We start from the raw sequence: 57,671 nt of genomic DNA on the forward strand, positions 1-57,671 counted from the left end.
ACATCCTGGAGGTATCGGAAGTGCGAATGTTGACATGAGTAACGATAAAGAGGGTGAGAGACCCTCTCGCCGAAAGACCAAGGGTTCCTGCTTAAAGTTAATCTGAGCAGGGTTAGCCGGCCCCTAAGACGAGGCGGACACGCGTAGTCGATGGGAACCACGTTAATATTCGTGGGCCTGGTGGTAGTGACGGATTGCTCAACTTGTAAGGTCTTATTGGATTGATCTTGCAGGGACGCGGTTCCAGGAAACAGCTCCACCGTATAGACCGTACCCGAAACCGACACAGGTGGTCAGGTAGAGTATACCAAGGCGCTTGAGAGAACTATGTTGAAGGAACTCGGCAAATTGCACGCGTAACTTCGGAAGAAGCGTGACCCCATTTTGGGCAACCAGGATGGGGTGGCACAGACCAGGGGGTAGCGACTGTTTATCAAAAACACAGGGCTCTGCGAAGTAGCAATACGACGTATAGGGTCTGACGCCTGCCCGGTGCTGGAAGGTTAAAGGGAGAGGTGCAAGCTTTGAACTGAAGCCCCAGTAAACGGCGGCCGTAACTATAACGGTCCTAAGGTAGCGAAATTCCTTGTCGGGTAAGTTCCGACCTGCACGAATGGCGTAACGACTTCCCCGCTGTCTCCAACATAGACTCAGTGAAATTGAATTCCCCGTGAAGATGCGGGGTTCCTGCGGTCAGACGGAAAGACCCCGTGCACCTTTACTATAGCTTTACACTGGCATTCGTGTCGGCATGTGTAGGATAGGTGGTAGGCTTTGAAGCGGGGACGCCAGTTTCCGTGGAGCCATCCTTGAAATACCACCCTTATCGTCATGGATGTCTAACCGCGGTCCGTTATCCGGATCCGGGACAGTGTATGGTGGGTAGTTTGACTGGGGCGGTCGCCTCCGAAAGAGTAACGGAGGCGCGCGATGGTGGGCTCAGACCGGTCGGAAATCGGTCGTCGAGTGCAATGGCATAAGCCCGCCTGACTGCGAGACTGACAAGTCGAGCAGAGACGAAAGTCGGTCATAGTGATCCGGTGGTCCCGCGTGGAAGGGCCATCGCTCAACGGATAAAAGGTACGCCGGGGATAACAGGCTGATGACCCCCAAGAGTCCATATCGACGGGGTTGTTTGGCACCTCGATGTCGGCTCATCGCATCCTGGGGCTGGAGCAGGTCCCAAGGGTTTGGCTGTTCGCCAATTAAAGCGGTACGTGAGCTGGGTTCAGAACGTCGTGAGACAGTTCGGTCCCTATCTGCCGTGGGTGTAGGAATATTGACAGGATCTGTCCCTAGTACGAGAGGACCGGGATGGACATATCTCTGGTGGACCTGTTGTCCTGCCAAGGGCATAGCAGGGTAGCTACATATGGAAGGGATAACCGCTGAAGGCATCTAAGCGGGAAACCCACCTGAAAACGAGTGTTCCCTATCAGAGCCGTGGAAGACGACCACGTTGATAGGCCGGGTGTGGAAGTGCAGCAATGCATGAAGCTTACCGGTACTAATAGCTCGATCGGCTTGATCGTTCTCATTGACAATGCTCATCAAAATGAGCCAGGCGATAAGAAGCAGCATACAAGCGCTTCCCCGCCAATGACGTGTTCAACAAAACGAAGTGAAAACTTCACCAGCTTCTCAAATCGTTGCGCTTCGCTGACCTGGTGGTTATGGCGGGGTGGCTGCACCCGTTCCCTTTCCGAACACGGCCGTGAAACGCCCCAGCGCCCATGGTACTTCGTCTCAAGACGCGGGAGAGTCGGTCGCCGCCAGGTCTGCAAAACGCAACAACAAAATCACAATCTTCTCAATACAAAACAACGGCCATAAGCCGATATAAACCGGCCGCAACAACAGCGGTCCGTTCCGCTTCAAAACAATAACGCGGGGTGGAGCAGCCCGGTAGCTCGTCAGGCTCATAACCTGAAGGCCGCAGGTTCAAATCCTGCCCCCGCAACCAATGATTACCACAAACTCAATGGGCTCCGAGGAAACTCGGAGCCCTTTTTAGCGTTCCAAAGTAACCGACCGATTGCCACCGCCTGCCGGACGACCGGGTGATGGGGTAAGACACGTGTTTAACGACGTCGTTAGCGACGTAGCGATGCATACACCCAATCTGGCGATGGCAGGTCAGCGGGAGGGCTTTCCTGCGTCGTCGCAACTACGCCTGTCTCTCTCTTCTCAAGTAAAGCCGCGTGCGGGAGAGACACGTCATGCGTGAACGCTGGACGTGAGTAATACCTCAGCGAACTGGATAAGCCTCTTCTGTAACGCGGAGTAAGCGATTAAGAAATATATCGTCCAAGCGCGGGTTCGGAGTTGAGTTTAAGCCTGTTTTTACGCATATTTCCATCATGGATAGTATATATCAAATATTGAAGTATATTTGTTCCGTAATTGCTGATGGATCGCCGCATGCTCGTATTTTCAGATGAAAATTTGGAGGTGATACATCGTTCAGGATCATCTCCCTATCTTCTCGTCACCTTTAACGAGATGGAAATGAAGGCGAACGGCAGCCGCTTCTGGGGGCAGCGGTTCTGCGAGAAAGCTGACATTTCGGCGCTTGGCTTCATCAGCCGACGGCCGAACTGGTTTCCGGCGGCGAGCGTCGTCAAGGCGGTCGAGGCGACCGCGCCCATCCTCCGCGCAGCAGCGGAGCGGATCCTTTACGGGCACTCGCAGGGCGGCTACGCGGCGTTGCGGTACCGAAGGCGCTTCAACGCTGCCGTTGCCATCGCTTTTTGCCCTCAGATCTCGATCGATCCGAAGGCCGTTCCTTTCGATGGCAGGTTTGCACCCCATTTCTCGCCCGACCTCCACGCCAATATGGGGATCGCGCCTGATCACGCAACTGGCCGGGCCTATCTCTTCTTCGATCCGTTCCACGACGTCGATCACCAGCACGCGGTTCGAATCGCGACGCTGCAGGCGAGGACGCACCTCGTGCCGGTCCACATGACAGGCCATGGCACCGTTCGGGCGTTCACCGGAACGGCACGCGCCCTGTCGCTGATCGAAGCCTGCCGCGAAGACGATCTTCCGGGTCTACGCGCTCTGGCTCGCGCAGCCCGAGTCATGGCGCCGATGCGACCCTATCAGATCGCTGTGACGGCGATCGCCCGGCATCGGGCCTGGGCCGACCGGTTTCATGCACGCTTCGGCTCGGCTTTCTCTCCGGTCGAGCGAGCAAACTTCCTCTATCATCGGGCCAACCGCCACATTCGCGACGGTGAGCTTGCGACGGCGCGGACCATGCTTGTCGACGCCATGACATATCAGCCGGAAAATCCTGGTTTCGCCCGCCGGATAGCGGAACTGGACGGCCGTATCGCGCGCCGCCTCGGGTCGGATGACGCCGCGCATTCGTGATCCGAATGTTGCCGGGCCCACTCGACAAGATGGCCTTGCTGAAGAGTGACAGCCTATCTCAGGTCCAACGCTCTTGGTTGCCGGCAGCATCCTTGTTCCAAACCGGCGGCGGGGATGATGGTCTTGCGGACTTTCGTGCGCATGTAGGGATGCGACCTTGCGAACGGTTTCTCAAGGGTTTGGTTGATCGATCCTCTCTTGGTCGAAGCCCTTTCAGCGCTTCACAACGCGAGCATCGTTAAAGCGAGTGCCCGAGAAGCGCGGGGCTCTCGGTCATCGCGGCATCTAGCTTCCGCCGCAGCAGCGCGCGATAGAGTTTGACGTGTTCTTGCGCGCAGGCGAGGCGGTCGGCGGGCTGTCGCATGGAAACGCGCAGCCGCTCCCAGATTTGGCTATCACCCAAGACTTCGACGATGCGATCCGCGAGATCCTGGCTGCTGCCTGCGCGAAAGTGCAGGCCATCTTTTCCGTCACGCACCTTCTCGGCCATCCCGCCGATGTCGGAGCAGATCGTCGGCCTACGATGGAGCAGGGCCTCCTGGATCACGATGGGCGAGTTTTCCCACCAGACGGACGGCAGAACCACCCAGTCGACCGAACGCATGAGACGCGGCACGTCCGCGTTCTGGTAAGCGCCGTAGAAACGGACGCGGTGGCCGGCGTCTGCGATGAGCTTCTTCATCCGCTCCTGGAATTCGATCGGCTGTCGCTCGAGGTTGCCGCCGAAGATCATCAGGCAGGAGTCTTCGCCCCATATCTCCTTCGGGATGCGCGAAACAGCGTCGATCAGGAGGTCGGCCCCCTTGAACGGCGTCATTTGTCCGAAATAGGCAAAGCGGTTGCGGCGCGGGTTGGGACCTTGCGCTTCTCGCGCGGGCGCAGCTGTTTCCACGGCGATGCCGTTCTCGATCACGCTGAGCTTGTCCTTTTCGATGCCCCATGCGACGTAGCGCTCCGCCAGAAACCGGCTGGGGGAGACGAAAGCGTCGGCAAGGCCGAGCATCCCGCGCGCAAACAACTCCCGCTTCAGGAAGCGTGAGACGGGGATGTCGGGAAAGCAGCCGTGGCAAGCGACGGGGGATGCTGTTTCGCAGAGCTGACCGGAAGGCCGTTTCACCATCTGCCCGTGATTGTGGCAGATCGACAGGTACTCGTGGAACGTGACGAGTATGGCCGCGTGCGGAAATGCTTCTCTAAGGGCGTAGAGGGCTTCAAGGCCAATGCCTAGAACATGATGGAAATGCACGACATGGGGCCTTAGATCGCGCGCGAAACGCAACAGGTCTCGGCTGATTGCCTGGGTATCGCCATTGGACAAAAAGAAATGGTCGTAGTCGTCCGCGTGGAACAGCAACTCATCCTCGGCAAGGCGAAGGCTCATCAGCGCGGACGAGGCATGCCGCGGGACCGGATGGCCGACCCGGGCCAGGTAAACCGATTGCACGTTCGGCAATGCGTTCAGGCCGCGATGCAGGTTGTGAGAGGCGATTTCTGCCCCGCCGAGCGAAACCGTTGGGTGCGCATGCGAGACGACAAGGACGCGAAGCTGCTCGTTCATGCGGGCCTCTTTTCCGGGTGCTTTTCAACGGTGAGGATAGGCAACCATTGGCTCTTGAAGATCTTTCGATCGATCTCCTCCACCAGAGCCGCCATCGCCGGACTATCACCGTTGCCTGCGTCGTCGCAGCCCCACATCTGCACCGATGGCAGCAAATAGGAGTCAAACCCGGAGCGGCTGAGACGGAGGCCGAGATCCAGACCCTTTTCCTGCGCGCCCAGATAGCCGCCGGAAAAGCCGCCGGCGCGCAACAGGGCATCGCGGGGCATGACGCAGCACTCGAGCGAGGCCGCCGCGATACGGGTCAGCTTCATGTCGGCAACCGCTTTGAGAGGATATCCCGTATAGCGGCCCACGACCGGTTCGTCGCAGTTGCCGTCATCGATCCAGCTTCCCGCCCAGCGAATGGAATGGTCCTCGTAAACCAGGACGGGCGAGACGACGCTTCCTTTGAGCATCGCGGCCGTGGCCAAGAGCTTGCCATACCAGCCTGTCCCGCGCGGGATCAGTGAAGCGGAGAGCGACACGACCGTTTCACAGGAGAGTGCTTGCGTGCCGGCTTCCAGCATGTCGTGGACGTCGCCTGTTCCCTTCACCGATACCAGCCTGGCCGAAAGGCTATAGAACCGTGCGAGTTCCCTGAGGCGAGCAGCCTGCCTGCGAAAGCGCTCCGCGGGCATGGCGATCATGATCGGCGTGTGCCGCGTCTCCGGATCGAGCGCAAGCAAGGCCAGCAGCGGGGAAATGTCCTCCTCGCCCTCCCCGGCGCCAATGACGATTGGCGGGCTGTTTTCCTCATCGAAGGAGCCGGCATCGAGGATTGTCTCGATAACCGGCGTTAACCTTTCGGATTGTCCGAGGAACGGGACAATTTGTGAATCGACTATCGCCGGCAGCGCACAGTTTGCGGGATCGATGGAGCCGATCTGGCGCAATGCCGCCAAGCGCGCAGAAACCCGCGTTGGTTTCACTGGCAGAAACGCACGGCGCGAATCGTGCAGCGTTAGTTCGAAGTAGAGGGGCGCACCAGGATCTTCGTTCGGCAATTGGGCGTGGGCGATGAAGCCATGCGCGCGCTGTTCGCTCCGAAGGCTCGGTGTGAAGTGCTGCTGGTCGTCGAAACTGTCCGTGACATCGGGGCGATCAAAACGCGTCCAGCGTTCGTCGAGGCGAGCCGCGGCATCGCATCGACGCAGTCTTACCGTTGCGACGTGGCCGTCGGGGTCATAAAGCCAGCCGGAGACGAGGAGGTTTCCTCCATCGGCCTCAAATGTGCTGTCTATTCCCATCCGGACGGGATACGGCAGGCTGGAGACGGTTTCTTTGCCCTCAAAGCTGTTGGCGGCTGCTCGCAGGGACAGGAGCACGTCCGGCGCGCCATGGGTCCGCAGCAGAATCGACCGGATATGTTCGGGCGTTTCCAGCGGGCCGGCGATGCGCTTTCGGGGGTGGACCGCAACATACCTCCAACCGGCGCGCCCCCGAAAAACCAGACCTTCGATGTCGAGAGCGAGGGCAGCCTGGCTGGCCTCGAGAAGGCCGACAAAACCAGAGGCGCCATCGGGAGCGTCCGGGCGAGGAAAGATGGCGATACCGCACTCCGCGACCACCGGTGTCACATTGCCCACCACGGACACCCGGCAAGGCCCCGGCGCCATGCCGCGGCTCCAGCCCTGCAGGAACGTCGCGCCATCATGGCTCTCACCAATCAACTCGATAAACCCATCGCTGGCGTGGGCTGACTGCAAAAGCGCGGTTATGGTCAGAAGTCTGCGGCGGCTGACATTGCCGACCATCAGAGCGTCCACGAGCCGGTCGAGGACCGCGGCTGACTGAGATCCCGCAGACTCAACCACAAGCGCGGCTGCTTCCTCCGCGGAGGCAAGCCGGGGCGCAAAGATGTAGCGTGCGCCCGTCTCCTCCTCTCCGAACCGGATCGTGGTCATGGTCAGGTCCGTGCCCACAGCCGGAAGGAGCGCCGCGAAGCCGTGCTTGGCCCGCGGTGAGGATGCGGCCAATCGCCATTCCGAGACAAACAAGCTTGGCGTGACTGCTTGATCCTCACCGAGGCCGACCACCACGTCGCCGGCCGTGACACGGCCGAGGCCGATGATCAGCAAGGTTGTCTCGTCGACGCGGCAGCCGATAACCCTTCCAGAGCGCATCGCCCTGCTCGCCCCATGCCCGCCTGCCGAGGGACTAATGACAGCGGGGGATTGTTCTCTAACCAGCACGCTTTATCCTCCCTGGATCAGATTCTGGCTACCAGCGTAAGGCTGGCGCCCGCGGCAAATCCCACGAGAATGAACAGCAGCAGCAGCAGGGGCTTGATTTCGCCGTTCGCACGCTTCCGCAACGTATTCAGGTTCTTCTCCATTCCTGCCACAACCCCATCCAGCCGCATCAGATGGACATCGAGATCATTCAGCCGTTGGCTGATATCCACCTTGAGGCTTTCGACGGCGTTACTGACATCGGTGAGGCCGGCGGTCTCGGTCTTGTCGGCATCGAATTCTGGTGTGCGCTGCAGCGAGCGCTGTGAGACCTGCAACTGCCGCTGCGCCGCCATCAGCAAATCGAGCTTATCGAGCACTTTCGCCAGGGGTGCGGCGATAAGAGCCTCGGCCGCCTGCTCGTTTGGCTGGGGAACGCGCAGGGCCTGCTCGGAACCGCTTCCATTTCGCGCCATGACGACAATATCGTTCACCCGAGACTGGACGGGATCGGGCAGCGCGATTTCAAATGCGTGTTTGCCGTCGCCGATACCGTTGCGCCGCAGGTCGGGACGATTGCGGTCGGCAACAGCCTCGGCAATCACCTTGCCATCGAGGAGGACACGAATGGTCAGCCGTTGATCCGGCGCCATCGGGTCGAATGCCCAGCCGAAGATCCGGCCCATGTCAACGGCATCCACCCGGCCGTTCATCGGCTTAGCGTTGTCCTGTTCGGATGCGGCATCCGGTCGTTCAGCGGGACTAATCATAAGCTCTCCTGTGCCTGAACCTGTGCCGTGTCCATCCACTTGAGGTAGCGGCGGGCGGTCGTGTCGATGTCGTCGGGCTTGCGGGCGTTTTCGGAGAGCTGGCGCAGCAGGTTCGGCTCTTCCGCTATGTTCCGCATCGCCACGGCGAGCGCTCGGGCATCGTTGGGTGGAACAGTCAGGCCGTTGACGCCATGCTCGATCATTTCAGCCATTCCCCCGATGTTGCTGGCGATGACCGGACGGCCTTGAGCCTGGGCTTCCTGAATGACAAGCGGCGCGTTCTCCCACCAGACGGAAGGAACTATGGTGCAATCGACCGCGGCCACCAGATCGCCAATATCTTCGCGTCGATAGGGGCCTCGGGACTGCACCGATTCTGACGTTTCGGTAAAGCGCCGATTGATCTCATCGACGAAGGCCTCGCTCTGGAAGGGCGCTCCGCCATGGACGCGGAGTTCGAAATCAAGGCCATCGGCCAGAAGCTGGCGCGCAGCGTCGAGCAATACGGTCACCCCCTTCCAGGGGTTGAGATTTCCGAAATATCCGAAGACCGGCTTCCCGCCCTGGAGCAGCTCCCTTCGCGCGCCGGCATTTCGGGTGGGGATACCATTGGGAATGACGCTAATCGCATCTTCGTCCAGTCCCCACCGCACGAAGCGCTCCCGTAAAAAAGCGCTTGGCGAGACGAAGTGGTCAACCGTGCTCAGCAGGGCCTTCAGGTGGCGTTCGCGCAAGGCAAAGCGATCGAGCGGAATGTCCTTGAAACAGCCATGGCAGCGGTCCGGGCTGGATTGGTGACAAAGCTCCTTGCTGCCGGTGCGTACCATCAGGCCTTCATGGTGGCAAATGGGGTAGTAGTCATGGAGCGTCATGACGATCTGGCAGTGGGGTAAGGTGCGGCGGACGATGTGAGGGAACTCGGCGCCAAGCAGCAGCAGGTGATGGAGGTGAACCACATCTGGCCGGAAATCGCGCAGCAACTCCGCTATGTCCGGCACAACACCATAAAGGTCGATCTGACTCATGAAGAAGCGATCGAAGTGTCCGGACCAAAGCAGGACCTCATCTCCCGCCGAGCCGATGCTCTGAAAGCTCGTGCCCGGTCTGGCTTCGCGGTGGATTTGGTTCGTGGCACCGAGAAACAGGGCTTCGTGCCCCTCGCGCTGGTAGGCGCGAAACAAGTCGTGAGCAAATATCTCCGTTCCACCCGGGTGAAGGGACGGATGGTTGTGGGCTGCCACCAGAATGCGCTTGCTCATCGACCATTTCCCCGGCGCTTCGCCACGATGAAGTCCTGATGGTGGCCTGCGTTGGTGCCGCGCCAATGGCCAAGCGATTTCAGGGCGACGGAAAGGCCGGCCCGTTCGAGCGCCTTGTCCAGAAAGCCGTCTTCGAAACCGACTGCGGCAAGCGGTGGCTGGTTGGGTACGAACCAGCATGGGCTTTCGCCATAGCGGCGGAAGGGGAGACGCGGATCGCGTCGCCCGTGTTCGTTTGCCGCCGCGATCCGGTCGACCACGAAGGCGGTCATGAACAGGCGCCCGCCGGGTGACAGGATCCTGCGGACCTCGGCGAGGTAGACAAGGACCTCCGCGGGCGGCAGATGAGTGACCACGGACGTCATGATGACGAAGTCGAAATGCCGATCCGGAAACGGAAGCGTCAAGGCCATCCCGCTGATCTTGCCGTTCGGATTGTACAGCTCGTGAGCGATGTCCAGTTGCCGGAAGGCGAAATTGGGGTAGGCAGGCGCAATCGTTCGCTGGCACCAGCCAATACCGCTCTCGACTGGATCGACACCATCGTAGCGGCTCGTTTGCGGATCGAGATATTGGGTAAGCGGCACGGCCATCCGGCCGATGCCGCACCCGATGTCGAGAACGCGGCTGTCTTCGCGCAGGCCGCCGATGCGAATGAAGTAACCGAGAAACTCCGCTCCTATCGCGCGAAAATCCCCGTCTCCCACGAAGACGTTGGTGGATTCCGGTTGCGGCAGAAAACGATTGCCCCGAACAGATTCGATTAGCCAGCGAACACGGTCTTCATCTATTAGCCGCGCCGGCTTGGTGGGGTGCAGGAGTGCCGCATGAGTCACGCTGCGTTCCTCTTCCGGATTCTCACACCCGCCGCGGTGGGTCGCTCGTCCCTATCGAACAGGTTCGCCATCAGTTCGGCGATATCCTCCTCCCAGCGCTGCGTATGCAGCCATGAATTGTATTGGCTTGCAACGCCGCGCATGTAGTCCTGGCTGCGGCGAATCGAGCGACGCTCGAAATGATACAGGCACGCTGCCGGCTCATAGGCAATCTGGAGCCCGAGGCGACGGATCTTGAGGCACAGGTCGCTGTCCTCGTAGTCGCCGATCACGTAGTCCTCGGTGTACCCGCCAACGCGCTCGTAAGTGTCTCTGCGGGTCACGAGGCAAGCGCCGGTAACGCCGGGAACGTCGCGGGCATGTTGCGCAGGCACGTAGTCGCCAGGCATGCCCTTGTGGAAATGGTGGTTCAGCCAGATCCCGCGCTGGTCGCGGCCGAAGTACAGTCCAGCGTGCTGCAGCGATCCGTCTTCGTAGATCAGTTTCGGGCCGACGGCACCCAGCTCGTTGCTTTTCAACAGCGCTCGCGACAACACCTGAAGCCAGCCTGGCGCGAAAGGCACGACATCTGAATTGAGCATGACCAGTATGGCGCCGCGTGCAAAACGTGCGCCGGCATTGCAAGCACGCGCATAGCCGCCGTTGCGATTCATAACGACCAACTTCATCGGCAGCCCGTGCAGAAGGTGCAGGCCGCCGAGCAGGTGCTCCGTCTGATCCCGGATTTCCGGTGAATCGAGGACATAGATGACCTCCGTGTTGGCTGCTAGCCATGGATCCGTGGCCATCCCCGACAGTTGGAAGCGCAGGAAATCGAGAACCCGGTAGAGGGGCACGACAATGGAAACGAGGGGTGCGCTTTTGGGCAAGCTGTAGTCCTTTGTGCTGTCGACCTCTATGGTCTTGCCCAATCGTCGTTCTATGTCCTGCAGGGCAGGGGCGAGAATCGTGCGGAAGGCACCGTCGACCGCATGCTGAGGCGGCACGGCGCGCAGGACATGGTTTCGTTGTGTCGCGGGCTCGAAAGGCTGTGGCGTCGGTATCAGCGGCCTGACCGTTCCCGAGGCAAGGCGCATCTGAAATCGCGGTTGCAGGAGCGGCCCGGGGGATTCCGACAGAGGGACCCAGGCAACGAAACCGGTCACATCGGTCTTACTCTTCTCATCCTTCCCTTGCGCCCATGCCGGAAATTCGTAGCTGTTGCCGTCGAGCGGCACGGCCGTGCCGTCCTCTTTGACGTAGTCGATGCCGGCGAACGCGGATGACGGCGCGTGGAACCAGCCGCCGGCCAGCAGACCGTCGTCAAGCGCCAGAGCGAGATCGACCTCACCGGACGGATGCATCGCTGACTTGGCAATCCGACTTGTTGCCAGTGGTGCGCGAACCTGAAGGTCGATCGCCGTGGCGGCGCCGCTTTCCGGCAACGTGGCGAGTCGACGAACAATCATTTCGCGCAGTTCCACCGCCTCGGGGTTTTTGCCCCACCAACTCTGAAGGTTGGGATGGCGAGGCTTGCCGTCAGCAAGCTGGCGAATGGCGACGCCGTTCTTGCTCAGGAGGACGATGAGAAACGGAGGGGAAGGCGCCTCTGCGATGAAATGGCACGCTTGCAGGCCGTTTGTCGCGTTGCGTCCGCGAACAAGTCTTACGGCCATGCGTGTAATCGAAGCTGCGCCGATCGCATAGATCGCTGTGATGTCGCCAAGATCCGGATTGATAGCCGTCTCAATCAGATGGCGTCCCTGCGCAATCTGGCAGACGATGCTGGCGGCCTGCGGTTCGGGCACGAGCGCGTGAAGGGCGTCTTCGACCACCATGTTGAAAAGATGGTCGCTGGCGATGCGGAAGGCGCTTCGCCACACGGTCAGCAGGTTGTTGACGAACTTGATGCGGGCATCCGGCGCGAGATCCGCGAACAGTGCCTCCACATCGAGGGGCACGAGCGTGCGCGCCGGATGCATCACGATGGTTTCGGCGGTGCTGCCGTGTTCCGTGCAAATGCCGACACTCACCGGCTGCTTTTCCGGTCTCATCGCCCAGAACATTCGTTGTCTTCCGTTGCCAAGAGGCAGCATCATGCTGACGAGCGGTATCGGCGACTGGTCCATGGACAACAGGCACTTTGTGGTGGCGGGAAGGGACGGGGGGAGATCCCAGATAAGGACGGCCAGCTCCGCGCCGAGCCGAAAGATCTTTGCGTTTCTGAAAACGCCAGTGGCGTCTATCGATTCGTCGAACGTCACACGCTATCCTCTGGATCGGAGTTGCGCGCCCCACGGGAGGAGGCAGGGCGCACAGAAGTCATATTCAGTGAACGGTGAAGTAGTTCTCGGGATTGGCATGGACGTCGTCGGCATCGACATTTACCAATGTGAGCGTATCGCCATGGCCGAGATCCACGACGACATTGCCCCCTACCTGCGTGACACGCGAGGCCAGGTCTTCGGGCGAAGACACGTCGAGGCCATTGATGCCCTTCGAGATCTGCAGCAGATCCTCGCCAGCGTTAAAGTCGAGGATGACGTCATTCCCGCCGCCGCCGTCGAAGACGAAGATGTCGTGGCCAGCACCGCCTGCCAGGACGTCGTTGCCAGCACCGCCATCAATGATGTCGGCACCATCGCCGCCATAAAGTATATCGGCGCCCTTGCCGCCGGACAGGAGGTCGCTTCCCTGGCCGCCGAGCAGGGTGTCGTTGCCCTTGTCACCGTACAGAAGATCATCACCCCAGCCGCCGACGAGGTTGTCATTCCCGTTTTCACCGTTCAACAAGTCGCTGTCCTCGCCGCCGAACAGGGAATCGTTTCCCTTTCCGCCGAACAGCAGGTCGTCACCGTCATCACCGAACACGAGGTCGTGCCCGTTGCCGCCGCTCACGAAATCAGCGCCCCCATGGGCGCGAATGAAGTCGTTAAAGCGGGAGCCGAACAGCGCATCGTCGTATGCTCCGCCTTCCAATGTGGCCATCTGCCTCTCCTCTTCGGATTGATATTCATGCGTCTCGGCGCAGGGTGCGACGATTTCGCGCTTGAAATGTGCACTGCAAAAAACCGAAGTGCAACATATCTTGAATCTAAAATGTCTTGTCTTGAGAAATATATTTCCCAAATTGAATATTATTGGCACATTGTTTCGATAATATCCGGGATCATAAAGTAATATGAAAATATTTTACTTTGAAATAACTTCAAAATTTGAAACAATTTCTGCTGTGCAGCATTTCAATTTCCTGGAAATCTAGTCTTCCCTGAACGCGCGATTGAAGCTCTCGAGGACGGGAGAAGTGAGGTAGTCGATCGCACGGCGTGACTCGTGGATGATCAGAACCTCCGCGGGCATGCCGGGATAAAGGTGGACATCCGGGTTTGCTTTGAGCGATGCCGGATCGAGTTTGGCGCGCGCGACGAAAAACGCACTGTTTGACTTTTCATCTACCGACTGGTCCGCGGCGACATATGTAATGGTGCCTTCCATCGGCAGGCGGGAGCGTTGATTATAGGCTGTCAGCCGGACTTGCGTATGCGAGCCCACGGAAATGCTGTCGATGTCGCGAGGATTGACGCGCATTTCGACCAGCAGTGGCTCATTTTCCGGAACGATCTCGAGCAACGGCTGGCCGGGCGTGACCGCGCTGCCAGGGGTGCGCAGCAAGATGTTGCTGATGATGCCATCCTGCGGAGAGCGAATCTCAAGGCGCCGCAGCACGTCCTTCGAAGCGATGATCTGCTCTTCGACGTCCGCCAGATCGATGCGTGCCGTGGTGATTTCGCCGGCAATCGTCGACTGAAAGTCACTTTCGATCCCGGTCAGCGCAAGCTGTGCGCCTGCTGCGGCTTTTTCTGCCTGGGCCTTGTTGCCGACGAGTTCGCCCCGTTCCCTCGCAAGCTCACTTAGCTTGGAGTCGATCTCGATGAGTTGCGTGCGCGGTGCCGCGCCTTTTTTCGCCAACGTTTCCGTCGCCGTCCGGTGCTCTTTCATGAGATCGATTTGCTGGTCGGTCGCCTGGATCTGGATGCCGAGCGACGTTGCTTGTTCGATATGCTCCTCGATGGTCTTTTGCTGGACCTCGACGCGTCCGACCTTGGTCTCGCGCCGCTTTTCGAAAAATATCGTCTCCGCCCTGACGGCGTCATCGACCGTATCGTCCCGGCTGTCACCCAAATCGCGTGGAAAGCTGATTTGCGGCATGTCAGTTTGCTCGGCTTTCAATCGCGCCAGTTTCGCGATTAGGCCAATGCGTCGGATTTGGAGCGACTGCAGGCTGGAACGGGCGCGCGTATCCTCCAACGCGATTAGGGGCTGCCCGGCGGAAACTTTGTCGCCCTCCTGAACGAGCAGTAGACTCATCACGCCGCCTTCGAAATGGCTGATAGTCTTTCGCTTCGAATCGACGATGACCGTGCCGTTGGCGACCGTCGCGCTGCTGAGCTCGACCGAAAAGGCCCAGGCAAAAAATCCCCCGAAGGACACAAGGATCGTGGCGAGCCCCGCAACGACAAGACGACGAAGCGGCGAACGGCTATCAAACCGGTCGAATTCCAAGTTCGAGTAGCCAACATCCCGCGATGCCGGCTGATGCCGCTGGAGGCGACGTTCGGAGAGATCGGAGCGGACCGCAAGGGGGCTCTTTTCAGTCATATTGCGGCTACCTCGCGGTGTGGTTCGCCCGGCATCGTGGTTGTAACCACGGCCGTTCGCGGTCCGAACTGTGTGATGCGGCCGTTTTCGAGCACGAGCAGCTTGTCGGCGACCTGCATGATGGCTGGCCTGTGAGCGATTATGATAACGATGGCGCCGTCGTCGCGCGCACGCTGGATCGCGCGGATAAGGGCCCGCTCGCCGATCGAGTCCAGGTTTGCGTTCGGCTCGTCGAGCACGATGAGGCGAGGCTGGTTGTAGAGGCAGCGCGCCAACGCTATGCGCTGCCGCTGCCCTCCCGAAAGGGTCAGATGTCCGTCGCCGACGGGTGTGTCGTAACCGAGTGGCAGGCGTCCGATCATTTCGTGGATGTCGGCCAATCGCGCCGCCTCCAGCACCTTGTAGGGATCGCTGTCGGCCATTCGCCCAATGTTTTCTCGAATGGTGCCTTCCAAAAGCGAGACGGATTGCGGCAGATATCCGACCACCTGACCGAACGAGCCACGCTCCCAGAGATAGGTGTTGTTGCCGTCGAGGAAGACGCCGCCGGACGTGGGGCGCAAGATGCCGACCAGCAGCCGCGCGAGTGTCGATTTGCCGGCAGCGGAGGGACCGATCACGCCAAGAACCTCGCCCGGAGAGAGGGAGAAAGAAATGCCCTTGATGATGGGCACATCCAGCCCCGGAGCTGCGTAGACAAGCTTATCGACCACGATGTCGCCCGACGAATGTGGCGTGGGCATCGTTTGGCGGATTGCAAGATCCGCCTTGAGAAGGGCCTCGAGGCGACGCCAGCCAGCGATCGCCAGCACCCATTGCCGCCAATTCTCGATGATCGAATCGAAGGGGATCAGTAGGCGCCCGACAAGAATGCTCGATGCCATCATGGCGCCGGGCGTGATTTCCTGCTCCAGCACCAGATAGGCTCCGGCTGCCAGCGTCATGATCTGGATGGAATAGCGCAGGCTGCGGGTGATGGACGACATCGCCTTGCTCCTGCACCCACTCGTTTCAAAGGCGCTGAGAGCCTGCAGTTGAAGGGAGCGCCAACGATTCGCCAGAGCTGGCAGCATGCCCATCGCCTCGATGGCCTCGGCATGTCGCAGCGAAGCGCCAATCCTGGACACGGCCTCGATATTTGTTTGATTCGCTTCCTTGGTGAGTTGGTGCGTCAACATGTCCGTGACCAGTCCGCCGCAAATGAGCAGTGCGGCGGAGACTGCTCCGATAAGACCAAAAAGCGGATGCAAAAGGAAAAGGGCGCCGAGGAAAATCGGTGACCAGGCAGCGTCTAGGGGCGCACTGACCGCTGACGAGGTCAGGAAGCTTCGCAATTCTGCGATGTCCCGAAGCGACTGGGTCGCGCGCGTCAGGCCCTGATCGATAGAAGCCTGAACGGCGGCCGCCAGGACGGGCATGTTCAGCCGACGCACGAGCGCGCCTCCGATGGCTTGGAACGAGAGGGCACGGATGAATTCCAGAACACCGAGCACCACAAGGGCGCCGACGGCCAAGATGGTGAGCATTGCAAGTGTGTCCATGCTCTGACTGTTGAGTACCCGGTCATGAACTTGTAGCATGAACAGAGGCATCGTCAGTTGTAATATGTTCAGACACACGCTCAGTGCAGCTGCATAAAGCAACCCAAATAAAAATACACGCTTTGCTTGAATAACCAGCAACCTTGGGCTGTCTTGTTTTTGGACTTCCCCGGTTTGCCCCTTGCTTCGTGTCTCATTTTGAACTTCATGCATGAAAATTTGCCTCGAGTTAACGTTAGATCCATCTGTTGGAGGACAGATTTGGTTGTAACTGAGCCTAAGGATAGTATTGCGTCGACCAATCTGGCACATAACAGCGAGCTTGTGCAAGCTCATGGTGATCGTCGGTGATGAGCATATTTGAATATTACTTCAAATTTTGAAGTATTATCTTGAAACGGAGAGTCGAATGAAAGAAAATGATGTGTTCAGTTTGCTGGCAGAACTGAATGACGATCCGAGTCTTCGAATAAGCCAGACAGCACAAACAGACCCCCGGCTTCCTCAGGGTGCCGAGCTTGGGGACCTCCAGCAGGTTACGTATTTCGAGCTCGCTCGCCTCATGGAGCGGGCAAGCCGGCGCTTCTCGGGCCTGATCCGTGCGGAGCTGACCAAGCTTCGTGTAGACGATATCGGGCCGGCGCAGGCGATGATTCTGCTGGCAATCGGCGATTCGGAACTGTCGGTCGCCGAGCTTCTGGATCGTGGGCATTATGTCGGCTCCAACGTTTCCTATTATCTGAAGCAGCTTGGCGATGGCGACTACATCGATCGCGTTGCCTCCCAGCGCGACAAGCGGTCGGCGCGCATCAAATTGACAGAGAAGGGACGCCAGCTCAGGGCAAATCTCCGCGACGCGGCGATGGCTTATGAGCGCGCGGTGAATCGTGGCGACCAGGACCAGCGGATGCTTGAGACGGCTTTCCAGACGCTGCACCAGCTCGAACTGGCCTGGGGCAGCGCTTCACGGTACGGCGTCTAAGCGGTGAGTGATGCCGTGCACCTGGCAGGGGCGGGCTAAAGGCGATGCACGTGGCGTTTGTTCATCGTCGGGGTTTCGGTCAGTTCGCTGCCTTGGCCGCTCAGCTCGCGCAGGCGGGAAATGAGGTTAGCCTCATCACCGAGACCATAGACCAGAAGATCCCATCCGTTCGCGTCGTTCGACATCGAGCGGAATCGGGCCCGCGCGCAGATCCGCATATGGCCCGACACATGGGCACTCCCGATCACCATGCGCGAATCGGCCATCGCGTTGCCGAAACGCTCGACGCCATGGCGCGGCAAGGGCTGGTACCCGACGTTGTCGTTGGCCATATCGGTTGGGGAAGCATGATGTTCTTCAAGGACGTGCTGCCGCGGGTGCCCGCATTGGGGTATTGCGAGTTCTTTTACCGATCGGAAGGGGCGGACATCGGGTTTTCCCCCGACGATCAGCCCGATCTGGAGACGCGCAAGAGGCTGCGGCTGCGCAACATCGCGCAGCTCCTATCCCTTGAGGCCATCGAGGCCGGCATTAGCCCCACCCATTGGCAGAGAAGTCTGTACCCCGCCGACGCCCGCGGGCGCATTTCGGTATGCCACGAGGGGATCGATACGGCGCGGTTTCGACCGGACCCATCAACTTCGGTCACGCTTTCGGACGGGCGTGTGCTCAGCGCCGGTCGTTCTCCCATTGTCACCTTTGTCGCGCGCGACCTTGAGCCGTATCGCGGATTTCCACAGGTCTTGGAGGCTGCCGCCAAGGTTGTGCGCCAACGCCCCGATGCTTTGTTCGTTTTCGTCGGAGGGGATGGCGTCAGCTATGGTGTGCCGCCGCCCGGCGGCGGGGCGTGGAAGGATCATCTCCTCAAATCCCTTGATATACCGCGGGAGAATATCCTCTTTCCCGGTGCGGTGCCGCATTCGGTTTTGCGGCAGCTTTTCCAGATCTCGGCCGCGCACCTCTACCTGACCTATCCGTTCGTTTTGTCGTGGTCGATGTTGGAGGCGATGGCGTGCGGCGCCCTGGTCATCGGATCGGACACCGCGCCCGTCCAGGAGGTTATACGCTCCGGCCGGAACGGCCTGTTGGTGCCGTTCTTCGATACGGACGCACTCGCTGAGACCATTCTCGGCGCCCTGAAGAGTCCCGAACGGCATTTTGGGATGCGTGCCGCGGCGCGCCGGACGGTGGAGAGGCGTTTTCGACTCACGGACTGCCTCGATCGCCAACAGTATCTTCTTGAGAAATTGACTGGAAAGTTACTTCGCCGCAATGCAGAGATGAATTCATGATTATTACTTTGATTTTTAAAGTATATATGAAATATTTTTCTTTACGACGGTTAATTTTTATTATTGTGCACTGCAATGTTAGTTGTTAGGCTCCCTATATATGGCGCGGGATGATTTGAATAAATATCTGATTATTCGGCGTCTTTGCTTTTTGTTCCGAGATAATTCTTCAGAGGCCGCGCGTGCAAGAATTGACGTCTTCCGGCATTGGGAAACGACTGGTGACGAGAAAGCTGATAGCGGCATCGGACCGGGATCGATCATGCTTCGAAGGGAGCGATATCGAGCATCTGGTTGTTTACCTCGATGTTGATGGCCATCCTCCAGCGACATTGGAGAATGCTTTTCCATTGATCGCCGTCGCCTTTTCCGAAGAGGGCGAGGCGGATTTGCGGGAGCGTCTGGCGCTGCTTGGACCACTGGGAACTGTCCCCGCGGTTCCCATGCAGCGGCTTGATCTCGCAAATAAGTCGGACAGTTTTCCGCTTCTGCGGGCGCTGACCGAGGGCGGCGTCGGCCGGCTTGCCCGGTATAGCGCCTCAATCACCTCGGAACTTGCGATCCTGCGCCGGGAACGCGAGACGTTGCTGGAAAACTACCGGGCGCTCGAAGATGCGTTTCAGGCGCGAAACTGGGAGCCGGTTTCTGAAGTTTTCTCCCATGATCCCTACGCCGATCCAAAGGACGAGGGGATCGGGCAATTGCTTGCCGCCGCCTTCGTCGAGCAACTGCTGCCAATATCCAGCCTTGGCGTGGCAGGGTTTGCCCTTCACCTGCACTCGGTGCCCAGGATCACCGGAGAGCTTGTCGTCGTATTGAGCTACCTCGAGAGCGGCGAAGGAGTCGCCGAGTGGACCGTACCCTATGCGCAACTCGTGCCGAACTGGAATTTCTTCTCGCTGCCCCGGGCCTGCGGAGGGGCTGCGCGCACGCTTCGGCTGCGGATCTCCGCGACCGGACCGGAGACCGTCGGCCTTTCTCTCGGCTATCCGATCGCCGGCGAGCGCTATTCGGCGCGGTCGGAACTCCCGCATCCGGATCTCGACCTGCGCCCGCTGGCGTTCAAAGTGTTTACGGGACTGCCGGGAGTAAAGCCCGCCAGAACACCCAACATGATTGCGCCCAGCAGCCTGCTCGAAGGCCAGTACACTGTCGATTATCGCCTGGCGGTCGGTACGTTGAGGCAGATTGCGGACGTTTCGGTCACGCCGATCGTCCCGGAATTCCAGACGGTGCGCTTCCTCGAGCATGAGCATGCTGTTGTCTGCCACCCGTTGCCGAGTGGCATATCGGCAGGCGCGGTCAGTCGCGCCGTCGAGCCCGGAACGATATCCTTCTCGGCGAGCGCCTTTATCGATCATCCGGAAGGTCAGCCCGCGGCGGTCAGCTTCCTGATCGCACCGGCGAATTCAAATGCGCGTTCCGAAGTGGCCGAGCTTGCGCGAAAGGGCGCGGCCAAGCCGTCGGCATTCTTCAGCGGATGGCGTGAAGTCAGCTCCAGTGAGGTCGTCAACATCAACATCCAGCTGGACGAGCCGGCACGCGGCCCGATGGACCTGATGATCCTCAGCCGCGCAGTCACGGATTCGGTCGATTTCTCCTGGCTCAAGGTGTCCGGCTTCAGGCTGGTCAAACAATTTACGGAGGCCGCCGATGTCCAGTAACAGGGAGCCAACGGACCTGATCGCCGTGGCCATGCCCCTTTACGGTCACGCGGCACTTGCCCTGGAGGCGATCGAGTCGGTATTTGCCTCGAATGTTAGCAGCTGCCGGATCGTCATTGTCGTCTCGGTCGACGGTGATCCACGGCACGAGACGTTCGATCAACTGTTGCTCTTCGCCGCGGCCCATCCTTCCGTCCATGTCGTGTTCGGCCAAAACGCCGGTCCGGGTGGCGCGCGCAATCGCGCCATCAACTTCGTCCTCGAGCGCTTTCCAGAGACGAAGGCTGTCTATTTCCTCGACGCCGACAATCGCGTCCTTCCCGGCACCATCGAGACGCTTTACCGGCACCTCCTCTCCAGTGGCTGCGGGTGGGTCTACACGAATATCGACACATTTTCGGTAAGCTGGCGCGCTCACTACGGCAACCGCTATTCACGACTGGTCCACTGCATCACCGACAACATCTGCGATACGGGATCGATGATCTCGATCGATGTTTTTCAGCAAGGCGTCCGCTTCAACGACGACAGGCAGAACGGCTTCGAGGATTGGGAGTTCTGGCTGTCCTGCATCGAGCATGGTTTCGTCGGCACGCCCTGCCATGACACGGTCTTCGAATACAGGCTGAGGGCGGAGAGCCGCTTCAAGGAGGCCAATCGAGACCGCGCCACGTCGGTAAGCTTCCTGCGCAAGCGCCACAGGCCGCTGTTCCAGCGGCCGATGCTGGTGGATTTCGAGCATGAGGAGTGCCCGCGCTACCTGTTTGCGCGAACGGAAGATACGGCGATCTCCTTCTTCACTGATCCTACCAAGCCACCGATGATGCTTCGCCTCGACGACATCATACCGGCGTTCTGGGGCAATATCGGCGAGCCCGACAATGAACATTTCCCGCCTTTCCTGGTCGCCGGAAGCGGCGCGGCGCTCGACCTTCTGCGGCGTTCGCGCATGCTGCCGAACGTGCTTGCCCATCTTGAGCGCCTGAGCGAGAACAGCAACGTCGTCTTCGTCCAACTCGCCAACGATGCCGCCCAGCGCAAGATCGAGCCGATCGTTCATGGGGCGGGCGGGCAAAAAATCGGCCCCGCCGATCTCGTTTTCCTTTCGATCCGGCTCGTCCAGGAGGTGGTCCAGAACAATGCTGTGGACTGGTTCGCCTCGATCGGAAGCCAGCAGGTATGGCCGACATCGACCGTTCTGAAAGTGCACTTCCCTTTTCCAAGAAGCCTCCCGCGCCGCTCTCTCATCACGCCTCAGCAGGTGATGATCAATTGCGTCAACGCAATTGCCATGAGCCCCCTGCGCGAGACGGCGGGCAGGCGGTGGACCTGGCGTCCCGCCCGGCTCGTGCCTTACACTGATCTCTACAAGGCGCTGCGCAAGGAAGTCGGAGGATCACCAGTCCTGCCGCTCGGCCATAGCGAGGGCAAGCGGACCGTGGCGCTGCTCGTGCCGAATGCCTCGTTCGGCGGAGCCGAAAAGGTCGTCTATGCAGCCGCCCGGGAATTGAAGGCGGCGGATTACGAAACTCATCTCTTCGTGCTCGGCACGTCCCGGATGGATGTGATCGATGAATTCGATTCCAGCTTCGACTACATTCACTTCTGGGACGCGGGAATTCCGGCCTGGGGAGGGTCGGGCTCCTTCCTGGGACAGGATTTCATCGACGAGGGGCATTCGGTCGACTGGGAGGCGCTGAAGGGACAGCTTTCCGGCTTCGACCTGGTCATCAACAACCACGTGATGGCCGTCCATCCCCTCATCGCGCGACTGCGCTCCGAAGGCACGCGCACGGCCTGCTATCTTCACGTCGTGGACAACACGGCCTTCAAGAGGCCTGCCGGTCAGCCCTTCGCAGCGATTGCCCATGAGCATTGCTACGACGCCTTCCTAACCTGCTCCGAACAGCTCAAGATCTATCTGCACAGCTACGGCGTCCCCCACGAGAAAGTCTTCGCCGTCGCGAACGGAGCGAGCTTCTCGGTACCGCCCAAGGCCCTGGCGGAGGTTCTGGCCGTCAGGCGGATCGAGCGCAGGGATGACCGTTTGCGGCTTCTTTACATGGGCCGGTTCGATCAGCAGAAGGGGATCGACCGGCTGGCGGCAGCGCTCGCGGAACTGCGGGCCTCCAACGTCAATTTCGAAGCCCGGGCCATCGGAGGGGAAATCCTCGCCGATTCTAGGGTCTCCTGGAGCGAACGGCTGAAGGACCTGGGCGTCGACGTGCGCTCGCCCGTCTTTGCGAGCAAGGATCTGATCAAGGCGCTGGGCTGGGCCGACGTTCTCGTCATGCCCTCTCGATGGGAGGGCGCGCCGCTGATGATCGCCGAGGCGCAGCAACTCGGCTGCGTGCCCATCGCGACCGCGGTCGGCGCGGTGGACGAGCTCATTTCCGACGGCGAGGACGGCATACTCATCAACGCGCCTTCCGATCCTCAGGTGGTGAGGGAGATGGCGCGGATCATTGAAGAGGTCGCGCGCAATCGCGAGAGGCTCGCTCCGCTCATGGAGGGCTGCATCAGGACCGCCGCACGCCGGTCATGGGCTTCCTCTTTCTCGGATTTTATCTCTTGGAGCGATCGGTCCGTGAAGAATTCGTCACTGTCCCGCGCTGCGGTCTTTCGCGAGCAGGCGGCGGCAAATCCCGTGGTCGCGGCAATTGGCTGATTGCCGCGCCGCTTCTTTGAAACAGAAAGGTCTAGTCGAATGCGTCCGCGAATTCTCGTGACGGGTATTCCCGGTCACTACACGCGCCTTGCCAACGGCGCCCACGGCCTGTCCGTCTCCTATGCGGAGCGGCAGAAGCAGCCGGAAACGAAGGAGGAGTTTCTGCAGGAGTTGCGCAACATCAGCAATACCGGGAACTACCTCATCGGTGAGGGCGCCCTGCATGCGCTCGCGCCACATGCGAAGCAAGTTCCCTTCTGGCATCTCTACAATTTGAGCAAGAACGGCAATGGATTCGACGAGTTTAACGCCAACTTCGACATCTGCGTCTTCACCTGCGCAAACCTCTTGCGCAAGGGACTTTCCGCGGACGCAGAGGCGGATGTCCTAAGCCGACTCAATATGCCGATCGTCATGCTGGGCATCGGCCTGCAGAACCGCAAGGACCTTGAGAACAATCTTCCGGAGGGAACGAAGCGGCTTCTGGCCGTCCTAAAGGAGCGTGAGCACTACTTCCTGACACGCGGCTACGAGTCCGCCGGCTTCCTGAAGGACCAGGGCTTCTCCTTCGTGCGCCCGACCGGTTGCCCTTCCGTCTATTTCATGCCGGACAACATGCGCCGGTCCATGAGGAAGCTGTCGAGCGTAAACATCGGCAAGGCGCGGACAATCTTTTCAGGCTATCTCGGCGGCGATCAGGATGCGATCCTTGATGCGAACGCGCTGGCCCCGCGGGACACCGTGCCTCAATACGTGGTGCAGGACGAGTTCCTCCACTTCGATATGAAGGTGGAGCCTAACGACGAGGGACGCGTCTATGATTCCGCATCGGGCCTGATGATCGGCGATCTGGCCTATCCCGGCACTGAGCGGGAGAAGCAGCGGTTCGAGATTCGCACCTTCTTCGACACCAACCAGTGGCGCGCCTGGGCCTCGTCGATGGACTTCAATTTCGGCCGTCGTTTCCACGGCTCGATCATCGCCATGCAGGCGGCTGTGCCGAGCCTGATGGTGGCGGTGGACGACCGCATGCGCGAGATGCTGGGCTTCACCGGCCTACCGGCCGTCGACATCACCGAGGTCGAGAAGGCAGAGAACCGGGCCGAGTTCGTGGCCAATCATCTGGCAAAGCTCAACACGAACGAACTTGTCGACCGCTATTCCGACCGCGAGCGCGCCTTCCGCACCACGCTTCGTGAAATCGGCATCGGTCTATAGCGGCCTGAGGGCCATCACTTTTCGGTTCAGAGGACAGTTATGCGTATCTTGCTTACGGGCATTCCATCCTATTTGCAGCGGACGATTGCGGACGTCTCAGGCACGACCGTCATCCATCGGCCCTACTTCGACGAAACCAGGACCAGGAAGGACCTGATCTCGCAGGTCAGGAAGATCGCCAACACCGGCAACTATCTGATCGGCGAAGGAGCGGCTGAGAGCCTGCGCGGTCATGACGTCACCTATCTGCCGTTCTGGCATCTTGCCAACAATCGGGACTCGAACGAGCTTTACGAGCGCGTGAACCGCGAATTCGATTTGTGCGTCTTCGCCTCCGCTAATCTGCTGCGTCCTGGCTATTCCGCCGATCTCGAAGCGGAAATCTTCGCGAAGCTGAAGATGCCGGTTGTGGTGATGGGCATCGGCATCCAGCGCAAGGAAGGCCTCAAGAATCAGCTGCCGGCTGGCACGATCAAGTTCCTGGAGGTGCTGAGGAACAAGGAAAGTTTCTTCCTCACGCGTGGCTACTTCACCGCCGAATTCCTGAGGGAGCAGGGGATGAAGTTCGTCAAGCCGACGGGCTGCCCGTCGCTCTACTTCTCGCCGAACGACATGAAGCGTTCGCTTTCGGCACTTGCCAATCCGGGACTGGCGGAGGCCCAGAGGATCGTCTTCGGCGGCTATCTCGGTAGCGTTGCCGATACGATCGTCGATGCTCATGCGCTGCTCAAGCCCGACAGCGTGGCAAGCTATGTCGTCCAGGACGAAGTGGTTGCCTACAGCCTCTCCCTGACAGGTGACGATAATGACATCGTCTATGATCGCGCGAGCGGGCGCATCACGGGAGGGACGGAGTACAAGCATTCGGAGAAATGGCAGCGGAAATACGAGCTGCTGGTCTATTTCGATACGAACCAGTGGCGCGGGGCGATGTCCGCGCGCGATTTCTGCTTCGGCCGCCGCTTCCACGGCTGCATCATCGGCATGCAGGCCGGCACACCTGCCCTCATGATCGCGGTCGATGACCGCATGCGGGAGATGCTGGAATTCATCGGCTTCCCCTATATCGAGGCAGCCACCTGGAACAGGGAGGCGGACAAGCGCGCCTATCTCGCCAACTTCCTCGGCAAGATCGACACGCAGGCCGTGATCGACCGTTATTCCGCTTGCGAGGCGAATTTCCGCAATGCTCTGGGGCAGGTCGGACTTTGAGCGGATGAGGGTGTTGGCGCAAACGCGAGCGCGCCTTGCTTGCGCGCTGGCAGTGCTCTGGGCCTTTGCCCCGGCGCTGCCGGCGGGCGCTGACGAAGTGCTCTCCGATCGTATCGGAATCAACCGCGTAAACCTAGCCTGGCTTTCCCGCGGCGATCAGGAGCGCGTACTGAATGAAATCGTGGCAAGCGGTATCACCCATGTCCGGCTTTCGCTGTCGAGACCGGTGGACAAGAGCATCGAAGCGCTCGAAATGGCGGACCGGCGGGGGTTGAAAATCCTCCTCGAGATCCAACTCGGCAACAAGGATTATTATCCCGCGGAGGCGCGTTCTCGCACCGGTTTCGGCCGCATCTGGGATGTTCAGCGGCTTTCGGATCTCGATCTCGATCTCTACCGAGCGCAGTTGCGCTCGGCGCTTCGCCGCATTGACGAAATGGGCATCCGCATCGACGCCGTCGAGCCCGGAAATGAAATAAACTACAGCGCTTACAACGGCGACCTCGTCGTCTATGAAAAACCTGGGCGGCAGACGCCGCGCAACGTTTCGGAAGTCGCAAATCGCTCGGCCTTCGAACGCGGGCTCGACGCATATGTCGGCGCCCTCCGCATCACCCGGGAAGAATTGCGGGCGACGGTCTATAGCCGCGACGCGCTTCTGATTTCGGCCGGACTTTCCGACGTCGGCACTGGCGAGGCCGACCGCCGCGGCATGGAACGGCTCGAACCCGGCGAGTTCATTTCACTCCTGCGGAAGCGGGGGATCGATGCGCTGGTCGATGGCTACGGCATTCATGTCTACCCGGGACGCAAAGATGACGCGGCGCTTGCACGCTATGTGACGACGCTTCTCGACTTTTGCCGGCCTGAAGGGGAAGGCAAGCCGTGCTGGGTGAGCGAATGGGGCATTGCCAACACCGCGCTTTCCTGCCCGGTCGATGATCGCGAGCGGGAAGTGGCGGTCCGTGCCGTGCGCCGCAGCTTCGCGGAGCTGATGGAGAAGGGAAGGCTGAAAGCGGCCTTTTACTATGACTGGGACACCCAACCGGTCTACAGCGTCTGGCGTTGCGGCGCCTTGAGCCCGGCCGGCGTTGCGGCCACCGAAGCCAATAGCGGCGGGGTAGCGAGATGACGGGTCAAATCTGTCCGTTCCCGTAGCCGAGGTCCGCGCGGCCGCGATGGGAAACGGTGACGGACGGTCGGCGGATACACAACTGGTTGCATTCCCCGTCCCTGTTAAGGATAAGACGACGTCCGCCGGAGGCAGCTCTGGTCTAAAGACCGTAAAGCCCGATTATTCGCGGCAGACCCTAAAGCCTCTCGGTCACGAGAACAGCTCCCGGAATAGGGGTGGGCCAGCTTCTTCCTCCGCGAGGGCAGCGCGGTTAGCAGCCTCGCGGAGTGCCTGAAAGTCGGCCTGGTCCTCGACCCTGGTACCGCCAAGCCGCACCGTCACCGATATCTGGCGCTCTTGTCCGGCTGTGAACGTGGTTTCCTGCACCCGCGCGCGGATGCGCTCGCAGATGTCGCTGGCATTTTCCGTTGTTGTGCCGGGCAAATAGATGCCGAGTTCGTCGGAGGCAAGGCGGGCGACGAGATCACCATAGCGCAGGGAAGAATGTACGATCCGAACAATCGATTGAAGCAGCGTATCGGCCCATTGCGGACCATAGCGACGACCGATCTCATCGAAATTACCGACATTGAGAACGAGCATAACGCCATCCGGGTTTTCCGCGCTGCTCACGCGCCTGCGGTCTATCGCTTGCTCGACTGAGTTCGCAAATTCGCTGGCGCGCAATGTACCCGTGACGGGATCATGACGGAGCGCGTACTGAAGTTCTTTTTGGGTATCACGAAGCGCTTCGTTGCGCAGACAGATTGCCAATTGAAACCGAAATGTGAGAGCAGCCGATATTAACGCCACGGCGGTCAATTCCACCCAAAATGGAGGTTCGGGAACAAGCAGGCTCAGTGCCCAAACGACCACTGTCGCTCCAGTCGCAGAGGCGAGGGCGCGGAGCGTTGCCTTCTTGATATGCGGGGCGATTACGGCCTGGCGACAACGAAATTGCAGAGTCATCGGTTAACGGAGCTTTTGCAGTGGTCGCTATCTTTAAGGGCTTCGGTGAAATACCAGGTGAATAAATCTGATGGCATTTTAGCAATGGGCCACGAAGAATTTGATCGTCAGGTCAACCAGATCACGGCCTGCGAGACCCAGGCCAATGAGCTCGTTTAAAAAACATTCGCACCTTCTGCGTTAACGCCGGGAGTATTTGCTTCAAACACAGAAAACCGTGGAGGCCTGCGGCTCGATTGCCATAGGGTGAAAATTTACAAGTCTCCGCGCCATCAGGCCCCCGCAACCAAACAAACTTGCAAACTTTGCCAGGCAAGTTGTTTCTGATCGAACTCCTCCAGATAGCTTTGGAGGAGTTCTTCTTGTTTGGCCTCCGTGTCGAGCTTACCGGCAGCCAGCTTCTCCAGATAGTCGTTGTGCTTTTCGGCTTGAAAGCGCTTCTCCATCGCGGTTGCCGCGTCCATGGCGGCTATGACAATGGCGATATGTCCGTGCATTTCCAGCGTTGCCGGCTGGTGATCCGGCGTCTTGGCGACCACCTTCTGAAACAGGTCGCCACGAACACCCATCATTGAGTACTGCAGTCTCTACAAGTTTGACGACGTGTGAGTTTCTCAAAATCATGTCGACGGTGCTGCCTGCCATCCGTGTCGTTAGCAACGTGGCGATAGCGCTCGCCTTTCAGGGCAGGACGGCTCTCGGCGCGGGGACGCAAGGATTTCGAGCGGCCTCGAAGTTCGGAAGCGGTCTAAAGTCGGAAAACCTCCTGAACTTCCATGATTGCCAGGACGAATTCCATAAAATGCTAATATAACCTCTCTAACCGATGTGGTAATATTGGCCTTGGCTTGAGGAGGAGATGCCTGACGGCGTTTCGGCTTGTTGCAGAGTGGTTCGCATGGCTGTCGAGGCAGCGTCGCCGCTATGCCGGAAAGGGGTGGGGCCTCTACGATGGAAGCCTCTGGATAACAGCTCGGAATGGGAGGTGTACAATGCTTCGCAAATTGTTTTTCACCTTGGCTATTGCGACGTCCGTACTCGCGATCAACGGAGCCGCATGGGCTGACATCACGATCCTCGTGCCATCGGGCAGTGAGGGCGACGGTCTAAGGGCCGCTGCCCAGGACTACGCGAAGATGAAGGGCACGAAGGTTGAGGCTGTCCAGGCGCCCTATGCCAACGAGTTCGAGCAAGGCGCCAATGCCGGTGCCACGAAGTCGGGCGTCTTCGATATTATCCTCATGGACGACCCGTGGATTCCCTTTTTCGCCGAGAACGGGCATCTTGAGGATCTGACGGCATTTTTCAAGACGGCCGGAATGGAGGGGCCGGACAGCGATTTTCTTTCGAAGTCGCTAGCCGTCTGCCGCAATCCCTACAACACGGGACCCTATGTGTGCCTGCCTTATGTTGGAAATGCGCAGATGTTTTTCTATGACGCTGCCAAGTACAAGGAAGCCGGCGTCGATGCCCCGAAGACCTGGGATGACGTGCTGAAGGCGAGCAAGAAGCTGACTGAAAGCGGAGGTGGCCGTTATTTCGGCTATGTTTTCCGAGGTGGTCAGGGAAATCCGGTGGTTGCCGATTTCATGCCGATCTTCTGGTCTTATGGCGCAGATATGTTCAATGCCGACCGGACTAAGGTAACGATCGATACCCCAGAAGGGGCCGCCGCCATGAAGACATTCATGGCGTTGCGCGATGTCTCGCCGAAAGGGGTAGAGAGCTACAACGCCAACGAGGTCGGCACGGCGCTCGCTGCCGGTGCTGCCGCTTCATCGATCAACTGGCCGAACTACGTTGCGACCTTTGAAGATCCAACCCAATCAAAGATGGTCGGCAAGATCTCTTACAGCCCCATTCCTGCCGGAACGAAACCGGGCAGTTCGGAAATCGGCCACTGGACTATGGGCATCATGTCGGCTTCCAAAAACAAGCAGGAAGCTTTCGACTTCATGATCTGGGCGACTTCGTCCGAACAGATGAAGGTTTCTGCCCAACGCGGCAATCCGCCTGTCCGGACCTCGGTCTTCACCGACCCGGAACTGACCTCGCAAGAGAAGTTCCGGCACTATCCCGTGTTGATGGAGGCGATCCAGGCTTCGACTCCCCGCCCGCGTCACCCGAAGTGGCCAGAAATCGAGAATGCCTTCGGCATCGAGCTTTCCAAGGCGGTGGCGGGCACGATCACGCCGGAAGAGGCTTTGAAGAACGCCCAGGAGGCGGTCGCACGGATTACGAACCTTTACTAGGCAACGGCCATTCGGAGCGGGGTTTTCGGACGCCGCTCCCTTGCAGCGCCGGCAATCGCGCCCAGTGAGCTTGAAATCCGACAATTCAGGCGCCCCGAGGCAGGGTTTTGCGGGAGAGGTCAATGTTCAAGTCGGAAAGCGGGGCATTGGCCGAGCCGCTTCGATCTGGTGGCGGACTGGAGCGGTGGGCAGAGCGGCATTTGCGCATCCTCATGCTCGCACCGACGGTGCTTATACTGCTGGGGCTGACGATCTTTCCCAGCGTCTACATGTTCTACGCGGCGGTTCACAAAATAAGCCCGAATCCCGATATACCCTGGAAGTTTGTCGCTGCCGGCAATTTCGTGCGGCTGTTTTCCGACACGCAATTTCACGTCGCGCTCCGGAACACCGCCGTATTTACAGTCGCGGCGGTGACGGCCGAGTTCCTCCTTGGTCTCGGCCTGGCGCTTCTCCTCGATAAATTTATCCGCAAACTGACCTTTCTGAAGACCGTCCTGATGATCCCCATGATGCTGCCGCCAATTGCGGTCGCGATCACGTGGAAGCTCATCTACGAGCCTCAGTTCGGCGTCCTGAACGAAATCATGTTCCGCCTTGGTCTCCCCTTGCAGGCATGGGCGGGCGACGCGAACCTCGCGATGTTCTCGATCATTGTCGCCGATGTCTGGCAATGGACACCGTTCATATTTCTTCTGATGTTGGCGGGGTTGGCCAGCTTGCCAGTCGAGCCTTACGAGGCCGCCGCACTCGACGGCGCCTCGTCTTGGCAGCAATTCCGGGACCTGACCCTGCCATTTCTCAGGCCGGTTATCGCCATTGCCTTACTCCTGCGCGTCATGGATGCACTGCGTCTTTTCGATCTGGTCTTCATTCTGACGGGAGGAGGCCCGGCTGACCGGACCAAGGTCTTGAGCCTTTATATCTATCAGGTCGCCTACCGCTTCGCCGATCCCGGCTACGCGGCGGCGATCTCACTTTTCGTGCTGTTTATGACGATCGTTTTGAGCACTTGGTTTATGAAACGCATGCGATTGGCGGATTGACCATGACGAGGGCAAAGACCATACACGCACGCAGCCGCACTAGAGAGGTGCTCATCCGCCTGTGCGCCTATCTGACGATTCTTGTCGCACTGATCGTCACACTTTTTCCCATCTATTGGATCGCGACGAACTCTTTCAAGTTTGATATCGACATTTTCGCAGTGCCGCCGGAGTGGCTGCCTCGAAACCCGACGCTGAAACACTACGACGAAGCGTTTATCCAGCGTCCGTTCCTGCGCTATGCGCTGAACAGCTTTCTCGTCGCCGTAGGAACGACCGTCATTTCAGTGACCTTCGGCACGATGTCAGGCTATGCCTTGGCACGGTTCAGCTATCCCTGGCAGTGGCGGAAGCAGATTTCGTTCTGGATCCTGTCGACGCGCATGATGCCGCCCATTGTGAGCATCATTCCCCTCTACCTGTTCTTCAACTATTTCGACATGCTCAACACGAAGTCGGCTCTTATTATCGCCTACACCGCTTTCAATCTGCCCTTCGCGACATGGATGATGAAGAGCTATTTCCAGGATCTTCCGGTTGAACTGGAGGAGGCGGCAATCGTTGACGGCGACACGCGTTGGGGAGCATTCCTGCACGTGGCGTTACCTCTTGCCCGGCCCGGGCTTGCGGCCACCGCGATCTTCTGCCTGATCATCTCGTGGAACGAGTTTCTGCTTTCCCTCATTATTACGCTCACCGAGCAGTCGCAGACACTGCCGATCGGCATTGCCGGGCGCGTAACGCAGTACAACACCTATTGGGGCGAAATCAGCGCGGCTGGTTTCATGGCATGCGTGCCAATCGTTATCTTCGCCTTCATCGTCCAGAAGCATCTTGTCCGGGGGTTGTCCCTGGGCGCCGTCAAAGGTTGAGGCCTATGGCGTCCGTCACATTCAAAAATGTCTGCAAGAAGTTCGGCGAATTCGTCGCCGTGACGAATTTCAACCTCGAAATCAAGGACAAAGAGTTTCTCGTTCTGCTCGGACCTTCGGGTTGCGGCAAGACAACGACCATGCGAATGGTCGCAGGTCTCGAGGAAGCGACGTTCGGCGACATCTACATCGATGAGGACCGCATCAACGGTGTCCTGCCCAAGTATCGCGATGTCGCAATGGTCTTTCAGTCATATGCTTTGTATCCGCACCTCACCGTCGAGGACAATATCGGCTACCCCCTGAAGATCCGTAAAGTGCCACCCGCTGAATGCAAGCGACGGATAGCCGAGGTCGCACGGCGTGTGGAACTCGACACGATGTTGTCGCGCTTGCCCAGGGAACTTTCCGGTGGCCAGCGCCAGCGTGTAGCTCTCGCCCGCGCCATCGTCCGCACGCCGCGTGTCTTTCTCATGGACGAGCCACTGTCCAATCTTGATGCCAAGCTTCGCACCCAGATGCGCGCTGAGTTGAAGCATCTTCAACATGAGCTGCAGGTCACGACGATCTACGTCACTCACGACCAGATAGAAGCGATGACCCTTGCCCACCGCGTGGCCGTGATGAACAAGGGCGTGATCGAGCAGCTTGGGACGCCGCGGGAGATCTACAATGATCCGCGCACCCTCTTCGTTGCCGGATTTATAGGCTCGCCGCCGATGAACCTCATTCGGGGAGAAGTGAAGAATGGTGTGTTCGTTAGTGCCGGTCTCAGGGTGTCGGGTATCGGCCGGGCAGATGTCTCCCGCGCCGTCCTCGGTGTCCGCCCGGAGGACGTCCACGCGACCGAAGTCGGGGATACGGACGTCAATCTGGTTGCGCCGATCTATTCGGTGGAACTCACCGGCGAAAACACGCTTGTCAGTTTGCGCTTGGGTGGCCAGCCCATGACCTTGCGTGCCGACAAGAATTTTAGTGGTCAGATCGACCAGCAGATCGGCGTCAAGGTTGTGACGGATCGCGTGTTTCTGTTCAATGGCGAGACTGAAGATCGTGTTGACTTCTAGCGTTTGGACGGCAGCTATGGTCATTGCCCTTGCATTCCGAGCGGATGCCGCTGATGTCGCCCCTATCGCAGGAAATCCGCTGATCGAAATTCCTGCCGGCGCGTTTGTCTTTGGCCGTGACGACGGCCCCGAGAACGAACGCCCGCGCCGCGTGCTGCACGGGCGGGCGTTTGCAATCAATCGTACCGAGATCACGAATCGGCAATATGGACGCTTCGTCAATGCTACCGATCACCGCCCGGCCTTCTACGCAGGTCACCCGGTCCTGGGGCTAGACGACAGGCCGGTTGTCGGGGTGAGTTGGGGAGACGCCGATGCCTTTTGCCGTCATTACGGGTTGGCTCTGCCGTCGGAGCAGCAATACGAGAGGGGCGCGCGAGGCGCGAAGGGCGACGCGTTTCCTTGGGGCGGGGCCCTGCCGGACGATGCACGCGCAAATTCCGGAGCGGATGCCTGCTGCTCTGGCGACGCGCGCGACGGGTATCCGATGACCGCGCCGGCGGAGTCCTTCGCTGACGGCGCAAGCAGCGAAGGCGTCCTCAATCTTGTCGGCAATGTCTGGGAGTGGACCCGCGATCTTTACGCGCCGTATGAAGGTGGGACCGCGGAAAGGAGCGCCGGGCTGTACCGAGTGCTTCGCGGCGGCTCCTGGAACAGCGATCCAAACCACCTTACGACGACCTATCGCCTCGCCTATGATCCGGAATTCCGGTTCTCAGCCAATGGTGGCTTCCGATGCGTTCGTTCCACGCCCTGATTATCGTCTCTAGTCTTCTGTTCCTGGTAGCCGGTGCCGGCGCCGAGCCGACAGTTGCGCCTGGCTACACACTCGAGACCTTTAACACGCCGGGCGCCGCCTTCGCAGGTGTGTCCCGCGATGGCGGTGGCTTGCTTGTCAGCGATCTCGCGAGCGGCCGGCTCTACCGGCGCGGGACGGACGGCAAGCTTGTCGCATTCGGTCCCGTATTTCCTCATGGGCTCGACGTGATCGGCGACCCGACCGGTCCCTATCGTGTGGTCCGCGTCGGCGATGTTCTTGTCGTTGCCCAGGGATGGACGCCGGTCAATTCTGACGAGGGTCCGCTCGACCACGCTCTCGTGGCGATCGACGCCGCCGGTCGGGCCCGCGTCATCAGCAGCGATTTCTGGAATCCGTTCGATTTCATCGTGGCGGGCGGAACCTACTACGTGATCGACTCTGCTCGAAATAGTGTCGAACGCGTGCAGGCGGACGGCCGGAAAAGCACGCTCATGGCATTCCGCCGCATGGGGGAGGCGGCCGCGGCGCTGCGCAGCCTTTCGCCAACGGAATTCGCGGAAGGCAACAGCTACGAAGTCGACGCGGTGCCGACTGGCATCGCCCTTCGCGACGGTCGCCTCTATATCGCGCTGTTCGGCGGCTTTCCCTTCCTTGCCGGTGCTGGAAAGATCGTTTCGATTCCCGCGGCCGGCGATGCCTCAAAGCCGCAGCTTGACGTGAAAGGACTCAATGCACCCGTGGGTATAGCCTTCGACAATTATGGCGAGATGCTTGTCCTCGAACACGGTACTTACAACCAGAAAGAAGGTTTCCGGAAGGGTAGCGGGCGATTGCTCAAACTCAATAAACTCACACCCGACCGCAAGATCATTCTCGACGGCCTGACCCGACCCGTGTCCGTGCTCGTCTGGGACGAGCGGCGGCTTGTCGTTTCCGACCTAGGTGGCAACCTCCATTTGCTGACACGCGAATCTGCTCGCTGACATACCGGTCTACGTGGCTTCGGGCCCCGCAACCAAAGCTTACGACTAATATCAAAGGGCTCCGAGGAAACTCGGAGCCCTTTTTGCGTTCAAATCCACTAACACACGGCTAGCACAAATCCCCACCCTCGTCTGGTTGATGTTTGGATCGGGTTTCGTCTTGTCGCAACTGTCTCATGGTTAGCCTTTTCTTTGCCGGCATCAAAATCTCCACGTTTGTCGCGGTGCATTTGATGACAAAGTTGCTGACCCAGGGGGAATGTTCAGTGCCGAAAACCGGCCGGTCTTTGATTGGAACGATGGCCGGCTTCAAATCGGAATGGTGGCCGGCTTCACGTCGGAATCCGTAACGCGGCGCATATCAAGACCACATTGGACGCTTCCGTCATCAACGCGCGCAAGCCCCGCCGGGCAAACCGCGAGTGGAAGGGGGATAGGGCGGCGGCACCGCCCCGTAGAGACACCCAAGGGGTGTCCAGACGAACCGCTTGCCGGTTCGAAGCGCCCGCTTGGCGGCCGCTCATGAGGGTTTAACCCTCCTATCCGGCCACGAGAGTCCAGGCTCAGGCCGGTTTTTCGTTAGAGACGCCGGAGTGAGCGCCAATTGGCCCAGACGTCACTTCACCGCGACGACGACCTTCCCTTTCGCACGACCCGTTTCGACATAGTTGAGCGCCTCATTGGCCCTCTCGAACGGGAAGACCCGGTCCATCACGGGGCGTATGTCACCCGCCTCGATCAGGGATGTGATCTTTCCGAGCTGCCCACCGTTCGCTGTCATAAAGAGAAACGAATAAGTGATGCCTTGGCGTTTCGATTTTTTCCTGATGCTGAAACTCAGCAGGCGCATGACCTGTTGAAGCAGCCAACCAGAGCCGTTCTGCCTCGCGAAGTCCGGATCGGGAGGACCGGAAATCGAGATCAGCTTTCCACCCGGCTTCAGAACAGCAAGGGATTTCTCCAGCGTGTCCTTCTCGAGACTGTTCAGCACGACGTCATAGCCCTGCACCACTTTCTCGAAGTTATCCTTCTTATAGTCGATGACGACATCCGCTCCGAGGCTTCTAACGAGATCGACATTAGCTGTGCTCGTCGTCGTTGCCACGGTCGCACCGAGATACTTGGCAAGCTGGATGGCAATCGTTCCCACGCCACCCGAGCCGGCATGGATCAGAACCTTCTGTCCCTTCTTGAGGTTCGCCCGTTCGACAAGCACCTGCCAGGCGGTCAGGGCGACGAGCGGCAGCGATGCTGCCTCTTCCATCGTGAGGTTCTTCGGCTTCAGTGCTAGATCGGCCTCGTCGATGGCGACATATTCTGCAAATGTCCCGATGCGATCTTGGGCCGGACGTGCATAGACCTCGTCACCGGGCTTAAACTGCCGGACTTTGGCCCCGACCCGGACCACGACGCCTGCTAACTCGTTGCCGAGCACCAGTGGAAGGCGGTAGGGCAGGATGAGCTTAAACTCGCCGTCCCTGATCTTGTTATCCAAGGGGTTCACCCCGGCGGCATGAATTTCCACCATGACATCGTTGTCGCGCAGTTCCGGCTCCGGACTATCACCGAGCCGTAGAGCCCCACCTTTTGTATAGCGGTCAACTAAGAATGCCTTCATGAGTACTAACTTTCTTTCTTTTCCTAAGGTGGCGGCAATTGGGGGTTAGGCGGGGAGCCTGTTGAATTTCCGGAGATTTTTGTCGACGAAAGACTCGGGCATGAAGCGGCGTAGGAAACGGACCAGCCCCGCAGCCTTTCCTGCGGTGTAACGCCTCTTCGGCGACGCTGCGTTGGCCGACTTGACCACCATGTCGGCGACGATCTCGGGTGCGTCTCCCGTCTCGACAATCTCTCGCATCAGCTCCTCAGCGTCAGCACGAACGCTATCGTACACGGCAAGCGGTTGATCCGCGCGCGTGAGATTTTCCTCGAACGATGTGCGGGTGACGCCAGGCTCCACCAGTACGACGCGAATGCCTTGCGATCGCACTTCGTGGTCGAGCGATTCCGAATAACCCTCAATCGCGTGCTTGGTCGATGCATAGAGGGCGTTGAAGGGGGCAGGAATGAGCCCGAGAATGGAGCTCATGTTGATGATCCTGCCTTTCCGTTGGCGTCTCATGATCGGTAGTATTGCATTTGTTAAACGCATGACGCCGAAGACATTCACGTCGAACAGAGTTTTTGCTTGCGCGGCAGAGGACTCCTCAGCACCTCCGAGCAGTCCAATTCCGGCATTGTTGACGAGAAGATCAATCCGTCCCGCACGGCTCACGACATCATCGACGACCTTCTGCACAGACCCGTCGTCGGTGACGTCGCAAACCAGCATTGTCACACCATCGTCGGTGTTGGCCATCGGCTTCCGGCTGGTTCCGAACACCCGGTAGCCATTGCGCCGCAACGCTCGTGCGGCCGCCATTCCAATGCCCGATGATGCGCCCGTGACTAGGGCGACGCCGCGTTCTGTCTTACTCATCTGTCTCAGCTTTCATTTTTGTCGTGGAACATCGATGAAAACTAGGTTACTATCAATTTGAGAGTAAGTCACTATCAAAAAGATATTAACATGCAGAATCTTTCGGACCAGCCATGCCTGATCGCCCGTAGCCTCGCGTTAGTAGGGGACGCATGGAGTATGCTGATACTGCGGGACGCCCATGCTGGGCTCACCCGCTTTGATGAGTTTCGGAAAAGCCTTGGCATCGCTCCGACAATTTTAACCCGTCGGCTTTCCGCGCTTACCGACGAGGGGCTGCTGGAGAAACGGCGCTACTCGGAGCGGCCGCCACGGGACGAATATGTGCTGACGGAAGCCGGTCGGGACTTCCTGCCGGTTCTGTTTTCGATCGGCGCGTGGGGGCGAAAGCACCGCAACAAAAACGGTGTAACCCGGTTCTTTGACGCCGAGACTGGAACGGAGATTGATCCTGTCACGATCGACCGCACGACCGGTGCTCCGATCGGAACACGTCCGATACGCATCGCCGCACCCGAATAACCCGCCCCACATGGTGGAGCTATGGTCGGTTATGGCCAGGCGCCCTTGCCCTCTTTATCCATAAGGCGCACTCGACTGCCTTTCCCGCAGTTCGCCGTACCGGCAGGGCCACGCGTCCGGAACGGTCGGGGGACTGCCAGCTTGCGGGTTCATGCTGCGCGCTCCCGGGGTGATGAATATTGACAATATATGCTACGCTCCCACAATAGAAGAAGAACGAAAGGATATGCCGATGGCATCGGGAAGCATTCATGTGAAGGTGGGCGGGCAATTGCAGGCCCATATTCAGCAGCAGATTGGCGAGGATGGTCTCTATGAAAATGCCAGCGAGTATATTCGCGCCTTGATCCGGCAGGATTTGAGGAACCGCGATGAGGCATGGGAAGCCTTGCAAAAGGAACTAGCCCCCGCCATGCGCGCGGACGATAGCCAATTCGTCACCGTTAAGGCCGAGGATGTAATCCGCCGAAACCAGCGCCGCTAGTATGGTCGCGTATCGTTTTTTCCCCCGAGCGGATGCCGCTCAGGACAAGATTTGGCGGGATACCGTTGAGAACTGGGGCGAGAAGCAGGCGGTGACTTATATCACCGGCTTACATACTCACTTGCAGCGGTTGTGTGACAACAGGGCGATATGGCGAAAGCTCCCGCAGAAGCTTGCGGTTCCCGCTGACATCAACCGCGAAGCCTATTTTAGCCGCTACGAGCGCCATCTTGTATTCTTCCGGGAGTTGAACAATGGCGACCTTGGTGTGATGAGCATTCTGCATGAGCGAATGGACCTGCCGGTACGCCTCATGGAGGACTTGGCTGCACTGGATGAAAAAGCGGCCAGCGCAGAGAAATAGAATTTCGGCTCATAGGGCCGCAGGTTTAAATCCTGCCCAGGATCAGCACCTGGGAGGATAGAAAGACGGCGTTGAATCGGAAATAATTTCCGCTTTTGGCGCAAACCTTCCTCTAACGACCCACCTAACCTTTCGATCCCTCATTCGGTTCGTGCACGGCATTCGGCCTTCCGCTTCTCGCTCCGAGCTCGTAAGCAGAAATTTGCTCGTCGAAACCTTTGAGCTGCCGCGCACCGAGAGCGACCATTGAAATTTTGCCACGTACGGATTGCGCCACGGCGTTGTCGACGAGGATTTGCCGATCATCGGCGGATGAACACAATCGCGACGCTAGGTTCACGACATGGCCGATCGCAGTGTAGTCAGCGCTCTTCATACCCAATTCGGCCGACCGTCGCCCATCCCATCGCCAGTCCTATGCCGAAGCCGATCGCATAGCCGCGCAGTCGCCACCGGAGTTGGCCCCGTCCCGTCACTTCAATTTGTAGTTGGAACGGCCGCTTCGGGTGGTAAGCGGTCAGACGCCAAGAAGCCTCAAGAGGCTTTATGAGCGGCGGCCAATAGCGGACCTCGGCCTTAGTTCGAAACGTGGCGACCATCTTCACTTCGCTAAATCTACGTCAGTCTCTTTAGATCGAAGGGAAGTAGTCATGGCTGGAACGGACTTTCCATTCGCTGGGAGCAATCAGATTGTTCCGGGCGACCCATTCGATCGGTACGCGGGAAGGGGCCGCCGATGGCTTTTCACGTTGTTTAGTCCCTATGAATATTTTCCCTTTCTGAAGCGATCGATGGTGTCTGAGTCGCTTCAGAGCTAATCGAGCGGCATTTGAACAGAGTTGTCGAAGGGGCAGGATGGTCGAGACCGTGATTTCCGTCCGACTTTGGCGAAGGATTTACTGCTGAGCGTCGTCACAGCGACCCTGCGGGTGCAAATCAGGAAGACAGCGGTCTTCGGACCTGACTTTTCATACCGCGACCTGCGCTCATTTTTGATCTTTTCACTTCGCAGCCCTTCGCGGTATAATTAGAGTTTGCTAATATAGAAAATGGAATGGCCGTCAAAACAGAAAACCTTCGGTCTTTGGGCCGGGGATTAACTATGGGGATCGAACATGCTTAGCGGCTTTAGCAGGGCCTGCGCGCTAATCCTTTTGTCAGGGAACTTCGCTTTCGCCCAATCGGATCAGATAGAGCCAAACGCTGGAACGTGGAAGACGTGGGTAATCACGTCGGGCAAAGACTTCCGAGTCCCGCCCCCACCGGATACTTCCGCAACCGAGTTGGAGCGGGTCCGCGAACTTGTCGTAAAGAACGATGCGCAGGTCGCCGCCAAGATCACGTTCTGGGACGCCGGCTCGCCGGGCTATCGATGGATCGACCTGGTCAACCACCGTCTTCTCGCAAACCAGACGATCCCCAATGCGCATCGCGTCTACACCTATTTGACGATGGCGGTCTACGACGCCACCGTCGCGGCTTGGGAGTCGAAATACTTCTACAATCGCCCCCGCCCGAGCGAGGTGGATACGACACTGCCGACTGCGCTGCCTACGCCTCGGAGTCCCGCTTATCCATCTGAACACGCGGCAGCCGCCGCCGCCGCCGCGACTGTTCTTGCCTATTTCTTTCCGGACGAGGCGTCGTCGTTCCAGGCGATGGCCGAAGAAGCCGCACAGTCGCGTGTCCTTGCCGGTGTCCAGTTCCCAAGCGACTCTTCCGCCGGCCTGGCACTGGGGCGACGCGTGGCAGAGCAAGTGATTGCGCTGGCAAAGGCCGACGGCTCCGATGCCGTCTGGACCGGCACGGTGCCGACCGGGCCGTGCATGTGGGTCGGAGCCAAACCCGCCAATGCAAACATGCCAAACTGGAAGCCGATTCTGCTCGAGGCAGCCGATGAATTCAGGCCACCGACTCCGCCCGACTGCAAGTCTGCGGCCGTGAAGGCCGAGACGGAGGCAGTCCGGCGGTTTGAGCGAAAATTCCCCAACAACTACAAGGCGTTCTACTGGCAAAGCCCATCCGGCCTGTTCGTCGACTGGTATGACTATGCCAGCAAGTGGATGTTCGAGGACAAGACGGATTCGAACCCGCCGCGCGCCGCACGGGCTTACGCGATGCTCGCAACGGTCTACTATGACGCCTACATTGCAAGCAACGACGGGAAATACGCTTATTGGTACCTGCGACCCAACATGCTTGATCCGAGCATCACTCCCCTGTTCGCAGTGCCCGCCCATCCCAGTTATCCGTCGAACCACTCCGCGTTGTCGACTGCCCGATGCGAGGTGCTGGCCTACCTGTTCCCCGACCGGGCGGAGTTCATCCGCACGGTCGGCAAGGAGGCGGGCGATTCCCGCATCTGGGCCGGCATCCACTATGAAATGGACAACCGGGCCGGTGCCGCACTTGGCAAAGCGGTCGCCGGGAAATTCATCGAGCGGGCAAAAAAAGACGGCGCAGACTAGCGGAAGGGAGGAGGCCTGTTTGATCCGCTGCCAGCGGATGACCGCCGGCGCCTTCTCCTGAAATGTCGCAATCCCAAGCGAGGGGTTCTCGATGGAACGCTGCGTTCACTCAGCAGCCGACGTGCGAGGCAGCAACGTTTCTCAAACGATGCGGATGCGGGGCGCGTCACATGACCATTGCTTTCCCCGTGAGCGACCTCTTTGCAAAGCCAGAAGACGCAACGCCGCTTGAGCCTGGGGAACGCGAAGGACTTCTGCAAAGCTGGATCACGTATCGCGGCGTTCTCAATGAGGCCGAGCAGGAGAATATCGTGGGGCAGGAGCGGCGTGGGCGGCGTGGGCGGCGCGGGCGCAAGCCACAGGACGTCCTCAGCATCGACTTCGCCCTGACGCTGCACAAGCGCATGTTCGGCGATGTGTGGAAATGGGCGGGGACTTGCCGCACGATGGCGCGGAATATCGGGGTCGACGCTTATCGCATCCAGCCCGACATCGCGACGCTTTTCGACGATGTGCGCTATTGGGTCGAGCACGAAACCTATCCGCCGGATGAAATTGCCGTGAGGCTGCATCACCGGTTGGTCGCCATTCATCCCGTTCCGAACGGCAATGGGCGTCACGCGCCTGATGGCCGACCTTCTGATCGAGCGGCTCGGCGGCGAGCCGTTCGGTTGGGGCGGCGGCGTACTCGCGGATACCGGCGAACTGCGCGCCCGTTAAGTCGAGGCCCTGCGGTGGACCGTTGCTCGCGTTCTGTCGGATCGGGCAAACATCCACCGATCTGAGACGCCTCGGACGCGCCTCACACATTTCGAAACCCCGACGAACCCCTCGGTGATATTCTCGACATCGCTGCAATCGCAATGCGCTCGCCTGTACCGGAGTCGCCTCAGCGCATCTTTGAAATCGAAGTGCGCGGCAAGCGCGGCATCGACTGGTGCAAGTCCATGCCGGATTTGAGCAGAAACCTTGACGAACCACGTTGGTTCACCAATAATCCTAGTGAACCAAGGAAAGTTAGGTGCCATGACTGCATTCACCGTGCGCGTTTCGGATGAAACCGCAAGCAAGCTCGATCAGATCGCGGAAAAGCTTGACCGATCCCGCTCCTACATGGCTGCTGAAGCCATTGAGGCTTTCGTTGAACAGCAGGAGTGGCAGCTTGCCGAGATCGAAGCCGGGTTGGCTGAGGCCGATCGGGGTGAATTCGCCAGCGATGAAGATGTAGCGAGAGTCATCGGAAAGTACGTCAAGTCCGCCGCCCGTCAATCATGAGTGGCAAGCGCCGTCGTTGGACGCTGAGGGCGTTGCGTCGGCTTGATAAAATCGGCGCTCATATCGAGCAGGACAATCCCGATGCGGCGGCGCGCGTCGTCGCGAGGATTGTGACGGCCGTGGATATGCTCGCGGAATTACCGGCAAGTGGGCGACCGGGTCGCATCAAGGGGACCCGTGAAGTGGTGTTGGCCGATATTCCCTACATCATTCCATACCGTGTCGGACGGGATATTGAGATTATTACCGTCATGCCCGCGCAGCAGCGATGGCCGCAGGCATTCTGACAAAACCGCCGTACATCCTGAAGCCGGTTCAGATCATCAGCACGTCGGGCGAACTAATCTTTATCGATGTGGACGCTACTGCGCCAACGCGTTCTGCTTCCGCAGGCTTTTGTCGAATGCGGATTCGGGGACGAAACGGCGCAGGAAACTGGCGCGCCTTCTTCCCCGCCGCATAACGCCTCTTCGGAGCCTGGTCAGTCGAGACTCCTCCGCGCCGCCGAGCGGGCAAATGCCGGCATTGTTGACAAGCAGGTCGATTCGCCCGGCCTCGGCCAAAACTTCTTCCACCAGTTTCGCCACGGACACGTCATCAGTCACGTCACAAGTCAGCATGGTAACGCCGTCGGTCCTTTCGGCGACAGCGCGACGGCTAGTTCCGAACACACGAAAGCCCGCGTTGCCGACCCTTATTGCCGCGACGTCGCAGCACGGCTCTGGAAGGTGTCCGAGAAGCTTACCGGCGCGAGATTCCCTCCGCATAATGGACTTCAACCAACGAAAGAAAACGTACGGACTTCACGCTGCAATCGTCTTCGAGACTTGGACCTCAGCGGCGACAACCGCCAAGAGCCGGATATTCAACGACCGTGCATTTATGGGATAAGACGCAGCAGCACTGAGTTGGCGCTTAGTTCTGGGCGAATGAAGCGGTCAAGCCATTAGACCATGCAAAATGAGATCGACATGCGCTTCCAGGTACGTCGTCTTATCCAGCGCTCTTCGATCATTGAAGATGAGCTTGAAAATCAGCATGGCGATGGCAGGAGCCACTACCGCGTCGGCGAATGCCGCTGGCGCCGGCCGGAACTCCCCGTGTTTTACACCCTCATCGATGAGGGATTGCAAATAAGCGTTGAGTGGGTCGATGAACTCTTCGTGGTGCCGATCGACGACTTGGGGAAACCGTGATCCTTCCGCGATGACGAACCTCATCAGTTCCCGCAATCTGCGGTTCTCGACAATGCGATCGTAGAGCATCGCTATAAGGCCCTCGAGCCGCTCCGAACATGTTCCGCTTAGCTCATGGGCACTAGCCAGCAGATCTTCAAACGGCACGGAGATGTGCCTGATCATTGCTTCAAAAAGCTGCTCCTTGGTGTCGAAGTAAACGTAAATCGTCCCCTTCGTTACTCCGACCCTGTCAGCGATGTCTTCAACGCGTGTCGCCACGTAGCCGCGTTCTACGAACTCCTCAAAGGCCGCATCGAGAATCTGTGCAGGACGGCGCGCTTTCTGCTCCGCACGCGTCAGTTTCTTCGTATCAGGCATGTCTCACCTTTGAGCGGTCCTTGTCATTCCGTGGCTCGGCATCAGGCAATTTTCCCGCAACTTATATTGACTAATGAGTCAGTCAATTATATCGATCGCGCGAACGGATGCAAGAGGTCAATTCATGAGAACTATCCTTGTCGCCGCCTTGCTGGCCATAGGCGCAGTCGCGCTTTCGTCATGCGAAAAGCAGGCCACGAATGAGGTGAAGCCCAAGAGGGTGGAGACTGTCGTCGTGAAGACTGCACCTGTCGGCGAAATCAACTTCATCACCGGCGAGGTAAGCGCCCGTGTGCAGAGCGACCTGTCCTTCAGGGTCAGCGGACGGATCGTCGAGCGCCTTGTCGATGTCGGCGCGTTCGTAAAGGCAGGGCAGGTGCTTGCGCGCATCGACGCTGAGGAACAGAAGGCCGATCTGGATGTCGCCACAGCGAACCTGCAGTCAGCTCAAGCCCAGCAGACGCAAGCCCAGCTGGCCTTCGGTCGGCAGCAGAATCTCTTTAAGGCTCAGGTCACGACCCGTGCCGCGCTTGACCAAGCCCAGGAGGCGCTGCTGACGGCCCAAGGAAGCCTGAAATCGGCGCAAGCCCAGCTCGACACGGCGCGAGACGCTTTCTCTTATACGGAGCTGCGCGCCGATGCCGACGGCGTGATCACGGCGCGAAACGCCGAGATCGGCCAGGTCGCGCAGGCTGCGCAACGGATATTCACGCTTGCCCACGAAGGACCGCGTGACGCGGTCTTCAACGTCTTTGAATCCCTCTATCTCGGACGAAAGCTTGAGGACAAAGTTACGGTTGGCCTGCTTTCGACTCCATCCCGGAAAGTAGATGCGGCTGTACGCGAGATCTCGCCAACCATCGACCCATCGACCGGAACGATCAGGGTGAAAGTGGGTCTCGAAGGGGCGCCGGACATGTCGCTTGGCGCTCCAGTCGTCGGCTCCTTCCGTTCCATCACACAGGACACAATCGAACTGCCATGGTCGGCAATGGCCTCGAAGGGTGGCCAGCCTGCCGTTTGGGTCGTGGACCCGTCGTCCTCCAGCGTGTCCATCCGGCCGGTTGATGTTTCCAGCTATGGGACCGGCCGGTTCGCCGTGCGCACGGGCGTGTCTCCAGGTGAAATCGTCGTATCCGATGGTACCAAATTCCTACGGCCCAACGAGGTCGTCTCATATGACAAGGAAGCCGCGAAATGAGTATCCGTGTAACACCCGGGCTGCTGCTCCTTGGGCCATTGCTGCTGTCGTCTTGCCAGAGGCAGGATGAAGCGCGTGAGGAACCGCCCCGCCCCGTTCTTTCCGTTGTTGCCAAATCAACAGCGGCGTCGTCCCTGAGCCTGCCAGGCACAGTCGAGGCCAAGATCGAGACCGAACTTGGATTTCGCGTGCTCGGACGGGTGATAGCCCGCAAGGTCAGCGTCGGCGACATCGTCAAGAAGGGTGACGTCGTTGCCGCCATTGATCCGCTGGCGCTAGAGCTTGCGCTCAGAAGCGCGCAGTCCGAGCTCTCAAATGCGCAGGCACAGCTGACAAATGCTGTCTCCACGGAAGAGCGGCAACGGAGTCTGACCGAAACAAGGTCTGGAAGCGAGGCCGCTTTCGAGGAGGCTCAACTGGGGCGGCGGAGTGCCGTTGCTGCCGTTGCAAAAGGGCAGGCCAATCTGGACAAGGCCGAAGAACAATTGAGCTATGCGCAGCTTCGCGCAGAGTTCGATGGCGTTGTGACGGCCACCTCTGCGGAAGTGGGCCAGGTTGTCGCCGCAGGCCAGAGCATGGCCACCATTGCCCGTCCCGATCAGCGGGATGCGGTCATTGATATACCGGATGCGAGCCTCGACGGCCTCAAGGTGGGATCACCCTTCGAGGTCTCCCTCCAGCTAGATCCAACCATTCGCGCGAGCGGTGTCGTTAGAGAAATTGCACCCGAAGCCGAGACGACGACCCGTACACGCCGCACGAAGATAACGCTCGTCAACCCGCCGGCGGCGTTTCGCCTGGGCGCGGTCGTGACGGCAACTGCGACCATTGCCGCCCAGCCACTGATCCTGCTCCCATCGTCCTCGGTGCTGATGAAGGATGGGAAACCGAACGTCTGGGTCGTCGATACGACGGCCGGCAAGGTCTCCATTCGGGCGATCAAGATGGACGGAGACGTTGCGGAAGGAGGCAACATTCGCATCGCTGAAGGCGTCAATCCGGGCGAACGCGTCGTCGTTGCTGGTGTTCACAAGCTTACTGACGGCCAGGCTGTCAGGGTGGATCAAGGGGAAAACCCGTGAAAAAATTCAATCTTTCCGACTGGGCGCTCGAGCACCGTTCGCTCGTCTGGTATTTCATGATCGTCTTCATTCTTGCCGGCGCGTTTTCCTACATCGGTCTGGGCCGTGAAGAAGACCCGGACTTCACCATCAAGACCATGATCATCCAGGCGCAATGGCCTGGTGCATCCGCCGAGGAAGTGACCAAGCAGGTTACCGACCGTATCGAGAAGAAGCTCGAAGAGCTGGAGTCGCTTGACTACACGCGCAGCGAGACGGTTGCCGGACGGACAACGATTTTCGTGGAGCTATTGCCGACCACCAAGGCCCGGGATGTCAACCCAACCTGGGTGCGCGTCCGCAACATGATCGACGATATCAAGGGAGATTTTCCGAGCGGCGTCGTGGGGCCGTTTTTCAACGACCGCTTCGGCGACGTCTTCGGCAATATCTACGCCTTCACCAGCGACGGGCTCACGCAGCGCCAGCTTCGCGACCTTGTCGAGGACGCCCGCGCAAAAGTCTTGACCGTACCCAATGTCGGCAAGGTGGACATTATCGGTGCGCAAGACGAAGCGATCTACCTTGAATTTTCGACCCGAAAGATTGCGGCCCTTGGTATCGACCAGCAATCGGTTATCGAGACGCTGCAGGCGCAGAACGCCGTCACTCAGTCGGGTTTCGTTGACGCCGGCCCCGAGCGTATCGCCTTGCGCGTCGGCGGTCAGTTTACATCGGAGGAAAGCCTCAAGTCGATCAATCTGCGTGTCAATGACCGGTTCTTTCCGCTGACCGATGTTGCCACGATCAAACGCGGCTATGTCGATCCTCCGTCGTCGCTGTTCAGATATAACGGTCAGCCCGCGATCGGTCTCGCCATCGGCATGAAGACCGGGGCAAATCTGCTGGAATTCGGCAAGGCGCTCGACCAGCAGATGGATCGCATCGTGACCGATCTGCCGATCGGCGTGGATGTCCAGCGCGTTTCCGATCAGCCTCACGTCGTCGACGAAGCGGTCTCGGGCTTCACGCGCGCTCTGTTCGAAGCGGTCGTCATCGTCCTTGCGATCAGTTTCATCAGCTTAGGCGTTCGCGCGGGCCTGGTTGTCGCAATCTCGATCCCTCTTGTGTTAGCGATCACGTTCCTCGTTATGGCCTATTCGGGCATTTCGCTGCAGCGTATTTCGCTCGGCGCGCTGATCATTGCGCTTGGCCTTCTCGTCGACGATGCGATGATTGCCGTCGAGATGATGGTCGCCCGGCTCGAGGCAGGAGACGATCTGAAAAAAGCAGCAACACATGTCTACACGTCTACGGCGTTCCCGATGCTCACGGGCACGCTTGTAACGGTCGCCGGCTTCATTCCCATCGGCTTGAATAACAGTGCCGCGGGCGAATTCACCTTCACGCTTTTCGTGGTGATTGCTGTCTCGCTCCTGGTCTCATGGATCGTCGCAGTGTTGTTCACGCCACTTTTGGGCGTGAGCATCCTTCCGAAGACGATGAAGTCGCATCATGATCAGAAAGGCCGGCTGGCGAGAGCTTTTTCGTGGCTTTTGAACCTTTCCATGCGGTGGCGCTGGATCACCATCGGCGCGACAGTCGTTGCCTTCGCGCTCTCCATCGGTGGAATGAGCCTTGTGCAACAGCAGTTCTTCCCTTCCTCGGACAGGGCCGAACTGATCGTCGATTGGAACTTGCCGCACAACAGTTCGATCTTCGAGACGAACAGGCAGATGGCCAAGTTCGAGCAGGAGATGCTCGCGAACAATAAGGATATAGAGCACTGGACGAGTTATGTCGGACAAGGTGCTCCCCGCTTCATCCTGTCCTTCGATGTTCAGACGCCCGACGTGTCGTTCGGGCAGACCGTCATCGTGACCAAGGGGCTTGATGTTCGCGACAAGGTCAAGAGCGAACTGCAGGACTATCTGACGAAAACCTTCCCGGGGACCGATGCGTTCGTAAAGCTTCTGGACATCGGGCCTCCGGTCGGCAAGCCTGTGCAATATCGCATCAGCGGGCCGGATATCCAGAAGGTTCGCGATATCGCCCAGCAATTTGCGGGCATCGTCGGCCAGCATCCGCTGCTCTCCAACATGACCTTTGACTGGAATGAACCGTCGCGCGTCGTGAAGGTCGATGTTCTGCAGGACAAGGCGCGGCAACTGGGCGTCTCGTCGCAAGACATTGCAACAACCCTTAACGGGATCGTGGAGGGATCGTCGGCCACGCAGATCAGGGACAACATCTATCTCATAGATGTGATCGGCAGGGCCCAAACCTCGGAGCGCGGCTCCATCGAGACGCTGCAGAACCTTCAGCTGCCTGGCTCAAACGGCAAATCGGTACCGCTCTCTGCAGTTGCCAATTTCCGCTACGAGCTGGAGCAGCCAACGATCTGGCGTCGCACGCGCACGCCGACAATCACCATCAAGGCTGCCGTCGTCGGGCCGACACAGCCGGCGACTATCGTCACCGAACTGCAGCCCAAAGTCGATGCCTTCCGCAAGGGTCTTCCAGCCGGCTACAGCATCGCCAACGGCGGTTCCGTCGAGGAAAGCGCGAAGGCGCAAGGACCGATCGCTGCGGTCGCGCCGCTGATGTTGTTTGCCATGGCGACGATCCTCATGATCCAGTTGCAAAGCTTCAGCAGGTTGTTCCTGGTGTTCGCAGTGGCTCCGACGGCACTCATCGGTGTGGTTATAGCACTGCTCTTCAGTAACGCGCCCATGGGATTCGTCGCAATTCTTGGCGTGCTTGCGCTGATAGGGATCCTGATCCGGAACTCTGTCATCCTGGTCGTGCAGATCGAACAGCTTCGGAGCGAAGGCGTGCCCCCATGGCGCGCCGTCGTCGAGGCGACGGAGCACCGGATGCGTCCGATCATGCTGACGGCGGCGGCCGCGACCCTGGCGCTCATTCCAATCTCCCGGGAAGTCTTCTGGGGTCCCATGGCCTACGCCATGATGGGGGGCATTGTCGTCGGTACCGCACTGACGCTTCTTTTCCTTCCGGCGCTCTATGTGGCGTGGTTCCGGATACGGAGAGAGAATCTGGGGGAGCGGAAACCCGCACATTCCTAGCATTCGGGGAACCCGTTTACGGTCGCCCTCCGTCTGGGCGCGCCCGCCTATCGGCGGGGCCGGAGCCCCGCAACCAACGCTCAATCAAGAGGCCCGCCACGCTGAACTGACCCCTGAAAGTTGGACATCAACGGTCAGGGGTCAGTTCACGACGGCGGGCCTTGCGGGAGGAGAAACCTGGATTCAGCTTCTGATCGTTGCCTTGCCTTGTTCCACCAGGCGAGCGGCGGCATCGGCGGGCGTCGTGCGTTCGAACGCGAGCTCGTCAGCGAGGGGCCGAAGGACGCGCTGGTCGAATTCCGTCGCGCCAAGCGGGGCAGGTGCCGGGTAATCGCCGACCTGATCCTTAAGAAGGTTGACGTACTTGACGGTATCCTGCTCCGTCGGGTTAAGGTTCGGCAGGATCGCCTCGCGGACGGTCGCCGACATCGGTACGCCCCGTTCCACTCCGAGGATCTTGCCGGCGTCGATGTCGTTGACGAAGAAGTCGATGAACTTGGCGGCAGCTTCGCCGTTCTTCGTCGTCGCTCCGATGCTCCAGATAAGCGCGGGACGGTAGTAATGGCCGGAGGGACCACCCTTCCTTTCGCGCGGCAGCATGGTGATCGCCAGTTTATTCTTCGAGATCAGCTGATAGCCGACGAGCTGGTTTGAATAGGCCATGCCGATCGCCGATTTGCCAAGCGCCAGGCAGTTGGTGTCGATGGTGTTTTGGTCGAGCGTCTGTACATCCGCCGCGACCGTGCCACCCTTTTTGCGCAGGTCCTCCCAGAAGCTGTACCACTCCTTGGCATCCTCGACGTCGAAGCCCAGGCTGCCATTGGCGTAAAGGCTCTTGCCGCGCTGGCGCAGCCAAGCATCGAAGACATAGGCATAGCGCGCGCCGTAAGGGCCGCCCCAGTAATTGTCCTTGCCGGCAGCTTTTGTAAGCTCGACGGCCAGTTTGGCATATTCGTCCCAAGTGAGGTCCGGCGTCGGCAAGGGAAGTCCAGCCTTTTCAAAGATGGTCTGATCGAAAAAGAGCGCAAAGGAGTTAAGGCCGAGGCCGATGCCATAGAGCTTGCTGTCGACGGTCGTCAGCTTCAGCATATCCTTGCCGAAGGTGTCGACCTTGAGAGCCGAGGGAACGAACTCGTCGAGGGGCATGCAGGCGCCGCGCTTTGAGTAATCGGAGATCGTGCTGGGCTCGAGCTGGAACACATCGGCAATCGCGCGGCCAGCCATCTGCGTCGCGAGCTTCGTCCAATAGCCGTCGCCGCTGAGCGACTCGCCGACGATCGTGACGCCCGGCGTCTTGGTCTGATAGAGCTTTGCAACCTCCAGCGTACGCTTGGCGCGGTCGTTAGAACCCCACCACATGGCACGCAGTTGCGCGTCTTCGGCAAATGCCGGGATGGCACTACCCGCGCCGAATGCGAGGCCCGTAGCCACACCGGCCGAGCCCATCAGAAATGAACGTCGATTGATCTGCATGATGATCCTCCTTTGTCGCCTGCCCGTGCCGTCCTCCAACGGTTCTCGAGCATCTCACGGGTAGAGTACGCAAATAATTTCGGTTTGCAACAAATTATATTCTCATTGCAAATTTGCATGATTTGCATATGTTTGAGTTATGAACGAAATCAAACCCAGACGGCCGCGTCAGGCCGACATCGCAGCCTTGGCAGGCGTCTCCGTTTCGACGGTTTCACGCGTGCTTGCCAATGAGCCAGGCATAAGCGAGAGCGTGCGAGAGCATATTCTGAGGGTGGCGGCCGAGCATGGATACCAGGTGAGGTCTGCTCCGGAAGCGGTTCCGGGCGGACTTGCGCTGATTGCCAGCGATGGGGTCACGGGCGGACTGAGCGTTTTCTACGAGTCCATCGTCGAGGGTCTGCGTACGGCGGCAGCCGAGCACGGCATGTCGTTTGAGGTTCGCCTCATCCGGGAAGACCGCGCGACGCCCGAGGTCATTCGAGACTATTTGAAGTCGGCGCGTGCCGAGGGTCTCTTTCTCGTCGGCATCGATCCGAGTGGGGCTTTACGCGGTTGGATCGACGACGAGAAAGTTCCGGTTGTTCTCGTCAACGGGACGGATCCTCAGCTCCGCCTCGACGGTGTTTCGCCTTCCAATTTTTTCGGTGCCTTCCAGGCTGCCCAGCGGCTGCTGAAGGCCGGTCACCGCCGCATCCTCCATCTGACCGGTTCCCACCGCAATACGATCCGCGAGCGTGTTCGCGGTTTCGAGGCGGCGATAACCTCGGTCCCGGATGCCGAAGGCCGGCTTGTGCCGATGACGTTTCATGGCAGTGCCAGCCGCGAGGCGCATGAGCTGACGGCGGCGATTCTTGCGGAGAACGCCGGGTTCAGTGCCGCCTTCTGCATGAACGATTTTATCGCAGTCGGTGTCTTGGAAGCCGTCACGGAAGCTGGCCTTCGGGTGCCGGAAGACTTCGCGATCGTCGGTTTCGACGATCTGCCCTGCGCATTGATGACCAATCCGCCGCTTTCCACCATGCGCGTCGATCGTGCGGCGCTTGGGCGGGAGGCGATCGGTCTGATGATGTCCCGTTTCCGCGACCGGGCGGCCCCCGCCCGTCATGTATGCCACGGGGTCATCCCCGTTGCCGGGGGCACCGTATCTGATGTTGCAACCTCATGAGTGATTCCGATGACCTATGATCCGGCCAGCGCCAATCCGCTTGCAGGCAACCCGCTCGAAACCCGCGAGGACATGGGCCGCGCGCTTCTCGATCTCTTCGATCCACTGCTGCCCTATTTTTCGAAGGGCAATGCCCGCGTGCGGCTGGATGGCGCCGGCGCGCATTTCGATCGTGCCGCGGCCGATCTGGAAGGCTTCGCCCGGCCTCTGTGGGGTCTTGCTCCTTTGGGTGCGGGAAACGGCCGGTTCGAGCATTGGGAACGTTTCGCCGAAGGTCTCGCTAATGGCGCCGATCCGCAGCATCCGGAATATTGGGGCACGGTCAACGGCCGCGACCAGCGCATGGTGGAGCTTGCCGCGCTCGGTTTTGCGCTGGCGCTTGTCCCGGAAAAGATCTGGGAGCCACTCGATGGGCATGCCCGGAACAACGTCATCGCTTATCTCAAACACGCACGCCAGTTTGACTACGCCGACAACAACTGGAAGTTCTTCCGCATTTTCGTCGATATCGCGCTTGACCGATTGGGCGCGGATTTCGATCGCAGCCTCACTAGGCAATATCTGGAAGAGCTGGAGGGCTTCTATATCGGCGATGGCTGGTATCGCGACGGCAATCTCCGCCGTATCGATCACTACATTCCCTTCGCGATGCACTTTTACGGCCTGATTTATTCGAAGCTTGTCGATGATGACTATGCCAAACGATACCGCGAACGGGCAGTGCTCTTTGCGAAGGATTTCAAGAACTGGTTTGCAGCCGATGGTGCGACGATCCCCTTCGGCCGCAGCCTGACATACCGTTTCGCCTGCGCAGGTTTCTGGTCGGCGCTTGCCTTCGCCGACCTCGAAGCTTTGCCCTGGGGTGAAGTCAAGCATCTTTGCCTCCAGCATCTGCGCTGGTGGAGGGACAAGCCGATGACGAACCGAGACGGCATCCTTTCAATCGGTTTCGGCTATCCCAATCTGCTGATGTCGGAGAGTTATAATTCTGCAGGCTCGCCCTATTGGGCTTTCAAGGCCTTCTTGCCGCTCGCAATTCCAGCAGATCATCCGTTCTGGACGTCAAAGGAAACGGCGCCGGAAGCGGTCGCCGTCTCCCCGCAGCGCCATCCGGGCATGGTCATGATACGGGCGGGCGGCGATGTCGTGGCGCTTTCTTCCGGCCAGGAAAATTTGCAGATGCGGTTTGGAACGGAAAAATACGCAAAATTCGCATATTCAGCGCGCTACGGATTCAGTGTTGAGGCCGACGAGCGAAATTTCGCCGGCGGCGCTTTTGATTCGGCGCTGGCTTTCAGCGACGATGGATTGCATTACCGAGTTCGCGAGACGAATGCGGAAGCCAAGATTGCCGGCAACGTGCTTTATTCGAAGTGGTCGCCGTTCAAGGATGTCTCGGTCGAAACATGGCTCGTACCGGCAGCGCCCTGGCATATTCGCGTTCACAGGATCAATACGCCACGTGCGCTGCAGACGTCCGAAGGCGGCTTCGCGATCGCCAAACGGGATTTCGATCTTGATACGCTTTCGGCAGAAGCAGGTACCGCGCATGTCATCGGCGAGAGTGATTTTTCCGGCATCGTCGATCTTGGCTCGACCGTGACGCGCACCGGCCTTGCGCAGAAGGCCTTGCCGAATACGAACCTCATTGTTGCAAAGACATTGGTGCCGCAGTTGCGCGGCGAAATCCCAGCAGGTGAGACCGTGCTGATCACGGCAGTGCTCGCAGTCAATGATCCGCAAGCTGTTTCCGGGGTTTGGGTGAAGCGCCCTGTTGTCCCGGACATCGGAGCTTTGGAACAGCAGGTGAAGGAACACGGCGTGACGGTCAGCGCCATTGTCGCGCCGGGACAGATGCCATGAGCCGTCCCGGCATCGCGCTTGCCATGCATCCGGAGCGCACGGAACATGTCGTGTCGGATGAGTTGCTTCAACGCCTGGAAGTCATCGGCCGCTTGCTCGACCGCGAGCCGCTGCAGAATTTCTCTGATGAGCGCGCCCGGCGCGTGCTCCCGGAGACGGAAATCCTCATTACAGGCTGGGGGGCGCCGCAGGTGGGCGGTGAGGTGCTTGCCGCAGCGAGGCGTTTGAAGATTGTCGCTCATGCGGCCGGCACCGTCAAAGGCATTATCGGTGAAGAGATTTTCAGGGCCGGGATTGCGGTCAGCCATGCCGCGGAAGCCAATGCCACACCGGTCGCGGAGTTTACGCTCGCAGCCATTCTCTTTGCCGGCAAACAGGTTTTCCGCTTCCGCGACCGTTACGTGGCAGACCGCAACCGTGACCGCACCCATCCGATGCAGCGTTTGGCGATCGGCAACTACCGGCGCACAGTCGGCATCATTGGTGCATCGCGGATCGGCCGTCGCGTCATCGAGTTGCTGGAGCCGTTTGACTACCAGCTTGTCCTTTTCGATCCGACGATTAGCATGGCTGAAGCCCAGGGGCTTGGAGCAGAGAAGGTCGATCTGGATACGCTCATGAGGGTTTCCGACATCATTTCGCTTCACGCGCCGTCCCTGCCTTCCACGCAACATATGATCGATGCGGACAGGCTGGCTTTGATGAAGGACGGCGCTACGCTCATCAACACGGCTAGGGGCGCAATCATCGATGAAGCTGCGCTGCTGGCGACGCTTGCAACCGGCCGCATCGATGCCATCATCGATGTCACCGACCCGGAAATCCCCGAGCCTTCATCGGCCTTTTACGATCTGCCGAATCTGTTCCTGACGCCCCATATTGCAGGCGCCGTCGGACTGGAGCGCATGCGCCTCGGCGAAATGGCGGTGGACGAGATCGAACGTTTCTTAAAGGGCGAGCCGCTTCGTTACGGCGTCACCCTCGCGGATCTCGAAAAAATGGCCTGAGCCTATTCAACCCTGCGGGAATTCGGTGAGTCGTCATTGGCAAGCTCGGGCATCAGATCAGCGAGATTGACGACCTTGCCGGTGCGGGAGCTCTGAAGCGCTGCAATGCCGCAAAGCACCGACATGGCCCCGGCACGCGTTCCCGCACGCTGATGAAGCCTGTCCTGCATGTCCGGTTTGAAGATCATATTGCGCATCCGGTCGTCCCCGCCGTAGTGGCCGCCGGAGGAATGCGGCACGATGATACGCTCGACCGCCTCCTTCCCATTGGGGAAATTCCGGATCAGCAGGATCTCATCCTCTTTCTTCACCTCCCAGGGTTGGGCTTCATGCTGGCGGATTTCGATTCGGCCTTTGGTGCCGTTGAATGCCAGATGGTGGCCTTCGATCGGCTGGAAGGTGTTCAGCGAATAGGAGACATGCACGTTGTTTCGATAGCGGATGCTGACGACCATCGTGTCCGGAATGTCGATATCCTCGCGGAAGACGCAGCCGTCGCGAAAATATCCGTCGATCTTCGACGGTTCCTCGTAGAGTGTATCCAGGAAGGGATCTGCCTCCAGATCGAGATAGTAGTCGCATTCATGCGTGTGCGGACAGAGCTTGCAGCGTGGGCCGCGGAAGGGGCCCTTGCGGCCGTAATTCTGTAGGTCGGCGAAGGACGTCACGGCTTCGGGATCGCTGTCGAGATACCAGTTCAGCAGATCGAAATGGTGCGTTGCCTTGTGGACGAAGAGGCTGCCGGAATTTTCGGTATAGGCGTGCCAGCGGCGGAAATAGTCGGCGCCGTGTTTCGTGTTCAGATACCAGTGGAAATCGACCGAACTGACGCGGCCGATCTCTCCGGAATTGAGCAATTCTTTGATTTTGGCTGCGGTCGGCGCATAGCGGTAGTTGAAGGACACGTCGACGCGCCTGCCGGTACGCTTCTCGGCGTCGATGATCCGGCGAATCTTGTCGACTGCGGTCGTCATCGGTTTCTCGGTGATGACGTCGATCCCGGCCTCCAGCGCCCGCACGACGATCGCATCATGCGTGTGATCCGGCGTGCAGACGATGACAAGGTCCGGTTTGACCTCGGCCAGCATCGCATCGATATCCTCGTAGATCGGCGCATTGCTGCCGATCATCGTGCGGGCGCGCTCGCCGCGAAGAGAGTTCTTTTCGACGATCGCGACGAGATCGACATGTTCGCGCCAACCGGCGAGCAGTTCTTTGCCCCACATGGTGGTTCCGCGATTTCCTGTCCCGATCAGTGCAAAACGGCGTTTCTCCATCGAATGATCCTCCTCATGCGTGCTGAAATGTATCGAACTATGCTTGGCAGCAGCTATGGTATCGCTCGACGCAGGTCGCGATGACCTCGTCCGCTGGCCGTTTCCACCAATTCTCTGCCGAAAAGATTTCGACCTCCTGCGCGCCGAAGAAGCCTGCCTTCTCGATCATGCGCCGGATGCCTTTGAGATCGATCACGCCATCGCCCATCATGCCGCGGTCGGTTAGCATGTCTTTTGTCGGTACCAGCCAGTCGCAGATATGATGCGCGAAGATACGCTTCATCTGGCCGGCGCGCGCGATCTGGTTGGCGAGATCCGGATCCCACCAGACATGGTAGGCGTCGATTGCAACGCCGACGTTTTCGCCCAGCTGCTCACACATATCGAGCGCGTGAGCGAGCGTGTTCACGCAGGCTCGGTCCGCCGCATACATCGGATGCAGGGGTTCGATTGCCAACGGCATGCCGGCGGCTTCTGCATGCGGCGATACCGCAGCGATACCGTCGAACACCATCTGGCGCGCTGCGTCGATGTCCTTGGAACTGCCCGGCAGCCCGCCGACGACGAGCACGAGGCAATCGGCGCCGAGCGCGGCAGCCTCATCGATTGCGCGCCTGTTGTCGTCGAGGTTCCTCTGCCATCCCGCCTCGTTTTCCGCCGGAAAGAAACCGCCGCGACAAAGGCCGGTCAGCTTCAATCCGTTCGATTTGACGATGCGAACGGCCTCGGCGAGCCCAACTTTCGCGACCTGCTCCCGCCAGGGTGCGATCCTGGTGATGCCGTGCTTCAGGCAGATATCGACGGCTTCGCCAAATCCGCATTGTTCACGGATCGTCGCAAGATTGATCGAAAGTCCTTCGATCTGCATATGAATTCCTCCCGCTCCCGATCGGCGTCAGTAAACGCCATGAACGGCGAGCACCCGCTTCATGTGGTTGACCGCCATATCGGGATCGGCAAGAACGCGCGCCTTGTCCGCCAGCCGGAAAAGCTCCGCGAGATGCGTCAGTGAACGCGTGCTCTGCTGCCCGCCGATCATCGTGAAGTGGTCCTGCAGGCCGTTGAGATAGGCAAGGAAGACGACGCCGGTCTTGTAGAAGCGCGTCGGTGCCTTGAAGATGTGACGTGAAAGCGGAACGGTCGGATCGAGCAAGTCGAAGAACTCGCGGTTGCTCTTGCGGCCCAGTGCTTCCATAGCGGCGGAGGCGGCCGGAGCAATCGCATCGAATATGCCGAGCAAGGCGTCGGAGTGCCCCTGTTCGTCGCCGGCTATCAGTTCGGCATAGTTGAAGTCGTCGCCGGTATACATGCGCACGCCCGTCGGCAGTTGCCGGCGCATTGCGATTTCCTTCTCCTTGGAAAGCAGGGAAACCTTAATGCCGTCGATCTTTGTGGCATTGGCTTCGATCACTTGCAGACAGGTGGACATGGCCTTGATGTGATCCGGATTACCCCAATAGCCTTCCAGCGCCGGGTCGAACATCTCGCCCAGCCAGTGGATGACGACCGGTTCTTTCACCTGCCGCAGGATGCGGTCATAGACGCGGATGTAATCGTCCGGCCCTCTCGCAGCGGCCGCAAGCGCGCGGCTTGCCATCAGGATGATGCGCCCGCCCTCTGCCTCGACGGCTTCGATCTGTTCTTCGTAGGCCCTGATGATCGTGTCGATCGTCACGTCGGGACCGGGAGCCAGATGATCGGTACCGGCGCCGCAGGCGATCAGCGCATCCTTGCGAGTGCTTGCTTCGGCAAGCGCTCGGCGAATGAGATCGCGCGCTTCCGGCCAGCCAAGTCCCATACCGCGCTGCGCCGTGTCCATCGCTTCGGCAACGCCGAGGCCGAGGTCCCAAAGGCGGTGGCGGAAGGCGAGGGTCCGTTCCCAATCGATGGCAGGCGTCAGCCATGGATCGTTGTCCGCCAGCGGGTCGGCGACGACATGGGCAGCGGCAAAGACCACGCGCGGAAAGTCTTTCGCGTCACGCTTCTTGAGCTCGATCGGCGTTCCGGTCAGCGTATAGGGGGCGATCCTGCCGTCGAGGGGAAGATTGATCGTCTGCATATCAGAACTCCAATGCCGGAACGTCGAGCCAGCGGC

45 protein-coding genes, 1 tRNA gene, 2 rRNA genes and 3 pseudogenes (2 of these 51 only partly in view) are annotated in these 57,671 nt (G+C 59.3%); 30 read left to right on the plus strand and 21 right to left on the minus strand.

What is annotated here, in order from left to right:
* The 4 genes from QA644_RS19500 to QA644_RS19515 form a co-directional block, all read left to right on the plus strand.
* A 23S ribosomal RNA gene (locus QA644_RS19500) occupies nt 1-1,532 on the plus strand (it extends 1,411 nt beyond the left edge of the window).
* Between the two features lie 131 nt (nt 1,533-1,663).
* Nucleotides 1,664-1,778 (plus strand): 5S ribosomal RNA (gene rrf, locus QA644_RS19505).
* 108 nt (nt 1,779-1,886) lie between these two features.
* A tRNA-Met gene (locus QA644_RS19510) sits at nt 1,887-1,963 on the plus strand.
* 458 nt (nt 1,964-2,421) lie between these two features.
* Nucleotides 2,422-3,378: a hypothetical protein gene (locus tag QA644_RS19515; protein ID WP_283070131.1), complete on the plus strand. Its 957-nt coding sequence runs from the start codon at nt 2,422-2,424 to the stop codon at nt 3,376-3,378.
* A 238-nt stretch (nt 3,379-3,616) separates the two neighbouring features.
* On the opposite strand, the gene QA644_RS19520 is transcribed toward QA644_RS19515, so the two are convergent.
* From QA644_RS19520 to QA644_RS19560, 9 genes are all read right to left on the minus strand, one after another.
* On the minus strand, nt 3,617-4,936 hold the full coding sequence (locus QA644_RS19520; RefSeq protein ID WP_283070133.1) for a glycosyltransferase family 4 protein: 1,320 nt from the start codon (nt 4,934-4,936) through the stop codon (nt 3,617-3,619).
* Entirely contained in the window at nt 4,933-7,101 is a 2,169-nt protein-coding gene (locus tag QA644_RS19525; RefSeq protein WP_283070134.1) for a hypothetical protein, read from the minus strand. Before QA644_RS19525 ends, QA644_RS19520 begins: the two co-directional genes overlap by 4 nt.
* A gap of 86 nt (nt 7,102-7,187) precedes the next feature.
* Nucleotides 7,188-7,919 carry a hypothetical protein gene (locus tag QA644_RS19530; RefSeq protein ID WP_283072416.1) on the minus strand — a complete coding sequence of 244 codons (732 nt, stop codon included), beginning with the start codon at nt 7,917-7,919 and terminating at the stop codon, nt 7,188-7,190.
* The gene (locus QA644_RS19535) at nt 7,916-9,178 is read right to left on the minus strand and encodes a glycosyltransferase family 4 protein (RefSeq protein ID WP_283070136.1); all 1,263 of its coding nucleotides are present in this window, start codon (nt 9,176-9,178) and stop codon (nt 7,916-7,918) included. Before QA644_RS19535 ends, QA644_RS19530 begins: the two co-directional genes overlap by 4 nt.
* Nucleotides 9,175-10,014 carry a class I SAM-dependent methyltransferase gene (locus QA644_RS19540; protein ID WP_194728551.1) on the minus strand — a complete coding sequence of 280 codons (840 nt, stop codon included), beginning with the start codon at nt 10,012-10,014 and terminating at the stop codon, nt 9,175-9,177. The genes QA644_RS19535 and QA644_RS19540 overlap by 4 nt, the downstream gene beginning before the upstream one ends.
* Nucleotides 10,011-12,257 carry a glycosyltransferase gene (locus QA644_RS19545; RefSeq protein WP_283070138.1) on the minus strand — a complete coding sequence of 749 codons (2,247 nt, stop codon included), beginning with the start codon at nt 12,255-12,257 and terminating at the stop codon, nt 10,011-10,013. The genes QA644_RS19540 and QA644_RS19545 overlap by 4 nt, the downstream gene beginning before the upstream one ends.
* 64 nt (nt 12,258-12,321) lie before the next feature.
* Complete coding sequence (locus QA644_RS19550) at nt 12,322-12,981, minus strand: calcium-binding protein (RefSeq protein WP_283070139.1); 660 nt, start codon at nt 12,979-12,981, stop codon at nt 12,322-12,324.
* A 270-nt stretch (nt 12,982-13,251) separates the two neighbouring features.
* Nucleotides 13,252-14,652: an HlyD family type I secretion periplasmic adaptor subunit gene (locus QA644_RS19555; protein ID WP_194728554.1), complete on the minus strand. Its 1,401-nt coding sequence runs from the start codon at nt 14,650-14,652 to the stop codon at nt 13,252-13,254.
* Nucleotides 14,649-16,406, minus strand: a complete 1,758-nt coding sequence (locus tag QA644_RS19560) for a type I secretion system permease/ATPase (protein ID WP_283072417.1) — start codon at nt 16,404-16,406, stop codon at nt 14,649-14,651. The genes QA644_RS19555 and QA644_RS19560 overlap by 4 nt, the downstream gene beginning before the upstream one ends.
* Before the next feature lie 196 nt (nt 16,407-16,602).
* On the opposite strand from QA644_RS19560, the gene QA644_RS19565 reads away from it, so the two are divergent.
* The 7 genes from QA644_RS19565 (at nt 16,603) to QA644_RS19595 (ending at nt 26,361) form a co-directional block, all read left to right on the plus strand.
* Nucleotides 16,603-17,175 (plus strand): MarR family transcriptional regulator, encoded by a 573-nt coding sequence (locus tag QA644_RS19565; protein WP_194730259.1) that lies wholly within the window; start codon nt 16,603-16,605, stop codon nt 17,173-17,175.
* Between the two features lie 44 nt (nt 17,176-17,219).
* Entirely contained in the window at nt 17,220-18,467 is a 1,248-nt protein-coding gene (locus QA644_RS19570) for a glycosyltransferase family 4 protein (protein ID WP_283070141.1), read from the plus strand.
* Between the two features lie 182 nt (nt 18,468-18,649).
* A complete protein-coding gene (locus tag QA644_RS19575; RefSeq protein WP_283070142.1) occupies nt 18,650-20,131 on the plus strand; it encodes a DUF6212 domain-containing protein in 1,482 nt (493 codons plus the stop codon).
* Nucleotides 20,121-22,799 carry a glycosyltransferase gene (locus QA644_RS19580; protein ID WP_283070143.1) on the plus strand — a complete coding sequence of 893 codons (2,679 nt, stop codon included), beginning with the start codon at nt 20,121-20,123 and terminating at the stop codon, nt 22,797-22,799. The genes QA644_RS19575 and QA644_RS19580 overlap by 11 nt, the downstream gene beginning before the upstream one ends.
* A gap of 39 nt (nt 22,800-22,838) precedes the next feature.
* The gene (locus QA644_RS19585) at nt 22,839-24,017 is read left to right on the plus strand and encodes a polysaccharide pyruvyl transferase family protein (protein ID WP_283070144.1); all 1,179 of its coding nucleotides are present in this window, start codon (nt 22,839-22,841) and stop codon (nt 24,015-24,017) included.
* Nucleotides 24,018-24,056: 39 nt separating this feature from the next.
* On the plus strand, nt 24,057-25,229 hold the full coding sequence (locus QA644_RS19590) for a polysaccharide pyruvyl transferase family protein (protein ID WP_283070145.1): 1,173 nt from the start codon (nt 24,057-24,059) through the stop codon (nt 25,227-25,229).
* A 4-nt stretch (nt 25,230-25,233) separates the two neighbouring features.
* Nucleotides 25,234-26,361, plus strand: coding sequence for a glycoside hydrolase (locus QA644_RS19595; protein ID WP_283072418.1), 1,128 nt, complete (start codon nt 25,234-25,236; stop codon nt 26,359-26,361).
* Between the two features lie 192 nt (nt 26,362-26,553).
* Here the strand turns inward: QA644_RS19595 and QA644_RS19600 are convergent, their stop codons facing one another.
* Both QA644_RS19600 and QA644_RS19605 read right to left on the minus strand, forming a co-directional pair.
* Complete coding sequence (locus QA644_RS19600) at nt 26,554-27,171, minus strand: GGDEF domain-containing protein (RefSeq protein WP_283072419.1); 618 nt, start codon at nt 27,169-27,171, stop codon at nt 26,554-26,556.
* Between the two features lie 413 nt (nt 27,172-27,584).
* Nucleotides 27,585-27,884, minus strand: a complete 300-nt coding sequence (locus QA644_RS19605) for a hypothetical protein (protein WP_283070147.1) — start codon at nt 27,882-27,884, stop codon at nt 27,585-27,587.
* Nucleotides 27,885-28,304: 420 nt separating this feature from the next.
* On the opposite strand from QA644_RS19605, the gene QA644_RS19610 reads away from it, so the two are divergent.
* The 6 genes from QA644_RS19610 (at nt 28,305) to QA644_RS19635 (ending at nt 34,292) form a co-directional block, all read left to right on the plus strand.
* Nucleotides 28,305-29,564 (plus strand): ABC transporter substrate-binding protein, encoded by a 1,260-nt coding sequence (locus QA644_RS19610; RefSeq protein WP_283070149.1) that lies wholly within the window; start codon nt 28,305-28,307, stop codon nt 29,562-29,564.
* Nucleotides 29,565-29,686: 122 nt separating this feature from the next.
* Entirely contained in the window at nt 29,687-30,610 is a 924-nt protein-coding gene (locus tag QA644_RS19615) for a sugar ABC transporter permease (RefSeq protein WP_283070151.1), read from the plus strand.
* A 2-nt stretch (nt 30,611-30,612) separates the two neighbouring features.
* The gene (locus tag QA644_RS19620; protein ID WP_194728564.1) at nt 30,613-31,482 is read left to right on the plus strand and encodes a carbohydrate ABC transporter permease; all 870 of its coding nucleotides are present in this window, start codon (nt 30,613-30,615) and stop codon (nt 31,480-31,482) included.
* 5 nt (nt 31,483-31,487) lie between these two features.
* Nucleotides 31,488-32,549 carry an ABC transporter ATP-binding protein gene (locus QA644_RS19625; protein ID WP_283070153.1) on the plus strand — a complete coding sequence of 354 codons (1,062 nt, stop codon included), beginning with the start codon at nt 31,488-31,490 and terminating at the stop codon, nt 32,547-32,549.
* A 16-nt stretch (nt 32,550-32,565) separates the two neighbouring features.
* On the plus strand, nt 32,566-33,306 hold the full coding sequence (locus tag QA644_RS19630) for an SUMF1/EgtB/PvdO family nonheme iron enzyme (protein ID WP_283070155.1): 741 nt from the start codon (nt 32,566-32,568) through the stop codon (nt 33,304-33,306).
* Entirely contained in the window at nt 33,285-34,292 is a 1,008-nt protein-coding gene (locus QA644_RS19635) for a ScyD/ScyE family protein (RefSeq protein ID WP_283070156.1), read from the plus strand. Before QA644_RS19630 ends, QA644_RS19635 begins: the two co-directional genes overlap by 22 nt.
* 616 nt (nt 34,293-34,908) lie before the next feature.
* Here QA644_RS19635 and QA644_RS19640 read toward each other — a convergent pair.
* Nucleotides 34,909-35,910, minus strand: a complete 1,002-nt coding sequence (locus QA644_RS19640; RefSeq protein WP_239596278.1) for an NADP-dependent oxidoreductase — start codon at nt 35,908-35,910, stop codon at nt 34,909-34,911.
* A 45-nt stretch (nt 35,911-35,955) separates the two neighbouring features.
* Complete coding sequence (locus tag QA644_RS19645) at nt 35,956-36,771, minus strand: oxidoreductase (protein WP_283070157.1); 816 nt, start codon at nt 36,769-36,771, stop codon at nt 35,956-35,958.
* A gap of 90 nt (nt 36,772-36,861) precedes the next feature.
* Here QA644_RS19645 and QA644_RS19650 point away from each other — a divergent pair, with 90 nt between their 5' ends.
* The 3 genes from QA644_RS19650 (at nt 36,862) to QA644_RS19660 (ending at nt 38,141) form a co-directional block, all read left to right on the plus strand.
* Nucleotides 36,862-37,293, plus strand: a complete 432-nt coding sequence (locus tag QA644_RS19650) for a helix-turn-helix domain-containing protein (RefSeq protein ID WP_239596267.1) — start codon at nt 36,862-36,864, stop codon at nt 37,291-37,293.
* A gap of 232 nt (nt 37,294-37,525) precedes the next feature.
* Nucleotides 37,526-37,777 (plus strand): transcriptional regulator, encoded by a 252-nt coding sequence (locus tag QA644_RS19655; RefSeq protein WP_194728569.1) that lies wholly within the window; start codon nt 37,526-37,528, stop codon nt 37,775-37,777.
* Between the two features lies 1 nt (nt 37,778).
* Nucleotides 37,779-38,141 carry a type II toxin-antitoxin system RelE/ParE family toxin gene (locus QA644_RS19660; protein ID WP_283070158.1) on the plus strand — a complete coding sequence of 121 codons (363 nt, stop codon included), beginning with the start codon at nt 37,779-37,781 and terminating at the stop codon, nt 38,139-38,141.
* Between the two features lie 124 nt (nt 38,142-38,265).
* Here QA644_RS19660 and QA644_RS19665 read toward each other — a convergent pair.
* Nucleotides 38,266-38,593, minus strand: a pseudogene (locus QA644_RS19665) (adenylate/guanylate cyclase domain-containing protein); the annotation flags it as partial.
* 831 nt (nt 38,594-39,424) lie between these two features.
* Between QA644_RS19665 and QA644_RS19670 the strand changes: the two are divergent.
* From QA644_RS19670 to QA644_RS19685, 4 genes and pseudogenes are all read left to right on the plus strand, one after another.
* Nucleotides 39,425-40,609, plus strand: a complete 1,185-nt coding sequence (locus QA644_RS19670; protein ID WP_283070159.1) for a phosphatase PAP2 family protein — start codon at nt 39,425-39,427, stop codon at nt 40,607-40,609.
* A 188-nt stretch (nt 40,610-40,797) separates the two neighbouring features.
* Nucleotides 40,798-41,326, plus strand: a pseudogene (locus QA644_RS19675) (mobile mystery protein B); the annotation flags it as partial.
* Between the two features lie 309 nt (nt 41,327-41,635).
* Nucleotides 41,636-41,884 carry a CopG family ribbon-helix-helix protein gene (locus tag QA644_RS19680; RefSeq protein ID WP_283072420.1) on the plus strand — a complete coding sequence of 83 codons (249 nt, stop codon included), beginning with the start codon at nt 41,636-41,638 and terminating at the stop codon, nt 41,882-41,884.
* A complete protein-coding gene (locus QA644_RS19685) occupies nt 41,881-42,171 on the plus strand; it encodes a type II toxin-antitoxin system RelE/ParE family toxin (protein ID WP_283070161.1) in 291 nt (96 codons plus the stop codon). Before QA644_RS19680 ends, QA644_RS19685 begins: the two co-directional genes overlap by 4 nt.
* Before the next feature lie 201 nt (nt 42,172-42,372).
* On the opposite strand, the pseudogene QA644_RS19690 reads toward QA644_RS19685, so the two are convergent.
* Both QA644_RS19690 and QA644_RS19695 read right to left on the minus strand, forming a co-directional pair.
* A pseudogene (locus tag QA644_RS19690) lies at nt 42,373-42,570 on the minus strand (SDR family oxidoreductase); the annotation flags it as partial.
* A 252-nt stretch (nt 42,571-42,822) separates the two neighbouring features.
* Entirely contained in the window at nt 42,823-43,440 is a 618-nt protein-coding gene (locus QA644_RS19695; protein ID WP_074066168.1) for a TetR/AcrR family transcriptional regulator, read from the minus strand.
* A gap of 124 nt (nt 43,441-43,564) precedes the next feature.
* Between QA644_RS19695 and QA644_RS19700 the strand changes: the two genes are divergently transcribed.
* Genes QA644_RS19700 through QA644_RS19710 form a run of 3 tightly spaced genes read left to right on the plus strand, consistent with a single transcriptional unit; the run spans nt 43,565 to nt 48,788 of the window.
* Entirely contained in the window at nt 43,565-44,641 is a 1,077-nt protein-coding gene (locus QA644_RS19700; RefSeq protein ID WP_239596259.1) for an efflux RND transporter periplasmic adaptor subunit, read from the plus strand.
* Entirely contained in the window at nt 44,638-45,723 is a 1,086-nt protein-coding gene (locus QA644_RS19705) for an efflux RND transporter periplasmic adaptor subunit (RefSeq protein ID WP_283070162.1), read from the plus strand. The genes QA644_RS19700 and QA644_RS19705 overlap by 4 nt, the downstream gene beginning before the upstream one ends.
* Complete coding sequence (locus QA644_RS19710) at nt 45,720-48,788, plus strand: efflux RND transporter permease subunit (RefSeq protein WP_283070163.1); 3,069 nt, start codon at nt 45,720-45,722, stop codon at nt 48,786-48,788. Before QA644_RS19705 ends, QA644_RS19710 begins: the two co-directional genes overlap by 4 nt.
* Nucleotides 48,789-48,971: 183 nt before the next feature.
* On the opposite strand, the gene QA644_RS19715 is transcribed toward QA644_RS19710, so the two are convergent.
* Complete coding sequence (locus QA644_RS19715; RefSeq protein ID WP_283070164.1) at nt 48,972-50,261, minus strand: ABC transporter substrate-binding protein; 1,290 nt, start codon at nt 50,259-50,261, stop codon at nt 48,972-48,974.
* A 139-nt stretch (nt 50,262-50,400) separates the two neighbouring features.
* On the opposite strand from QA644_RS19715, the gene QA644_RS19720 reads away from it, so the two are divergent.
* Genes QA644_RS19720 through QA644_RS19730 form a run of 3 tightly spaced genes read left to right on the plus strand, consistent with a single transcriptional unit; the run spans nt 50,401 to nt 54,299 of the window.
* On the plus strand, nt 50,401-51,429 hold the full coding sequence (locus QA644_RS19720; protein WP_283070165.1) for a LacI family DNA-binding transcriptional regulator: 1,029 nt from the start codon (nt 50,401-50,403) through the stop codon (nt 51,427-51,429).
* 9 nt (nt 51,430-51,438) lie between these two features.
* Entirely contained in the window at nt 51,439-53,292 is a 1,854-nt protein-coding gene (locus tag QA644_RS19725) for a DUF2264 domain-containing protein (RefSeq protein WP_283070166.1), read from the plus strand.
* Nucleotides 53,289-54,299, plus strand: coding sequence for a hydroxyacid dehydrogenase (locus tag QA644_RS19730; RefSeq protein WP_283070167.1), 1,011 nt, complete (start codon nt 53,289-53,291; stop codon nt 54,297-54,299). Before QA644_RS19725 ends, QA644_RS19730 begins: the two co-directional genes overlap by 4 nt.
* A gap of 2 nt (nt 54,300-54,301) precedes the next feature.
* Here QA644_RS19730 and QA644_RS19735 read toward each other — a convergent pair whose 3' ends face one another.
* The 4 genes in view from QA644_RS19735 to QA644_RS19750 are tightly spaced (at most 37 nt apart) and all read right to left on the minus strand, a layout consistent with a single transcriptional unit that may run on beyond the window.
* Nucleotides 54,302-55,576, minus strand: a complete 1,275-nt coding sequence (locus QA644_RS19735; protein ID WP_194728581.1) for a Gfo/Idh/MocA family oxidoreductase — start codon at nt 55,574-55,576, stop codon at nt 54,302-54,304.
* A gap of 37 nt (nt 55,577-55,613) precedes the next feature.
* Nucleotides 55,614-56,444, minus strand: coding sequence for a sugar phosphate isomerase/epimerase family protein (locus tag QA644_RS19740; RefSeq protein ID WP_074066176.1), 831 nt, complete (start codon nt 56,442-56,444; stop codon nt 55,614-55,616).
* Between the two features lie 27 nt (nt 56,445-56,471).
* A complete protein-coding gene (locus QA644_RS19745) occupies nt 56,472-57,635 on the minus strand; it encodes a dihydrodipicolinate synthase family protein (protein ID WP_283070168.1) in 1,164 nt (387 codons plus the stop codon).
* Nucleotide 57,636: 1 nt separating this feature from the next.
* Nucleotides 57,637-57,671, minus strand: the 3' end of a protein-coding gene (locus QA644_RS19750; protein ID WP_283070170.1) for a Gfo/Idh/MocA family oxidoreductase. The gene runs 1,114 nt beyond the window's last position; only the last 35 of its 1,149 coding nucleotides appear in the window; its start codon lies off the right edge, out of view; it ends in the stop codon at nt 57,637-57,639.

Origin of the sequence: Rhizobium sp. CC1099 (assembly GCF_029714385.1) — a bacterium.
Classification (GTDB): Bacteria; Pseudomonadota; Alphaproteobacteria; order Rhizobiales; family Rhizobiaceae; genus Rhizobium.

What these genes read in the sequence shown, in the direction of transcription:
- QA644_RS19515 (WP_283070131.1), top strand. Translation starts at nt 2,422, where the DNA reads ATGCTCGTATTTTCAGATGAAAATTTGGAGGTGATACATCGTTCAGGA.
- QA644_RS19520 (WP_283070133.1), bottom strand. Translation starts at nt 4,936, where the DNA reads ATGAACGAGCAGCTTCGCGTCCTTGTCGTCTCGCATGCGCACCCAACG.
- QA644_RS19525 (WP_283070134.1), bottom strand. Translation starts at nt 7,101, where the DNA reads ATGCGCTCTGGAAGGGTTATCGGCTGCCGCGTCGACGAGACAACCTTG.
- QA644_RS19530 (WP_283072416.1), bottom strand. Translation starts at nt 7,919, where the DNA reads ATGATTAGTCCCGCTGAACGACCGGATGCCGCATCCGAACAGGACAAC.
- QA644_RS19535 (WP_283070136.1), bottom strand. Translation starts at nt 9,178, where the DNA reads ATGAGCAAGCGCATTCTGGTGGCAGCCCACAACCATCCGTCCCTTCAC.
- QA644_RS19550 (WP_283070139.1), bottom strand. Translation starts at nt 12,981, where the DNA reads ATGGCCACATTGGAAGGCGGAGCATACGACGATGCGCTGTTCGGCTCC.
- QA644_RS19555 (WP_194728554.1), bottom strand. Translation starts at nt 14,652, where the DNA reads ATGACTGAAAAGAGCCCCCTTGCGGTCCGCTCCGATCTCTCCGAACGT.
- QA644_RS19560 (WP_283072417.1), bottom strand. Translation starts at nt 16,406, where the DNA reads ATGCATGAAGTTCAAAATGAGACACGAAGCAAGGGGCAAACCGGGGAA.
- QA644_RS19565 (WP_194730259.1), top strand. Translation starts at nt 16,603, where the DNA reads ATGAAAGAAAATGATGTGTTCAGTTTGCTGGCAGAACTGAATGACGAT.
- QA644_RS19570 (WP_283070141.1), top strand. Translation starts at nt 17,220, where the DNA reads ATGCACGTGGCGTTTGTTCATCGTCGGGGTTTCGGTCAGTTCGCTGCC.
- QA644_RS19580 (WP_283070143.1), top strand. Translation starts at nt 20,121, where the DNA reads ATGTCCAGTAACAGGGAGCCAACGGACCTGATCGCCGTGGCCATGCCC.
- QA644_RS19585 (WP_283070144.1), top strand. Translation starts at nt 22,839, where the DNA reads ATGCGTCCGCGAATTCTCGTGACGGGTATTCCCGGTCACTACACGCGC.
- QA644_RS19590 (WP_283070145.1), top strand. Translation starts at nt 24,057, where the DNA reads ATGCGTATCTTGCTTACGGGCATTCCATCCTATTTGCAGCGGACGATT.
- QA644_RS19595 (WP_283072418.1), top strand. Translation starts at nt 25,234, where the DNA reads ATGAGGGTGTTGGCGCAAACGCGAGCGCGCCTTGCTTGCGCGCTGGCA.
- QA644_RS19605 (WP_283070147.1), bottom strand. Translation starts at nt 27,884, where the DNA reads ATGATGGGTGTTCGTGGCGACCTGTTTCAGAAGGTGGTCGCCAAGACG.
- QA644_RS19610 (WP_283070149.1), top strand. Translation starts at nt 28,305, where the DNA reads ATGCTTCGCAAATTGTTTTTCACCTTGGCTATTGCGACGTCCGTACTC.
- QA644_RS19615 (WP_283070151.1), top strand. Translation starts at nt 29,687, where the DNA reads ATGTTCAAGTCGGAAAGCGGGGCATTGGCCGAGCCGCTTCGATCTGGT.
- QA644_RS19620 (WP_194728564.1), top strand. Translation starts at nt 30,613, where the DNA reads ATGACGAGGGCAAAGACCATACACGCACGCAGCCGCACTAGAGAGGTG.
- QA644_RS19625 (WP_283070153.1), top strand. Translation starts at nt 31,488, where the DNA reads ATGGCGTCCGTCACATTCAAAAATGTCTGCAAGAAGTTCGGCGAATTC.
- QA644_RS19630 (WP_283070155.1), top strand. Translation starts at nt 32,566, where the DNA reads ATGGTCATTGCCCTTGCATTCCGAGCGGATGCCGCTGATGTCGCCCCT.
- QA644_RS19635 (WP_283070156.1), top strand. Translation starts at nt 33,285, where the DNA reads ATGCGTTCGTTCCACGCCCTGATTATCGTCTCTAGTCTTCTGTTCCTG.
- QA644_RS19640 (WP_239596278.1), bottom strand. Translation starts at nt 35,910, where the DNA reads ATGAAGGCATTCTTAGTTGACCGCTATACAAAAGGTGGGGCTCTACGG.
- QA644_RS19645 (WP_283070157.1), bottom strand. Translation starts at nt 36,771, where the DNA reads ATGAGTAAGACAGAACGCGGCGTCGCCCTAGTCACGGGCGCATCATCG.
- QA644_RS19650 (WP_239596267.1), top strand. Translation starts at nt 36,862, where the DNA reads ATGCAGAATCTTTCGGACCAGCCATGCCTGATCGCCCGTAGCCTCGCG.
- QA644_RS19655 (WP_194728569.1), top strand. Translation starts at nt 37,526, where the DNA reads ATGGCATCGGGAAGCATTCATGTGAAGGTGGGCGGGCAATTGCAGGCC.
- QA644_RS19660 (WP_283070158.1), top strand. Translation starts at nt 37,779, where the DNA reads ATGGTCGCGTATCGTTTTTTCCCCCGAGCGGATGCCGCTCAGGACAAG.
- QA644_RS19680 (WP_283072420.1), top strand. Translation starts at nt 41,636, where the DNA reads ATGACTGCATTCACCGTGCGCGTTTCGGATGAAACCGCAAGCAAGCTC.
- QA644_RS19685 (WP_283070161.1), top strand. Translation starts at nt 41,881, where the DNA reads ATGAGTGGCAAGCGCCGTCGTTGGACGCTGAGGGCGTTGCGTCGGCTT.
- QA644_RS19695 (WP_074066168.1), bottom strand. Translation starts at nt 43,440, where the DNA reads ATGCCTGATACGAAGAAACTGACGCGTGCGGAGCAGAAAGCGCGCCGT.
- QA644_RS19700 (WP_239596259.1), top strand. Translation starts at nt 43,565, where the DNA reads ATGAGAACTATCCTTGTCGCCGCCTTGCTGGCCATAGGCGCAGTCGCG.
- QA644_RS19705 (WP_283070162.1), top strand. Translation starts at nt 44,638, where the DNA reads ATGAGTATCCGTGTAACACCCGGGCTGCTGCTCCTTGGGCCATTGCTG.
- QA644_RS19715 (WP_283070164.1), bottom strand. Translation starts at nt 50,261, where the DNA reads ATGCAGATCAATCGACGTTCATTTCTGATGGGCTCGGCCGGTGTGGCT.
- QA644_RS19720 (WP_283070165.1), top strand. Translation starts at nt 50,401, where the DNA reads ATGAACGAAATCAAACCCAGACGGCCGCGTCAGGCCGACATCGCAGCC.
- QA644_RS19725 (WP_283070166.1), top strand. Translation starts at nt 51,439, where the DNA reads ATGACCTATGATCCGGCCAGCGCCAATCCGCTTGCAGGCAACCCGCTC.
- QA644_RS19730 (WP_283070167.1), top strand. Translation starts at nt 53,289, where the DNA reads ATGAGCCGTCCCGGCATCGCGCTTGCCATGCATCCGGAGCGCACGGAA.
- QA644_RS19735 (WP_194728581.1), bottom strand. Translation starts at nt 55,576, where the DNA reads ATGGAGAAACGCCGTTTTGCACTGATCGGGACAGGAAATCGCGGAACC.
- QA644_RS19740 (WP_074066176.1), bottom strand. Translation starts at nt 56,444, where the DNA reads ATGCAGATCGAAGGACTTTCGATCAATCTTGCGACGATCCGTGAACAA.
- QA644_RS19745 (WP_283070168.1), bottom strand. Translation starts at nt 57,635, where the DNA reads ATGCAGACGATCAATCTTCCCCTCGACGGCAGGATCGCCCCCTATACG.